The 57671-nt window shown below is 65.4% G+C and carries 51 protein-coding genes, 1 tRNA gene and 8 pseudogenes (2 of these 60 cut by a window edge); 32 read left to right on the forward strand and 28 right to left on the reverse strand.

The features are described from left to right. The 6 genes from MYXE_RS03005 to MYXE_RS03030 form a co-directional block, all read left to right on the forward strand. Positions 1–935 carry the 3' portion of an acyl-CoA synthetase gene (locus MYXE_RS03005; RefSeq protein WP_085194817.1) on the forward strand. Its footprint begins 700 nt before the window's first position, so only the last 935 of its 1635 coding nucleotides appear in the window; its start codon lies beyond the left edge, outside the window; it ends in the stop codon at positions 933–935. 7 nt (positions 936–942) lie between these two features. After that, positions 943–2058 carry an NAD(P)H-dependent flavin oxidoreductase gene (locus tag MYXE_RS03010; RefSeq protein WP_085194815.1) on the forward strand — a complete coding sequence of 372 codons (1116 nt, stop codon included), beginning with the start codon at positions 943–945 and terminating at the stop codon, positions 2056–2058. Positions 2059–2077: 19 nt separating this feature from the next. After that, positions 2078–2914, forward strand: coding sequence for an amidohydrolase family protein (locus MYXE_RS03015; RefSeq protein ID WP_003923154.1), 837 nt, complete (start codon positions 2078–2080; stop codon positions 2912–2914). Next, on the forward strand, positions 2911–4455 hold the full coding sequence (locus MYXE_RS03020) for an acetolactate synthase large subunit (protein ID WP_085194813.1): 1545 nt from the start codon (positions 2911–2913) through the stop codon (positions 4453–4455). The genes MYXE_RS03015 and MYXE_RS03020 overlap by 4 nt, the downstream gene beginning before the upstream one ends. Before the next feature lie 89 nt (positions 4456–4544). Next, entirely contained in the window at positions 4545–5411 is an 867-nt protein-coding gene (locus MYXE_RS03025; protein WP_003923156.1) for an amidohydrolase family protein, read from the forward strand. A gap of 30 nt (positions 5412–5441) precedes the next feature. Then, positions 5442–5807, forward strand: a complete 366-nt coding sequence (locus MYXE_RS03030; RefSeq protein WP_232061713.1) for a group I truncated hemoglobin — start codon at positions 5442–5444, stop codon at positions 5805–5807. A 15-nt stretch (positions 5808–5822) separates the two neighbouring features. On the opposite strand, the gene MYXE_RS03035 is transcribed toward MYXE_RS03030, so the two are convergent. The 4 genes from MYXE_RS03035 to MYXE_RS03050 are packed head-to-tail and all read right to left on the reverse strand — an operon-like array spanning position 5823 to position 11132. Then, positions 5823–7295 (reverse strand): flavin-containing monooxygenase, encoded by a 1473-nt coding sequence (locus tag MYXE_RS03035; protein ID WP_003923158.1) that lies wholly within the window; start codon positions 7293–7295, stop codon positions 5823–5825. Positions 7296–7322: 27 nt separating this feature from the next. Beyond that, positions 7323–8831 (reverse strand): long-chain-fatty-acid--CoA ligase FadD17, encoded by a 1509-nt coding sequence (gene fadD17 / locus MYXE_RS03040; protein ID WP_161552036.1) that lies wholly within the window; start codon positions 8829–8831, stop codon positions 7323–7325. 3 nt (positions 8832–8834) lie between these two features. Next, a complete protein-coding gene (locus tag MYXE_RS03045) occupies positions 8835–9932 on the reverse strand; it encodes an acyl-CoA dehydrogenase family protein (protein ID WP_085194806.1) in 1098 nt (365 codons plus the stop codon). 18 nt (positions 9933–9950) lie between these two features. Further along, positions 9951–11132, reverse strand: coding sequence for an acyl-CoA dehydrogenase (locus MYXE_RS03050; RefSeq protein WP_085194804.1), 1182 nt, complete (start codon positions 11130–11132; stop codon positions 9951–9953). A 120-nt stretch (positions 11133–11252) separates the two neighbouring features. Here MYXE_RS03050 and MYXE_RS03055 point away from each other — a divergent pair, with 120 nt between their 5' ends. The 12 genes and pseudogenes from MYXE_RS03055 (at position 11253) to MYXE_RS03105 (ending at position 23063) form a co-directional block, all read left to right on the forward strand. After that, a complete protein-coding gene (locus MYXE_RS03055; RefSeq protein WP_003923162.1) occupies positions 11253–11444 on the forward strand; it encodes a ferredoxin in 192 nt (63 codons plus the stop codon). Positions 11445–11457: 13 nt separating this feature from the next. Further along, positions 11458–12366 (forward strand): 3-oxoacyl-ACP reductase, encoded by a 909-nt coding sequence (locus MYXE_RS03060; protein WP_085194802.1) that lies wholly within the window; start codon positions 11458–11460, stop codon positions 12364–12366. Between the two features lie 263 nt (positions 12367–12629). Then, positions 12630–13394, forward strand: coding sequence for an MlaE family ABC transporter permease (locus tag MYXE_RS03065; protein WP_003923164.1), 765 nt, complete (start codon positions 12630–12632; stop codon positions 13392–13394). A gap of 60 nt (positions 13395–13454) precedes the next feature. After that, positions 13455–14297 (forward strand): MlaE family ABC transporter permease, encoded by an 843-nt coding sequence (locus MYXE_RS03070; RefSeq protein WP_003923165.1) that lies wholly within the window; start codon positions 13455–13457, stop codon positions 14295–14297. Between the two features lie 6 nt (positions 14298–14303). After that, entirely contained in the window at positions 14304–15503 is a 1200-nt protein-coding gene (locus tag MYXE_RS03075) for an MCE family protein (protein ID WP_085194800.1), read from the forward strand. Next, entirely contained in the window at positions 15503–16549 is a 1047-nt protein-coding gene (locus MYXE_RS03080) for an MCE family protein (protein ID WP_085194798.1), read from the forward strand. The genes MYXE_RS03075 and MYXE_RS03080 overlap by 1 nt, the downstream gene beginning before the upstream one ends. Then, the gene (locus MYXE_RS03085; protein ID WP_039891349.1) at positions 16539–17600 is read left to right on the forward strand and encodes an MCE family protein; all 1062 of its coding nucleotides are present in this window, start codon (positions 16539–16541) and stop codon (positions 17598–17600) included. Before MYXE_RS03080 ends, MYXE_RS03085 begins: the two co-directional genes overlap by 11 nt. Beyond that, positions 17597–18904: pseudogene (locus tag MYXE_RS03090) on the forward strand (virulence factor Mce family protein); the annotation flags it as partial. The gene MYXE_RS03085 and the pseudogene MYXE_RS03090, both read left to right, overlap by 4 nt. A gap of 78 nt (positions 18905–18982) precedes the next feature. Beyond that, positions 18983–20146 carry a virulence factor Mce family protein gene (locus MYXE_RS03095; protein ID WP_085194794.1) on the forward strand — a complete coding sequence of 388 codons (1164 nt, stop codon included), beginning with the start codon at positions 18983–18985 and terminating at the stop codon, positions 20144–20146. Beyond that, a pseudogene (locus MYXE_RS03100) lies at positions 20146–21865 on the forward strand (MCE family protein). The gene MYXE_RS03095 and the pseudogene MYXE_RS03100 overlap by 1 nt, the downstream one beginning before the upstream one ends. Beyond that, a complete protein-coding gene (locus MYXE_RS24180; RefSeq protein ID WP_003923172.1) occupies positions 21865–22581 on the forward strand; it encodes a hypothetical protein in 717 nt (238 codons plus the stop codon). Before MYXE_RS03100 ends, MYXE_RS24180 begins: the two are co-directional and overlap by 1 nt. Beyond that, the gene (locus MYXE_RS03105) at positions 22581–23063 is read left to right on the forward strand and encodes a hypothetical protein (RefSeq protein WP_003923173.1); all 483 of its coding nucleotides are present in this window, start codon (positions 22581–22583) and stop codon (positions 23061–23063) included. Before MYXE_RS24180 ends, MYXE_RS03105 begins: the two co-directional genes overlap by 1 nt. Positions 23064–23069: 6 nt before the next feature. Here MYXE_RS03105 and MYXE_RS03110 read toward each other — a convergent pair whose 3' ends face one another. The 3 genes from MYXE_RS03110 to MYXE_RS03120 form a co-directional block, all read right to left on the reverse strand. Next, positions 23070–23645 (reverse strand): hypothetical protein, encoded by a 576-nt coding sequence (locus tag MYXE_RS03110; RefSeq protein WP_085194792.1) that lies wholly within the window; start codon positions 23643–23645, stop codon positions 23070–23072. A 70-nt stretch (positions 23646–23715) separates the two neighbouring features. Then, positions 23716–25185 (reverse strand): alpha,alpha-trehalose-phosphate synthase (UDP-forming), encoded by a 1470-nt coding sequence (locus MYXE_RS03115; RefSeq protein ID WP_039891352.1) that lies wholly within the window; start codon positions 25183–25185, stop codon positions 23716–23718. Further along, positions 25186–25350: a hypothetical protein gene (locus MYXE_RS03120; RefSeq protein WP_003923176.1), complete on the reverse strand. Its 165-nt coding sequence runs from the start codon at positions 25348–25350 to the stop codon at positions 25186–25188. Positions 25351–25532: 182 nt separating this feature from the next. Here MYXE_RS03120 and MYXE_RS03125 point away from each other — a divergent pair, with 182 nt between their 5' ends. Continuing rightward, a complete protein-coding gene (locus tag MYXE_RS03125; protein ID WP_085194790.1) occupies positions 25533–26468 on the forward strand; it encodes an enoyl-CoA hydratase in 936 nt (311 codons plus the stop codon). On the opposite strand, the gene MYXE_RS03130 is transcribed toward MYXE_RS03125, so the two are convergent. Next, complete coding sequence (locus MYXE_RS03130) at positions 26465–27448, reverse strand: molybdopterin dinucleotide binding domain-containing protein (RefSeq protein ID WP_415624455.1); 984 nt, start codon at positions 27446–27448, stop codon at positions 26465–26467. The genes MYXE_RS03125 and MYXE_RS03130 overlap by 4 nt on opposite strands. 275 nt (positions 27449–27723) lie before the next feature. Between MYXE_RS03130 and MYXE_RS03135 the strand changes: the two genes are divergently transcribed. After that, the gene (locus tag MYXE_RS03135; protein WP_003923178.1) at positions 27724–28557 is read left to right on the forward strand and encodes an SDR family oxidoreductase; all 834 of its coding nucleotides are present in this window, start codon (positions 27724–27726) and stop codon (positions 28555–28557) included. On the opposite strand, the gene MYXE_RS03140 is transcribed toward MYXE_RS03135, so the two are convergent. Further along, positions 28540–29433, reverse strand: a complete 894-nt coding sequence (locus tag MYXE_RS03140) for an NAD(P)-dependent oxidoreductase (RefSeq protein WP_085194881.1) — start codon at positions 29431–29433, stop codon at positions 28540–28542. The genes MYXE_RS03135 and MYXE_RS03140 overlap by 18 nt on opposite strands. A gap of 129 nt (positions 29434–29562) precedes the next feature. Here MYXE_RS03140 and MYXE_RS03145 point away from each other — a divergent pair, with 129 nt between their 5' ends. Further along, positions 29563–30837, forward strand: a complete 1275-nt coding sequence (locus MYXE_RS03145) for an amidohydrolase family protein (RefSeq protein WP_039891388.1) — start codon at positions 29563–29565, stop codon at positions 30835–30837. Then, positions 30837–31511, forward strand: coding sequence for a PadR family transcriptional regulator (locus tag MYXE_RS03150; protein ID WP_112649989.1), 675 nt, complete (start codon positions 30837–30839; stop codon positions 31509–31511). Before MYXE_RS03145 ends, MYXE_RS03150 begins: the two co-directional genes overlap by 1 nt. On the opposite strand, the pseudogene MYXE_RS03155 reads toward MYXE_RS03150, so the two are convergent. The 5 genes and pseudogenes from MYXE_RS03155 to MYXE_RS03175 form a co-directional block, all read right to left on the reverse strand. Beyond that, positions 31512–31789, reverse strand: a pseudogene (locus tag MYXE_RS03155) (FAD-binding protein); the annotation flags it as partial. Positions 31790–31870: 81 nt separating this feature from the next. Next, positions 31871–32751: pseudogene (locus tag MYXE_RS03160) on the reverse strand (IclR family transcriptional regulator). Between the two features lie 150 nt (positions 32752–32901). Further along, positions 32902–34371, reverse strand: a complete 1470-nt coding sequence (locus MYXE_RS03165) for an FAD-dependent oxidoreductase (protein WP_085194786.1) — start codon at positions 34369–34371, stop codon at positions 32902–32904. Then, complete coding sequence (bphC, locus tag MYXE_RS03170; RefSeq protein WP_085194784.1) at positions 34368–35276, reverse strand: biphenyl-2,3-diol 1,2-dioxygenase; 909 nt, start codon at positions 35274–35276, stop codon at positions 34368–34370. The genes MYXE_RS03165 and bphC overlap by 4 nt, the downstream gene beginning before the upstream one ends. Before the next feature lie 10 nt (positions 35277–35286). Continuing rightward, entirely contained in the window at positions 35287–36471 is a 1185-nt protein-coding gene (locus MYXE_RS03175) for an acyl-CoA dehydrogenase family protein (protein WP_003923187.1), read from the reverse strand. 45 nt (positions 36472–36516) lie between these two features. Here MYXE_RS03175 and MYXE_RS03180 point away from each other — a divergent pair, with 45 nt between their 5' ends. From MYXE_RS03180 to MYXE_RS03195, 4 genes and pseudogenes are all read left to right on the forward strand, one after another. Continuing rightward, positions 36517–36657: a hypothetical protein gene (locus tag MYXE_RS03180; RefSeq protein WP_161552037.1), complete on the forward strand. Its 141-nt coding sequence runs from the start codon at positions 36517–36519 to the stop codon at positions 36655–36657. A 349-nt stretch (positions 36658–37006) separates the two neighbouring features. Then, positions 37007–37318 (forward strand): annotated as a pseudogene (locus tag MYXE_RS03185) (nuclear transport factor 2 family protein); the annotation flags it as partial. Positions 37319–37473: 155 nt separating this feature from the next. Then, a complete protein-coding gene (locus tag MYXE_RS03190; protein WP_003923189.1) occupies positions 37474–38259 on the forward strand; it encodes an SDR family NAD(P)-dependent oxidoreductase in 786 nt (261 codons plus the stop codon). Then, positions 38256–39122, forward strand: a complete 867-nt coding sequence (locus tag MYXE_RS03195) for an alpha/beta fold hydrolase (RefSeq protein WP_085194781.1) — start codon at positions 38256–38258, stop codon at positions 39120–39122. Before MYXE_RS03190 ends, MYXE_RS03195 begins: the two co-directional genes overlap by 4 nt. Here MYXE_RS03195 and MYXE_RS03200 read toward each other — a convergent pair. Further along, positions 39119–40651, reverse strand: a complete 1533-nt coding sequence (locus MYXE_RS03200; RefSeq protein ID WP_085194779.1) for an LCP family protein — start codon at positions 40649–40651, stop codon at positions 39119–39121. The two genes, MYXE_RS03195 and MYXE_RS03200, sit on opposite strands and share 4 nt — an antisense overlap. A 150-nt stretch (positions 40652–40801) precedes the next feature. Here MYXE_RS03200 and MYXE_RS03205 point away from each other — a divergent pair, with 150 nt between their 5' ends. The 4 genes and pseudogenes from MYXE_RS03205 (at position 40802) to MYXE_RS03220 (ending at position 44066) form a co-directional block, all read left to right on the forward strand. After that, positions 40802–41623, forward strand: coding sequence for a DUF1906 domain-containing protein (locus tag MYXE_RS03205; RefSeq protein WP_039891362.1), 822 nt, complete (start codon positions 40802–40804; stop codon positions 41621–41623). A 1-nt stretch (position 41624) separates the two neighbouring features. After that, a pseudogene (locus MYXE_RS03210) lies at positions 41625–42381 on the forward strand (glycoside hydrolase). Positions 42382–42601: 220 nt separating this feature from the next. Further along, positions 42602–43852: a hypothetical protein gene (locus tag MYXE_RS03215; RefSeq protein ID WP_085194777.1), complete on the forward strand. Its 1251-nt coding sequence runs from the start codon at positions 42602–42604 to the stop codon at positions 43850–43852. 138 nt (positions 43853–43990) lie between these two features. Further along, a tRNA-Thr gene (locus MYXE_RS03220) sits at positions 43991–44066 on the forward strand. 89 nt (positions 44067–44155) lie between these two features. Here the strand turns inward: MYXE_RS03220 and MYXE_RS03225 are convergent. Continuing rightward, positions 44156–44851 carry a hypothetical protein gene (locus MYXE_RS03225; protein WP_085194775.1) on the reverse strand — a complete coding sequence of 232 codons (696 nt, stop codon included), beginning with the start codon at positions 44849–44851 and terminating at the stop codon, positions 44156–44158. Between the two features lie 127 nt (positions 44852–44978). Between MYXE_RS03225 and MYXE_RS03230 the strand changes: the two genes are divergently transcribed. Together MYXE_RS03230 and MYXE_RS03235 are read left to right on the forward strand one after the other, a co-directional pair. Then, on the forward strand, positions 44979–45698 hold the full coding sequence (locus MYXE_RS03230) for a response regulator transcription factor (RefSeq protein WP_085194773.1): 720 nt from the start codon (positions 44979–44981) through the stop codon (positions 45696–45698). 53 nt (positions 45699–45751) lie between these two features. Then, a complete protein-coding gene (locus MYXE_RS03235) occupies positions 45752–47194 on the forward strand; it encodes a sensor histidine kinase (protein ID WP_003923197.1) in 1443 nt (480 codons plus the stop codon). A 2-nt stretch (positions 47195–47196) separates the two neighbouring features. Here the strand turns inward: MYXE_RS03235 and MYXE_RS03240 are convergent, their stop codons facing one another. The 12 genes and pseudogenes from MYXE_RS03240 to MYXE_RS03290 all read right to left on the reverse strand — a co-directional run. Then, complete coding sequence (locus tag MYXE_RS03240; protein ID WP_085194771.1) at positions 47197–47601, reverse strand: HIT family protein; 405 nt, start codon at positions 47599–47601, stop codon at positions 47197–47199. Between the two features lie 69 nt (positions 47602–47670). Next, positions 47671–47799 carry a hypothetical protein gene (locus MYXE_RS25205; RefSeq protein ID WP_415624470.1) on the reverse strand — a complete coding sequence of 43 codons (129 nt, stop codon included), beginning with the start codon at positions 47797–47799 and terminating at the stop codon, positions 47671–47673. Positions 47800–47862: 63 nt separating this feature from the next. Then, positions 47863–48698: pseudogene (locus MYXE_RS03245) on the reverse strand (SDR family NAD(P)-dependent oxidoreductase); the annotation flags it as partial. 26 nt (positions 48699–48724) lie between these two features. Next, positions 48725–49135, reverse strand: a complete 411-nt coding sequence (locus tag MYXE_RS03250; RefSeq protein ID WP_415624471.1) for a ketosteroid isomerase family protein — start codon at positions 49133–49135, stop codon at positions 48725–48727. A 34-nt stretch (positions 49136–49169) separates the two neighbouring features. Continuing rightward, positions 49170–51224: an oxidoreductase gene (locus MYXE_RS03255; protein ID WP_085194769.1), complete on the reverse strand. Its 2055-nt coding sequence runs from the start codon at positions 51222–51224 to the stop codon at positions 49170–49172. After that, positions 51221–52323 (reverse strand): annotated as a pseudogene (locus MYXE_RS03260) (NAD(P)H-dependent amine dehydrogenase family protein). The gene MYXE_RS03255 and the pseudogene MYXE_RS03260 overlap by 4 nt, the downstream one beginning before the upstream one ends. Positions 52324–52329: 6 nt before the next feature. Further along, positions 52330–53457: an NDMA-dependent alcohol dehydrogenase gene (locus MYXE_RS03265; RefSeq protein ID WP_085194767.1), complete on the reverse strand. Its 1128-nt coding sequence runs from the start codon at positions 53455–53457 to the stop codon at positions 52330–52332. 220 nt (positions 53458–53677) lie between these two features. Then, a complete protein-coding gene (locus MYXE_RS03270) occupies positions 53678–54931 on the reverse strand; it encodes a cytochrome P450 (RefSeq protein ID WP_085194765.1) in 1254 nt (417 codons plus the stop codon). Beyond that, positions 54925–55470 carry a Cif family virulence factor gene (locus tag MYXE_RS03275; protein WP_085194763.1) on the reverse strand — a complete coding sequence of 182 codons (546 nt, stop codon included), beginning with the start codon at positions 55468–55470 and terminating at the stop codon, positions 54925–54927. The genes MYXE_RS03270 and MYXE_RS03275 overlap by 7 nt, the downstream gene beginning before the upstream one ends. 3 nt (positions 55471–55473) lie before the next feature. Beyond that, complete coding sequence (locus tag MYXE_RS03280; RefSeq protein WP_085194761.1) at positions 55474–55680, reverse strand: ferredoxin; 207 nt, start codon at positions 55678–55680, stop codon at positions 55474–55476. Continuing rightward, the gene (locus tag MYXE_RS03285; protein ID WP_172468573.1) at positions 55680–57032 is read right to left on the reverse strand and encodes a cytochrome P450; all 1353 of its coding nucleotides are present in this window, start codon (positions 57030–57032) and stop codon (positions 55680–55682) included. The genes MYXE_RS03280 and MYXE_RS03285 overlap by 1 nt, the downstream gene beginning before the upstream one ends. An 11-nt stretch (positions 57033–57043) precedes the next feature. Next, on the reverse strand, positions 57044–57671 hold the 3' portion of the coding sequence (locus tag MYXE_RS03290; RefSeq protein ID WP_085194757.1) for an SDR family oxidoreductase. The gene runs 191 nt beyond the window's last position; only the last 628 of its 819 coding nucleotides appear in the window; its start codon lies beyond the right edge, outside the window; the stop codon is at positions 57044–57046.

The following is a 57671-nucleotide window of genomic DNA, read 5'->3' on the forward strand; positions in this document are numbered from 1 at the left end:
CGCAATCCGCGACGTGGATGGCGCTGTTCTCCGGCGGAACCATTGTGCTGGCACCGGAATTCGACGCCGACGAGGTGTGGCGGACGGTGCATAAACACAAAGTGAACCTGCTGTTCTTCACCGGCGACGCGATGGCAAGGCCGCTCCTGGACGCGCTGAGCAAGGACAACGACTACGACCTGTCATCGCTGTATCTTCTGGCGAGTACCGCGGCGCTGTTCTCGCCGAGCATCAAGGAGAAACTGCTCGAGCTGCTGCCCAACCGGGTGATCACCGACTCGATCGGTTCCTCGGAGACCGGCTTCGGCGGCACCAGCGTCGTCGCCAAAGGCCAGGCGCACACCGGCGGCCCGCGCGTCAACATCGACAAGTGGACCGTGGTGCTCGACGAGGACGGCAACGAGGTCAAACCTGGCTCCGGGGTGCGGGGGGTCATCGCCAAGCGAGGCCACGTCCCGGTCGGCTACTACAAGGACCCGGAAAAGTCCGCGGCCACCTTCAAGGTCATCAACGGCGTGCGCTACGCGATTCCCGGTGACTACGCGACGGTCGAGGAAGACGGCACGGTGACATTGCTGGGCCGGGGTTCGCAGTCGATCAACAGCGGCGGCGAGAAGATCTACCCGGAAGAGGTCGAGGCAGCGCTGAAGGGTCACCCCGACGTGTTCGACGCGCTGGTGGTCGGCGTGCCCGACGAGCGCTACGGCCAGTGTGTGGCCGCCGTCGTGCAACCGCGGCCCGGAGCACGCCCGGCCCTGGCCGAACTCGACCAGTTCGTGCGCAGCGAGATCGCCGGATACAAAGTGCCCCGCAGACTTTGGTACGTCGACGAGGTCAAGCGATCACCCGCGGGCAAGCCGGACTACCGTTGGGCCAAGGAGCAGACCGAAGCGCGGCCCGCCGACGAGGTGCATGCCAACCACGTGAGGGCGTGAGACCCTGATGCGCACGCCGCTGTGCGACCGGTTCGGGATCGACTACCCGATCTTCGTGTTCACGCCGTCGGAGAAAGTCGCAGCAGCGGTCAGCCGGGCCGGCGGGTTCGGCGTGCTGGGGTGTGTGCGGTTCAACGATGCCGACGAGCTGGAACCGGTGTTGCAGTGGATGGACGCCAACACCGACGGTAAGCCCTACGGTGTCGACGTCGTCATGCCGGCGAAGATCCCCACCGAGGGCGCGGCGCCCGACCTCGACAAGCTCATCCCGCAAGCACACCGGGAGTTCGTTGACAAAACGGCTGCCGCCCTGGGTGTTCCGCCACTGCCCGCCGACGAGAAAGGCTCCGCCGGAGTGCTGGGCTGGTTGCATTCGGTGGCGCGCTCACACGTCGAGGTCGCGCTCAACCATCCGATCAAGCTGATCGCCAACGCCCTCGGCTCGCCGCCGACAGACGTGATCGAGCAGGCACACCAGGCGGGGGTGCCGGTGGCGGCGTTGGCTGGCACCGCCGCGCACGCCCGTCGCCACGTCGACAACGGTGTCGACATCGTGGTGGCCCAGGGCTATGAGGCCGGCGGCCACACCGGAGAGATCGCGTCGATGGTGCTGGTGCCAGAGGTCTGTGACGCGGTCAGGGTTCCGGTGTTGGCGGCGGGTGGGATCGGCACCGGGCGTCAACTCGCCGCGGCCTTGGCGCTGGGCGCGTCCGGGGTGTGGATGGGCTCGGCGTTTTTGGGCGCGGCCGAATACGACCTGGGCGCGCGCCACGCTTCCGGAGTTTCGGTCGTCCAGCAAGCGCTGCTGGCCGCGAGCTCGAGCGACACCGTGCGTCGCCGGATCTACAGCGGCAAGCCGGCACGGCTGCTCAAGAGCCGCTGGACCGACGCCTGGGACGCCCCCGACGCGCCTGAACCACTGCCGATGCCGCTGCAGAACATCCTGGTCGGGGAGGCCCACCAGCGACTCAACCGGTCCAACGATCCCAGCGTGGTGGCGATGCCGGCCGGTCAGATCGTCGGGCAACTCAAACGCATCCGCCCCGTCGCCGAGATCATCGCCGACCTGGTGAGCGGCTTCGAGGCTGCCACTCGACGCCTGGACGGCATCCGCGACAGCTGACCATCTACAGTCGAGGCGCGTGACCATCGACGTGTGGATGCAACATCCGACCTTGCGGTTCCTGCGCAGCGACATGCTCGCATCGCTGCGGCGCTGGACCGGAGATGCGATACCCGACACCGAAATCCCGATCGAGGCCACCCTCGCGTCCATGGACGCCGCGGGCGTCGATGTCGGCCTGCTGTGTGCGTGGCGCGGCCCCAACGGCCAAGATCTCGTCAGCAACGACGAGGTCGCCGACTGGATTCGCCTGCACGCCAACCGGTTTGCCGGTTTGGCGACCGTCGACTTGGATCGACCGATGGAGGCAGTGCGCGAGCTGCGTCGACGCGTACGTGACGACGGGTTCGTCGGATTGCGGGTGGTGCCGTGGCTGTGGAACGCCCCGCCCACCGATCGCCGGTACTATCCGCTGTTTGCCGAATGTGTGCAGCTGGAGGTGCCGTTCTGCACCCAGGTCGGCCACACCGGTCCGCTGCGACCGTCAGAGACCGGCCGCCCGATTCCCTACATCGACCAGGTGGCGCTGGACTTTCCCGAGCTTGTCATCGTATGCGGGCACGTCGGCTATCCGTGGACCGAGGAGATGGTCGCCGTCGCCCGCAAGCACGAAAACGTCTACATCGACACCTCGGCCTACACCACCAAACGGCTCCCCGACGAACTTGTCCGGTTCCTGAAAACCGGCACCGGACAACGAAAAGTATTGTTCGGCACCAACTATCCGATGATCACGCACGCGCACGCACTGGCAGGACTTGACGAACTCGGGCTCGACGACGAGACCCGGAGCGCGTATCTGCACGGCAACGCCGAACGTATCTTCGGGCTCGGCCAACGGGAGGCGCAGACGTGAACGGCGCACATGCGTTGATCAACACGCTGGTCGACGGCGGAGTCGAGGTGTGCTTCGCCAACCCCGGGACCTCCGAGATGCACTTCGTCGCAGCGCTGGACAGCGTGCCGCGGATGCGCGGCGTACTGACCCTGTTCGAGGGCGTGGCCACCGGCGCGGCCGACGGCTATGCCCGCATCGCCGGGCGGCCCGCTGCGGTGCTGGTGCACCTCGGGCCGGGGCTGGCCAACGGTCTGGCCAATCTGCACAACGCCCGCCGCGCCCGGGTGCCGATGGTGGTGGTCGTCGGCGACCACGCCACCTATCACAAGAAATACGACGCCCCCCTGGAATCCGACATCGACGCGCTGGCCGCCAGCGTGTCGGGCTGGGTGCGCCGCAGCCGCAGTACCGGTGAGCTCGCCGCCGATGCCGCCGAGGCCATCGCCACAAGCCAAGCAAACCAACATATTTCGACGCTGATCCTGCCTGCGGACGTGTCGTGGTCCGACGGTGCGACGACAGCCAAGGCGGTGTCGGCGCGGCGGACGCCGGTTGTCGACGTGGCTCGGGCCGCCACGGTGCTGCGCTCGGGTGAGCCGACGGTGATCTTGGTCGGCGGCGACGCCACCCGCGAGTCCGGGCTGACCGCCGCTGCGCGCATCGCCACAATCACCGGCGCGCGCTGGTACTGCGAGACGTTCCCGACCCGGGTGCAGCGCGGCGCCGGACTGCCCGTCGTCGAGCGCCTCGCCTATTTCGCTGAGGCCGTCGCCGCCCAGCTCGACGGGGCCAAACATCTTGTGCTGGCCGGCGCCAAGTCGCCGGTGTCGTTTTTTGCCTATCCGGGCAAGCCCAGCAACCTAGTCCCCGAGGGCTGCGAAGTCCACCATCTCGCCGGCGGCGTCGGTGCCGCCGATGCGTTGGTCGCACTGGCCGAGGAGGTAGCGCCCGGGATCGCCGCGCCGCTGGCTGCGCCGTCGCGACCGGTGCTGCCCACCGGTGCCCTGACCGCCGCGTCGGCAGCCGATGTCGTCGGTGCGCTGATGCCCGAGAACGTGATCGTCGTCGACGAATCCAACACCTCGGGCCTGCTGCTGGCGCAGGCCACCGCCGGTGCCCCGGCACACGACTGGCTGACCCTCACCGGCGGTGCCATCGGCTACGGCATCCCGGCTGCGATAGGTGCGGCGATCGCGGCGCCGGATCGACCGGTGTTGTGCCTGGAATCCGACGGCTCAGCGATGTACACGCTCTCCGGGTTGTGGACCCAGGCCCGCGAAAATCTCGACGTCACTACCGTCGTCTACAACAACGGGGCCTACGACATCCTGCGGCTGGAGCTGCAACGCGTGGGCGTCGAAAACAACCCCGGGCCCAAGGCTCGCGGACTTCTCGACTTGACTCGCCCCGCAATCGATTTCGTCAAGCTGGCCGAAGGCATGGGTGTCCCAGCGCGCCGGGTGACTACCGCCGAGGAATTCGCCGACGCGTTGCAGGCCGGCTTCGCCGCCCCCGGACCGCACCTGATCGAGGCCGTGGTGCCCTCCATGTTCGGCTGACGACCGAGCCCGGACCACTGGACAAAAATCGACGCTTGTCCCAATCTTGGGGACGCCGCAAGCGGCAAGTCTTGGATGCGGAGGAACTCATGGCTGGCTGTGCCGGGCTGCCGGTGTTCGACACGATGATCGGCTTCCCCCGGCAAGGCTTCGGTCAGTACGACTTCATCCGCAGGCAGACCAAAGACCGCGAGTCGCGCGAGGAGTTCGAGTTCCCGGTCGAGTACCTGTTCAAGGAGGTGCCGAAAGACCTGCCCACCACCGATCCCATCGGGGTGACGCTGCACGAGATGGACCGCTTCGGAATCGAGAAGGGTCTGATCGGGGTCGCCGACGAGACGTCGCAACTGGCGTTGAAAAAGCACCCGGACCGGTTCGTGCCATCAGGGACCGTGAGCGACCCCAACGACGTGATGGGGTCGGTGAAGGCGATTCACCGGCAACACGACGAGTTCGGTATCCGGGCCACGTCGGTATTCCCCGCGGGTACGTTCCCGCAGGTACCGATCGACGACCCGAAGATGTACCCGATCTACGCTGCGTGCGTCGAGCTGGGCATACCAATCTTCGTGTGCGCTGGGGTGCCCGGGCCACGGGTGCCGTTCGGGCCGCAGGACGTTGCGCGTATCGACATTGTCATGTTCGACTTTCCGGACCTGGTGTTCGTGACCCGCCACGGCTGCGAGCCCTGGGAGGACCTCGCCGTCAAGCTGATGCTCAAGTGGCCGAACCTGTACTACTCGACATCGGCGTTCGCGCCTAGGTATTACCCCAAAGCGATCATCGACTACGCCAACACGCGCGGCGCGGACAAAGTGCTCTATGCCGGGTATTTCCCGATGGGACTATCGCTGGAGCGAATCTTCACCGAAATGCCCGACGTCCCCTTCCGCGACGCGGTGTGGCCAAAGTTTCTGTACGGCAACGCCGCACGCATTCTCGGCGTCGATAATTAGGTAGCGTCACCACACGTGCTGGGGGCTGGCATGGCATCTTTGTACCAGCGGATCGGCGGCTACGACGTTATCGCCGCCATCATCGAGGACTTGTTCAACAGCTTGCGCACCGATCCCGCCTTCGCCCGATTCGCCTCCGGCCGCAGCTTCGATTCGCAGGCGCGGGCTCACCAGCTGTTAATCGAGCAGATGTGTGACCTGAGCGGCGGACCCTGTAGATATCTCGGCCGCGATATGAAAACCGCACACGCCGGCCTGGGGATCACCGAAGCGGAGTGGAACGCCAACATGCAGTACGCAGCTGCGGCCCTAGCGAAAAACGGGATCGGCGAAGCCGAAAAAACTGATTTCCTCGCCCTTTTCGAGCGTTACCGACACGACATTGTCGAGGCGTAGCCAGCGGTGGTCGCATCAATGCCGGGCCAGTTCCGGTGGCGCGACGCGCAGGTCGTAGTTTTCAAGCTTCGTTTCGGCGAGCATGGCGCGGTGCTTGGCGGGTGTGAACGGCCACACTTCGGGCAGCCCGTTCTTGCCGAGATACCAGCTGTCACATCCGGTAGTCCACACGGTGTCCGGCATCGCCGCTGTCAGCGTCGCATTGAACGCCTCGGTTGCCGGCACGGTCGGCTCCACCGTGTCGAACTCGCGGCGCTGCCAGCGACGGATCCACCGAAGGATGTGATTGGCTTGCGATTCGGCGACCGCGGTCAACGGAAAGTTGCCCACTGGACTGTGCGGGCCCAGCAGCATGAAGAAGTTCGGAAAACCAGGCATGGCAACGGTTTCGAACGCGCGCGGCCCGTCGCGCCAAACCTCGTCCAGGCAGATCCCGTCGCGACCGGTCACCCGCATGGGTCGCATGTAGGCGTGCGCGTCGAACCCCGTTGCCAGCACGATTACGTCGGCTTCATGCAGGACGCCGTCGTCGGTGACGATGCCGCGCGGTTCAAGGTGATCGATGGGCGCGGTGACCAGCTCGACGTCGTCGCGCTGGATTGCGCGGTAGAAGCCACCAGAGATCACCAGCCGCTTGCACATCGGCATGTAATTCGGGGTCAGGGCTTTGCGCAGTTGCGGATCCCGCACCGTGCGCAGGTTGGCCCGGCATAGGGCAGCGACCAACCGGCGTCGCCATCCGGGCTTGACCAGTGCGGTCGAAAAGAACTCCATCGGGACCCGGTATGCGTGGTAGCCAAGGTGGTCCAGCCACGGAAAGGCTCGATGGGTGCGGTGCGTCAGCCGCGGGTAACGAGGGTTGGGCATCGGCATGACCCACTGCGCGGTGCGCTGGAACAGGGTCAATGTGGCTGGCGTGCCGGCCAGCCGCGAGACGATCTGCACTCCGGTCGAGCCGGTCCCGATCACCGCGACCCGGCGGCTCCGCAGCTCTACGCTGTGGTCCCACCGCGCGGAGTGAAACACCGGACCCGAGAAGTCGTCGAGTCCGCGGATGGCGGGAATCTTCGGGTGGTGCAGCACGCCGGTCGCCGATATCAGGAAGTCGGCACGAGATTTCTCGCCGCCCCCGGTAGACACAACCCAGCCGCCCCCGTCGAACTCGGCGCTGACAATCTCAGTTCCGAATCGGATCCGGTCGTAGACGCCCATCCGCTTAGCCACGTCAATGAAGTACGCCTGTATCTCGCCGCCGGGTGAAAACAAGTGGCTCCAGCGCGGATTTGGCGCGAAGCTGAACTGATAGAAACGCGACGGCACGTCGCAGGTCAAGCCGGGGTAGGTGTTCTCCCGCCAGGTGCCGCCGACCTCGTGGGCCTTCTCGTAGAGTGTGACATCGTCAATCCTGGCGCGCTGCAAAAGGATTGCCGCGCACAAGCCGGACATCCCGGCTCCCACGATCGCGACCGTCGGCTGGCGCTTCGTCATTCGACCGGCCTCCCGCTTCGACGAGGGTTATCGCTGAATCTGCCACACCGGGTCACCGCAGTCGAGACCCTCGGCCATCAGCTCGCGTTTGAGCACCTTGAAGGTCGCGGTACGCGGCAGCGTGCTGCAGATCCGGACATACGACGGCCACTGCTTGGGTCCGAGATCGGGCTGCTCGGCCAGAAAGGCGCGAAACTTGTCGGCGTCGAATTCCGCTCCCGGCGCCAGCACCAGGGCCGCCATGACCTGGTCGCCGACGGCGGGGTCGGGCACCGCATACACGGCCACCTCGGTCACGTCGGGATACCGCGCCAGCACCCGCTCGATGGGCGCGGTCCCCAGGTTTTCGCCGTCGACCCGCAGCCAGTCACCGAGCCGGCCGGCGAAGTACACGTACCCTCGTTCGTCGCGGTAGGCCAGGTCGCCGCTGTGATAGGCACCGCCGGCCATGCGCTGCGCGGTGGCTTCCGGATCGTTGTAGTAGCCCTCGAACCGGCCCGCTCCGGCGGTGTTCACCAGTTCGCCGACCACGCCGGGCGGGCACGGTTGCCCGGTGTCGACGTCGACGATCTCCACCCCGTCGGGTAACGGGCCCAGCGCACCCGGCGGCGTGTCCGGTGTCCGGCTGATCGCCACCCCACCCGCGGTTGAGCCGAACCCGTCGATCACCACGCACCCGAATCGGCGGGCGAAGCGCTCGACGTCAGCGGGTGCGCCTTCGTTGCCGTACACCGCGCGCAGCGGATTGTCGGCGTCGTCGGGACGCTCCGGGGTGGCCAGCACATACGACAGCGGCTTGCCCACATAGTTGGCGTAGGTGGCGCCGTAGCGGCGGATGTCGGGAAGGAACTGCGACGCGGAGAACTTGCGTCGCAACACCATCGAGCCGCGACAGGCCAACGCCACCGACCATCCCACCAGCACCGCGTTGGAATGAAACAGCGGCATCGCCACGTAGCAGACATCGTTGGGGCCGAGGCTGAAGCGGTCGGTCATCGTCACACCCGCTATCCCGACCTTGCCGTGGCTGCACATCACCGCTTTGGGGTCACCGCTGGTGCCCGAGGTGAAGATCAGCATGAACAGATCCTCGGGCCGCGCTTCTTGCAGCCGCACCTCGGCGTCTCGGTGCGCGGCGACCTCGTCGGTCCACTCGGGGGAGTCGACGTTGACATACTCGATATCACCGAGTGCCGCAGCAGAATTCGAATCGGCGAGCACCAGCTGGCAATCGGCGTGGCGGATGTCGCGGGCCAGCGCGGCGCCGCGACGCACCGGGTTGAGACCCACCGGCACGATGCCGGAGAGCCCAGCCGCAACCAGCACGGCCGAAAAGAACGGGGTGTTTTCCAACAGTACGCCCACGTGCGGCGGTTTGGCGGGGTCCAGGCGGGCCCGCAGTGCTGCGCCGACCGCAGCGCCGTGTTGAATGTGGTCGCGCCAGTTGACAAACGAGTCCTCGAAGTAGACGCCCCGATCGTCGACGTCGACGAGCGGTCTCAGCAAGTCGACGACGGTGGGCAGCGCCTCGGCCATCAGTTAAACGGGTGTGTCGGCCAGTTCGCGGCCGATCCGCCGCAGCGCTCCGGTAGCACTGCCCAGCGCGAACTCCGTCTGCTTGGCGGCCAGGAAATAGCGGTGCACCGGGTGGTCGATATCGATTCCGACACCACCGTGTACGTGAACGATGGTGTGCGCCACACGATGCCCAGCGTCAGCGGCCCAGAACGCCGCGGTGGCTACTTCGGTGTCGGCAGGTAGGTCTTCACTGACCCGCCAGGCGGCCTGGGTCAGCGTAAGCCGCAAACCTTTGACGTCGATGTAGCCGTCGGCCAGCCGCTGCGACACCGCCTGGAAGCTGCCGATTGGACGGTCGAACTGTTCACGGGTGCGGGCGTATTCAGCGGTCATCTGTAATCCGCGGTCGAGCACGCCGAGTTGAAAAGCGCTGCGGCCCAAAGCGGCTCGCAACGACAGCCAGTCGGCGACCTCGTCGCCGCCGACCAGCCGGCCACCGCCGACTTCCACACCCGACAACTCCAGATGGCCGACACTGTCCAAACCGGTGGTCTCCAACGGGGTCACCGCTGTTCCGGGATCGTCGACTACAATCAGGAAAACGCCTGTACCGGATTGGGTTTCGGCGGGCACCAAGAAGGCGTCGGCCACCGGGCCGTATTCCACCTGGGTGCGGGTGCCGGTGAGCCGGTAGCCGTCGCCGCAGCTGGTCGCCTGTACCGGCCCCTCACCCATGTCGGCGTCTAGCGCGACGGTGAGGATTTTCTGGCCGCTGACCGCCGGCGCACCCCACTGCTGCTGTAGTTCGACGGAGCCGAATCGGGCCAGCGCCGCCGCGGCCAGCGTCACCGATTCCAGATACGGCACCGCGGCCAGTCCCCGGCCCAATGCAACCAGCACCGCGGTCTGCTCCAGCACCCCGTATCCGCCGCCGCCCAACGACTCCGGTGCGGCGGCGCTCAGCACGTCGGCGTCGATCAGCTTGCGCCACAGCTCGCGGTCGAATCGCTGCTCGAGCGCGTCGAGCTCGCGCTGATGCTGCGGTGTGCACACCGCGTCCACGATGGTGCTGACCAGGCCGCCGAGGTCTTGGGCCGCTTCGGTTGTCGAGAAATCCATCGGTGAGTCCTTTGCTGGTCAGCGGTTGGCTCGCGGCAGTCCCAGCGCCACCATGCCGATGATGTCGCGCTGGATTTCGTTGGTGCCGCCGCCGAAGGTCAGGATCAGACACGCGCGGTGCATCCGCTCGATGCGGCCGCGCAGCACCGCGCCGGGCGAATCCTGGCGCACGGTGGCAGCGGTGCCCAGCACTTCCATCAGCAGCCGGTAGGCCTCGGTGGCCAGCTCAGTGCCGAACACCTTGGCGGCTGACGCGTCGGCCGGTGACGGGGCAGCCTCGTTCGATGACGCCAGTTCCCAGTTGATCAGCTTGAGCACCTCGACTTTGGCGTGTACCCGTGCCAAGTTCAGCTGCACCCATTCCGAGTCGATCAGTCGCGCACCGGAGGCGTCCTTAGTGTTTTGCGCCCACTCCCGAACCTGGTTGAGCGCGGTGATGATGGGCTGCGCGGACACCAATGCCACCCGCTCGTGGTTGAGCTGGTTGGTGACCAGCTTCCAGCCGCCGTTCTCCTCGCCGACCCGGTTGGCCACCGGCACGCGGACATCGGAGTAGTAGGTGGCGCTGGTGTCGGGACCGGCCATGGTGTGCACCGGTGTCCAGGAGAAGCCCTCGGCGGTGGTCGGCACGATCAGCACCGAAATCCCGCGATGTTTCTTGGCTTCGGGGTTGGTGCGCACCGCCAGCCACACGTAGTCGGCGTACTGGATGAGGCTGGTCCACATCTTCTGACCGTTGACGATGTAGTCGTCGCCGTCGCGCACCGCGGTAGTGCGCAGGTTGGCCAGATCGGTGCCCGCACCCGGCTCGGAGTAGCCGATCGAAAAATGGATCTCGCCGGCGGCGATCTTGGGCAGGTAGAACTTCTTCTGCTCCTCGGTGCCGAACGCCATGATCGTCGGCGCGACGCTGTTGATGGTCAAAAACGGCACCGGGGCCCCCGCGATGGCGGCCTCGTCGGTGAAGATCAACTGATCCATCGGCGAGCGGGCCTGCCCGCCGTACTCCTTGGGCCAGCCCAGTGCCAGCCACCCGTCCCGACCCATCTGGGCGACGGTCTCGCGGTACACATTGCCGCTGCCGATTTCGCCCGACGTCGAGTTCAGCGCCTCGCGGCGTTCCGGGGTGATCAACTTGGCGAAGTACGACCGCAGCTCGCGACGCAGCTCCTCCTGCTCAGGGGTGTAACCGATGCGCATTGGCGGTCCCTTCGCGTTCCGTCTACCTTCCTGGTTGTAACACGTTCTAGTATGCGGGTCCAGCGAGCCTTCGTCGTATGGTGGTGCTACCGGCAACCGGATAGGCCAAGGAGGAGAGCCGTGCGAGTGATAGTGGACCGCGATCGGTGTGAAGGCAACGCGGTGTGCATGGGAATCGCGCCGGACATCTTCGAGCTGGACGACGAGGACTACGCCGTGGTGAAGACCGACCCGATACCGCCCGACCGGGAACAGCTGGCCGAGCAGGCGATCGCCGAGTGCCCGCGGGCGGCCCTGAAGCGGGAAGACTAGAGGTATTCATAAATTGGCTAACAGCACGAACGCGACCGATCTGTCCGGAAAGGTCGCGGTGGTCACCGGCGCGGCCGCGGGCCTGGGCCGCGCCGAGGCCATCGGCCTGGCGCGCGCCGGCGCCACCGTCGTCGTCAACGACATCGCCACGGCACTGGATGCCTCCGACGTCGTCGACGAGATCACCGCCGCGGGCGCCAAGGCTATCGCGGTCGCCGGCGACGTCAGTCAGCGCGCCACCGCCGACGAGCTGGTCGCCTGCGCCGACGGGCTGGGCGGCTTGGGCATCGTGGTCAACAACGCCGGGATCACCCGCGACCGGATGCTGTTCAACATGTCCGACGAGGAGTGGGACGCGGTCATCGCCGTGCACCTGCGCGGGCACTTCTTGCTCACCCGCAACGCGGCCGCGTACTGGCGCGCCAAGGCCAAGGAATCCGGTGGCCCGGTCTACGGCCGGATCGTGAACACCTCGTCGGAGGCTGGGCTGGTGGGCCCGGTGGGGCAGGCCAATTACGCTGCCGCGAAGGCGGGTATCACCGCGCTGACTCTCTCGGCGGCGCGGGCGCTAGGCCGCTACGGCGTTTGCGCCAACGTGATCTGCCCGCGCGCTCGGACCGCGATGACGGCCGAGGTGTTCGGCGAGGCACCCGAGACGGCCGAGATCGACCCGCTTTCACCCGACCATGTGGTCACGTTGGTCCGGTTCTTGGCGTCACCGGCGGCCGAAGCGGTCAACGGCCAGCTCTTCATCGTCTACGGCCCGCGCGTGACCTTGGTGGCCGCACCCACGGTGGAGCGCCAGTTCGCGGCGGACGGGCCGGCCTGGGACCCCGACACGCTCAGCGCGACGTTGCACGACTACTTTGCTGGGCGGGATCCGGAGCGCAACTTCTCGGCGACCGGCCTGATGGGGTCTTGATCGGGCGCTGACGAAAGCAGGTACCGGCGTTCGCGGCCTAGAACACGTTACAGAATGACGTGGCTCACAATCCGTCTGACCTCGCTAAATTACTAACTTTTGTCTAATTTAGTGGTTCTTTGACACCGGAACCTGTTCTAGTTACTATGATCCGGCTCACGCGGAGCAGCGTCCGGCGGTAGGGAGCTAAGGCGGCGCGCGCAGGGGGACGCGGAGCTTCGCGTCACGTTGCAGAGAGACCCCGGCCCAGAAGGGACCTCAGGTTGATCGAACAGCTCGCGGTTCCAGCCCGGGCTGTGGGCGGGTTCGTCGAAATGTCGCTGGAAACCCTACGCGGGGCTTTTCGCCGACCCTTTCAGTTCCGGGAGTTTCTCGAGCAGACTTGGATGATTGCGCGGGTATCGCTGATCCCGACGCTGCTGGTCGCGATCCCGTTCACCGTGCTGGTGGCGTTCACCATCAACATCTTGCTGCGCGAGCTCGGCGCCGCCGACCTGTCCGGCGCGGGCACCGCGTTCGGCACCATCACCCAGCTGGGGCCGGTGGTCACCGTCTTGGTGGTCGCCGGCGCCGGGGCCACCGCGATCTGCGCTGATCTGGGCGCCCGCACGATCCGCGAGGAAATCGACGCCATGCGGGTGCTGGGGATCGACCCTATCCAGCGCCTGGTCGTTCCTCGGGTGCTGGCATCGACCTTCGTGGCGCTGTTGCTCAACGGGTTGGTGTCGGCGATCGGCATCTGCGGCGGCTACGTTTTTTCGGTGTTGCTGCAGGGTGTCAACCCCGGTGCGTTCGTCAACGGTCTGACGGTGCTGACTCATCTCGGCGAGCTCGTGCTCTCAGAGGTGAAGGCGCTGCTGTTCGGGGTGGTCGCCGGGCTGGTCGGCTGCTATCGCGGCCTGACGGTCAAGGGTGGGCCGAAGGGGGTGGGGAACGCCGTCAACGAAACCGTGGTGTACGCGTTCATCTGCTTGTTCGTGATCAACGTTGTGATGACCGCGATCGGCGTGCGGGTACTGGCCCGGTGAGCAGGTCATGAGCCGCGCCGGCGACGATGCAGAGCGCAGCGATGAGGAGGAGTGGCGCAGATGAGCTACGACGTCACGCTGCGCATGCGCCGGTTGCTGTCCCGGTTCGCCGGGCCGGTCGACACTTTCGGCGAGCAGGCGCTGTTCTACGGCGAATCGGTGCGCTGGATCCCCAACGCGATCACCCGCTATCGCAAAGAGGTGTTACGGCTTGTCGCCGAGATGACGCTGGGCACCGGCGCCCTGCTGCTCATCGGCGGAACGGTCGGCGTCGCCGCATTTCTCACGCTGGCATCCGGCGGCGTCATCGCGGTCCAGGGTTACGAATCGTTGGGCAACATCGGGATCGAGGCGCTGACCGGATTTCTCTCGGCGTTTCTCAATGTCCGCATCGTGGCCCCGGTCGTGGCCGGTATCGCGCTGGCCGCCACCATCGGCGCGGGCACCACGGCCCAGCTGGGTGCAATGCGAGTGGCCGAGGAAATCGACGCCATCGAATCGATGGCGGTGCACTCGGTGTCCTATCTGGTGTCGACCCGGCTGATCGCCGGGCTGATCACCATCATCCCGCTGTACTCGCTGGCGGTGCTGGCCTCGTTCTTCGCCGCACGGTTCATCACGATCTTCGTCAACGGTCAATCGGCGGGCCTGTACGACCACTACTTCAACACGTTCCTCAACCCCACGGATTTGCTGTGGTCTTTCCTGCAGGCCATCGTGATGTCGATCGCGGTGATGTTGGTGCACACGTACTACGGCTACAACGCATCCGGCGGACCGGTCGGCGTCGGCCTAGCGGTCGGCCAGGCGGTGCGGACGTCGCTCATCGTTGTCGTGGTCATTACCTTGGCGATCTCCCTGGCTGTCTACGGCGCCTCGGGTAACTTCAACCTCTCCGGCTGAGGGACGGTGGCAAAGGTGGGCAGACGCACTCAGATAAGGCTGGCGGCCGCGGTGCTCGCCAGTGCCATCGTGGGCTTCGTGGTGTTGACGTATTTGTCCTACACTGCGGCGTTTTCGTCGACCGACACGGTCTTTGTTACCGCGCCGCGCGCCGGGTTGGTAATGGAACGCGACGGCAAGGTGAAATACCGCGGCATCCAGATCGGCAAGGTCAAAAACATCGCGTATTCCGGCGACGAGGCGCAGCTAACGTTGGCCATCAACAGCGACGACCTGCACTACTTGCCGGCCAACGTAACGGTGCACATTGCCAGCAACACGATCTTCGGTGCAAAATCAGTCGAATTCGTTCCGCCCCCGTCGCCATTGCCCATGTCGCTGCGCCCGGGTGCGCATGTCCAGGCTTCATCGGTCGCGGTTGAAGTCAACACGTTGTTCCAATCACTGATTGACCTGTTACACAAGATCGACCCGGTCGAGTTGAACGGCACCTTGAGCGCCCTCGCCGAAGGCCTGCGTGGCCATGGAAATGACCTCGGGGCCCTGCTGTCTGGCCTGAACACCCTTACCAAGCAAACGAATCCGAAGTTGCCCACATTGCAACAAGATTTCGGCAAGACCGCCGCGGTAGCCAACATTTACGCCGACGCTGCTACGGACCTGACGACCGCGATCGACAACGTGCCGACGATCAGCAAGACGATCGTGGACCAGCAAAGCGACCTCAACGACACCCTGCTGGCGGCGATCGGGGTGTCCAACACCGTCTACGACACACTGGCGCCAGCCGAACAGAACCTCATCGACGCGATCAAGCGGTTCCGCGCCCCGCTCAAGGTGGCCGCTGACTACTCACCCGAATTTGGCTGCTTGTTCAAAGGCATCGACCGCGGTATCAAGGAATTCGCCCCGCTGCTCGGCGTGCGCAAGGCGGGATTGTTCACCTCGTCGAGCTTTGTGTTGGGCGCGCCGTCGTATACCTATCCGGAGAGCTTGCCGATAGTCAACGCCTCTGGCGGCCCGAATTGCCGTGGCCTACCTGACATTCCGACCAAGCAAAATGGTGGCTCCTGGTACCGGGCGCCGTTCCTGGTTACCGACAACGCGTATATTCCGTACGAGCCGTTCACCGAAATGCAGGTGGACGCACCGTCGACGCTGCAGTTCCTGTTCCACGGCGCATTCGCGGAACGAGACGATTTCTGATGGCGCGCTACGAATCTCACCGGGCGATGATGGTGAAGGTCAGCATCTTCACCATCGCGATGCTGCTGGTCGCTGTCGGCCTTGTAGTGGTGTTCGGCGAATTCCGCTTCGGTCCGCAAAACACCTACCACGCCAACTTCATCGACGCGACACGGTTGAAACCCGGCCAGAAGGTCCGGATCGCCGGGGTGCCCGTCGGGTCGGTGAGAGACGTCAAGCTCAACCCGAACAACAGTGTCAACGTGACGTTCGGCGTGGACAAGCGCTACACGCTGTATTCGTCGACGCGTGCCGTGATCCGGTACGAAAACCTGGTCGGCGACCGGTATTTGGAGATCACCTCCGGTCCCGGCGGGCTGCGCAAGCTGCCGCCTGGCGGGACCATCGATGAGCAGCACACCCAGCCGGCGCTAGACCTCGATGCGCTGCTGGGCGGCCTGCGGCCGGTGCTCAAAGGGCTGGATGCCGACAAGATCAACACCATCAGCGGTTACGTGATCGAACTCCTGCAGGGCCAGGGAGGGGCGCTGTCGAACCTGCTGGCCGACACCGACGCCTTTACGTCGACACTGGGCGCACGCGACCAGCTCATCGGCGAGGTGATCAACAACCTCAACACGGTGCTTACCACCGTCGACCAAAAGGGCGCCCAGTTCTCGGCCAGCGTTGACCAGCTGCAGCAACTGATCACCGGCCTGGCGCAGGGCCGCGACGCGGTGGCCGGAGCGATCCCGCCGCTGGCCTCGGCCCAACGCGATCTGACCTCGCTGCTGCAGAACTCCCGTCCCGCCTTCAAGGGCGTGGTCCAAAACACTCGGCTCATCGCCACCGAGCTCGACGAGCGAAAAGCCGAGGTGAATAACGACATTGAGCAGCTGGCTGAGGACTACTTGCGTCTGGCCGCGCTCGGCTCCTACGGCGCCTACTTCAACATCTACTTCTGCTCGGTGACGATCAAGCTCAACGGCCCGGTCGGCGGGGACTTGCTGATTCCGATGGGTGGCCAGGTCGATCCCAGCAAGGGGAGGTGCGCCTTTGCCAAATAGCAGAGACGGTCGTGACCCTCTCCGCACCGGCATCTTCGGTGTGGTGCTGGTGGCGTGCATTGTGTTGGTGTCGTTCGGCTATAGCCAGTTGCCGTTCTGGCCGCAGGGCAAGCCCTACGACGCCTACTTCAGTGACGCCGGCGGCATCGCGCCCGGCAACGACGTCTACGTTTCGGGCATCAAGGTAGGCCGGGTGCGGTCGGTCACGTTGGCGGGAGACGCCGCGAAGGTGTCGTTCACCGTCGACCGCCGCATCGTTGTCGGTGACCAATCACTGGCGTCGATCCGCACTGACACCATCCTCGGCGAACGGTCGATCGCGGTAACACCGGCCGGCAGCGCAAGGACGTCGACCATTCCGCTGAGCCGAACGACCACACCGTATGCCCTGGGCAGCGCGCTGGAAGATCTGGGCAGCAATGCCGGCAATTTGGACAAGGGACAGTTCGAGAAGTCCCTGCGCGTCATCACCGACGCGCTGCATGACGCCACACCGCAGCTGCGCGGTGCCCTGGATGGGGTGACATCGTTGTCGCGCACCCTCAACCGCCGCGACGAAGCGCTGGATGGTCTACTGGCCCACGCGAAGTCGGTGACCGCTGTTTTGGCCAAACGTGCCGAGCAGGTCAACAAATTGATCCTCGACGGCAATCAGTTGTTTGCCGCGCTGGACGCCCGCCGCGCCGCGCTGGCTCAGCTGATTTCCGGGATTGACGAGCTGGCCCAACAGATCTCCGGGTTTGTTGCTGACAACCGCCGCGAGTTTGGCCCGTCGCTAAGCAAGCTCAACCAGGTGCTGGACGACCTCAATGAGCGCCACGAGTACATCACCGAGGCGCTCAAACGCCTGCCGCCGTATGCCACCACGCTCGGCGAGGTGGTCGGTTCGGGTCCTGGATTCAACGTGAATGTCTACAGCGTCCTGCCGGCGCCGTTGGTGTCGATCGTGTTCGACTTGGTATTCCAACCCAACAAGCTCCCCGACAGTTTCGCCGACTATCTGCGCGGACTGATCCAGGAGCGCTGGATCATTAGGCCCAAGTCGCCATGAGGCTTTTCTCGGTCGCCGGGGAACGCAGGCGGGGGCTGCGGGTGGTAGTGGCCGCCGCCCTGGCCCTGCTTTTGGTGGCGGGTGTTTACCTGGTGTGGCCCACGCGGGCCAGCCACAAGATCGTCGGCTACTTCACATCCGCGGTAGGGCTTTATCCCGGTGATCAGGTCCGCATCCTGGGCGTGCCGGTCGGCCGGGTCGACCGCATCGAGCCGCGAACCTCCGACGTCAAGATCGTCATGTCGATTCCTCCCGACGTTAAGGTGCCGTCAAACGCCCGGGCCGTCATCATGGCGCCAAACCTGGTGGCAGCCAGGTTTATTCAGCTCACCCCCGCCTACACCGGTGGACCGGCATTGCCTGACGGTGCGGTCATCGGGCTGGACCGCACCGCGGTTCCGGTGGAATGGGACGAGGTGAAAGACGCGCTGAGCAAGCTGGCCAGCCAACTCAGTCCGACGGCGGGACAGATGCAAGGTCCCCTCGGCAAGTTGATCAACCAGGCCGCGGACACCCTTAACGGAAACGGCGACTCGTTCCACGCTGCACTCCGCGAGCTCTCGCAAGCCGCTGGGCGCCTGGCGGATTCGCGCACCGACATCTTCGGCACGGTGAAAAACCTTCAGGTTCTCGTCAACGCGCTCTCGAAGAGCAACGAGCAGATCGTCGAATTCTCTGGTCACGTGGCATCGGTATCGCAGGTGCTCGCCGACAACTCGCGCGATCTGGACACCACGTTGGGCACGCTCAACACCGCGCTGACCGATATAAGGGGCTTCCTGCACGAGAACAACTCGACGTTGGTCGGAACGGTCAACAAGCTGAACGACTTGACCAAGGTGTTGAGCGACCAGAGCGAGAACATCGAGCAGGTGTTGCACGTGGCGGGTCCCGGGATCACCAACTTTTACAACATCTACGACCCTGCGCAGGGCACGGTGAACGGGTTGCTCTCGATACCAGAGTTCGCCAACCCGGTGCAGTTCATCTGCGGCGGGTCCTTCGATACCGCCGCCGGAAAAGCGGCCCCGGACTATTACCGCCGGGCCGAGCTCTGCCGCGAGCGGCTAGGTCCGGTGCTGCGCCGCTTGACGGTCAACTATCCGCCGATTCTGTTTCACCCGATCAACTCGATCACGGCGTATAAGGGTCAGATCATCTACGACACCCCAGCCACCGAAGCCAAGGCCGCGACCCCGATCCCGGAACTCACCTGGATTCCGGCGCCCGGTGTACATCCGCCGAAGCCCGGGGACTTGCAAGCGCTGCTGGTGCCGCCTGCCCCGACCGTCAAGCCCGCGCCGGGGCGCCGTCACCGGCCGCCGCACCCAACGGCCCGGCGCCGCCGACCGCGCCGCCCCCGCGGAGCAAAGGGCCGGCGGATGAGCCGGAACTGGTTGCGTGGTGGCGCATTGGCGGCGGGCAGCGTGGTGCTCGCCGGCTGCCAATTCGGTGGATTGAACTCGATTGCCTTGCCCGGCACAGCCGGTCACGGCCCGGGCTCCTACAAGGTCACTGTGGAGCTGACGGACGTCGCGACCTTGCCGCAGAACTCTCCTGTGATGGTCGACGACGTCACCGTGGGCAGCGTGTCGGGCATCCAAGCGGCCCAGCGAGCGGATGGCAGCTTCTATGCCGCTGTGGAATTGGCGCTGGACAACAACGTGGTGCTGCCGGCCAATGCCACCGCCAAGGTGGCGCAGACGTCGCTGCTCGGCTCCCAGCACATCGACCTGGCCTCGCCGGTGGACAAGCCACCGGTGGGCAGGCTCGGCAACGGCTCGAGGATCGCCGAATCGAGCACCAGCCGCTATCCCACCACCGAAGAGGTCCTCGCGGCGCTGGGCGTGGTGGTCAACAAAGGCAATCTTGGTGCCCTGCAAGAGGTTACCGATGAGACATACCGGGCGGTGGCGGGCCGGGAGGGCCAGTTCACCAACCTCGTGCCCAAGCTCGCGGAGTTGACGGCGGGGCTCAACCGGCAAGTCAACGACATTATCGCCGCCGCCGAGGGGCTGAACCGTTTCTCCGCGATCTTGGCTCGTAGCAAGGACAGCCTGGGCCGCACGCTGGACACGCTGCCCGATGCGCTTCGGGTGCTCAACAAGAACCGTGACCAAATCGTTGAGGCGTTTGCTGCGTTGAGACGTGTCGCAACCGTTGCCTCCCACGTGCTTTCGCAAATCAAGGGCGATTTCGCCGAAGACCTCAAGGGTCTGTATTCGGTCACCAAGGCGCTCGCCGACAGCCGCAAGGACTTCGTCACCTCATTGCAGCTGTTGCTGACATTCCCGTTCCCCAACTTCGGCATCAAGCAGGCGGTGCGCGGCGACTACCTCAACGTGTTCACCACCTTCGACCTCACCCTGCGACGGCTCGGCGAAACGTTTTTCACGACATCGTATGCACTCGATCCGAACATGATGCACATGAGCGAGATCCTCAACCCGCCTGACTTTTTGACCGGTGAACTGGCGAATCTCTCGGGGCAAGCCGCCGACCCGTTCAAGCTCCCGCCGGGGCAACCACAGCAGGGGTCGCGCTGATGAATGACCGACTGACCAGAATCCAGCTTGTCGTCTTCGCGGTGGTCACCGTCGTCACGGTCACCCTGATCGCGGTTTTTTATCTGAGGTTGCCGGCCACTCTGGGTCTGGGCACCTATAGCGTGACCGCTGATTTCGCGGCGGGCGGCGGCCTGTACAAGAACGCCAACGTCACCTACCGCGGCGTCGCAGTCGGCCGGGTGGAGTCGGTGAGGCTAAACCACAACGGTGTCGACGCCGTAATGCGTCTCAACAGCGAAACCCCGGTCCCGTCGAACGTTACCGCGAGCGTCAGAAGCGTTTCTGCCATCGGTGAGCAGTACGTCGACCTCGTCCCGCCCGATGACCCGTCAGCGACCAAGCTGCACAACGGGTCTCGCATTGCACGCAGTAATACTCGGCTCAGCGAGGACGTTGCCACCCTGCTGCGCAAGTCCGAGACACTGGTCAACAGTGTGGCCGACACGCGGCTGCGGCAACTGCTGCACGAAACTTTCACCGCGTTCAACGGCACTGGTCCCGAACTGGCCCGGCTCATCGAGTCCTCACGGTTGCTGGTCGACGAAGCCAATGCCTACTATCCGCAGACCTCGGAGCTGATCGACCAGGTGGGCCCGTTCTTGCAAGCGCAGATCCGCTCCGGTAACGACATCCGGTCGCTGGCCGACGGGCTGGCCCGCTTCACCTCGGAGGTACGCCACGCCGATCCGCAGGTTCGCAAATTGCTGACCGTGGTTCCGGGCGCGGCCGATGAGGCCAGCACCGCCTTCTCCGGTATCCGACCCTCGTTCCCGATGCTGGCGGCCAGTCTGGCCAACCTCGGCCGGGTTGGCGTCATCTACCACAAGACGCTCGAGCAGCTGCTGGTGGTACTGCCGGCACTGTTCGCTGCGATCACCACTGCCGCCGGCGGCGTACCTCAAGACGAGGGAGCCAAGCTGGACTTCAAGATCGACCTGGGCGATCCGCCACCCTGCAATACCGGGTTCCTTCCGCCGCCACTGATCCGGACACCCGCCGACGAGACGTTGCGCGAACTGCCGACGGACATGTACTGCAAGGTGGCGCAGAACGACCCCACCACGGTGCGCGGCGCACGGAACTACCCATGCCAGGAGTTCCCCGGGAAAAGGGCACCGACCGTGCAGCTGTGCCGTGACCCGCGCGGTTACGTGCCGATAGGCAGCAACCCGTGGCGCGGACCGCCGATTCCCTACGGCACTCCGATGACGAACGGCCTTAACGTGTTGCCGCCGAACAAGTTTCCGTATATCCCCCCCGGCACCGATCCGGACCCGGGCACACCGATCGTGGGTCCGCCGCCACCCGGGGTGGTGCCGGGACCCGGCCCGGCGCCCAATCAACCGTTCCCCGTGCCGCCGCCGCCCAACACCGGCGGGACCGACGGCCGGCCGGCGTGGATACCGCCAGCGCCCTACCCGCCGCAGCCGCCACAGCTGCCGTACCCGAAGTGGCTTCCACCGCCGCCACCGCCGGTGGGGATCAATCCCCCGCCGGCAGGCCCGGGGCCCGAAGCCCTGGGGCCCGCCGCCTGGCCCGGTGCCGCAGGCCAGTGGCCCGGCCTACACCACCTACGACCAGCACAGTGGAGCCTTCACCGATCCGGCGGGCGGCACTGGTATCTTCGCGCCCGGCATGAGCAAGGCGTCGAGCGCGGAGAACTGGGTGGACCTGATGCGCGATCCAAGGCAGCTGTAGTGCCAGCACAGGAGCCGGGGGCGGTGGATCGGCGACCGACGGGCTCCGACACGGCGGGGCAACGCGCTCGTCGTCGGGCGTCGCGCGCGGCCGGGCCGGCCAAAGGCGAATCCAGCGCCACCACCACGGTCCGGGTGCAGGCATCGGCCACGCCATCGAAGCCGCGCACGACGCCGCCGGGACCGCCGCCGCGGCGGCCCGCGCATCGTCGCCTGGTCGGATGGGTCGGCTTGGGCGTGGGCGTGGTCGCGGTCGCGCTGCTGGCCACCGGCCTGACCGTGCTCGTTGTCCAGCAGCGGCACGCCGACGCCCAACAGGCCCGCAACCAACGGTTCGTCGACACCGCCACCCAGACCGTGGTCAACATGTTCAGCTACACCCCCGACACCATCGACCAGAGTGTGAATCGATTCGTCGACGGCACCAGCGGGCCGCTGCGCAGCATGCTCAACTCGAACAACAACGTCGAAAACCTCAAAATCCTGTTCCGCGACACCAAAGCCAGCTCCGAGGCGGTGATCAACGGCGCGGCGCTGGAAAGCGTCGACAACGTCACCGACAACGCATCCGTGCTGGTGTCGGTGCGGGTCACGGTCACCGACATCGACGGGGTCAACAAGCCCTCCATGCCTTATCGCATGCGGGTCATCGTGCACGAGGACGACAACGGCCGGATGACCGGTTACGACCTGAAGTATCCGGAAGGCGGGAATTGATGCGGCGGTTGCAGCTGATCACCGCCGGCGTGCTGGGCGCTGTGTTCGTCGCATTGGCTGCGGCCAGTGGTTGGTTCTACTGGGATCGGGTCCAGACCCGTGGCGAGCAGTCGGCGCGGGCGGTCCTGCCCGCGCTGGCCGCAAAGCAGATACCCGAGGTTTTCGGCTATGACTTTCAAACCGTCGAACGCAGCCTCGGTGACGCGTATCCTCTGCTGACCCCGGACTATCGGCAGGAGTTCAAGAAAAGCGCCAACCAGCAGATCATCCCGGAGGCACGCAAACGCGAAGTGGTGGTGCAGGCCAGCGTCGTCGGCGTGGGAGTCATGGCCGCCAAACGTGACTCGGCCACGGTCATGGTCTACCTGAACCGCACTGTGACGGACAAGTCACGGCAACCGGTCTACGACGGCAGCCGCTTGCGGGTCGACTACAAACGGATCGACGGCAAGTGGTTGATCAACTACATCACGCCGATCTGAGGCGGCTCAGTAGCATATCGCAATGTCGTTGCAGTGCAGCGGATAACGCTCGACAGGGGGCTCAAGCGGCGCGACGAATTGCAAGCTGAACGGCTCCTTGCGCATCGCGGGCTGCAGACCACACACATCACCGTGCAGCGAAGTATGCGTGCCCGTCATCGTTTCGTCGTCGAACGCATAGGTCTCGGTGGACTGCGCGGTGCTGCCGTCCGGGCACAACACTCCGGCGTCCTGTTTGACTTGGAAGGTCCACAGGCCATTGGTCAGCCGGGCTCTGCCGGTGAAGTTTTGCAGCTTGTCTTCACGTTTGATGGTGCTTTCGGTGTAGCTCACCACATTCACAGCGCAGAAATCGGCCTGGATTATCGGGTTGGCATAGTCCTGGTAGAAGCGGCTCCCGTTCACTTGGTCGCACAGGGACGACACCTTCCACGTGGCCGCCGGTGCGCCCGCCTGGTTGAAGGTGTAGATGCCGTCCGCCGGCGGTGCCAGCGCCCCGGCCGGGCTCGCAAACGCCACCCCTAGCCCGATTTCGAACGCCGTGAAAACGGCGGCAGCGGTCAACCCGCGAGCGACGGTCACCTGATGCCTCCTTTGCGTCGGCGCGAAACAGTGCAAAACACTGCAATGAGTATCGCGCTCGCCGTGCATGCTAGCCAGAGCCCGGCGGATGCGCCTCGGCGAGCGCGTCGAGAAACGACCGGGCCCAGCGGTCGACGTCGTGGGCGAGCACCTGGCGTCGCATGGCCCGCATCCGGCGCCGTCCCTCCTCGTCGGTCTGGTTGAGCGCCGCCTCGATGGCGTCCTTGACGCGTTCGGTGTCGTGCGGGTTGACCAGGTAGGCCTGGTGCAATTCGGCTGCGGCGCCAGTGAATTCGCTCAACACCAGCGCGCCGCCCAGGTCGCTGCGGCAGGCGACATACTCCTTGGCCACCAGGTTCATTCCGTCCCGCAGCGGGGTGACCAGCATGACGTCGGCGGCGACGAAAAACGCGATCAGCTCGTCGCGGGGAACGGGACGGTGGATGTAGTGCACCACTGGGTGGCCGACCTCCCCGTATTCACCGTTGATGTGGCCGACCTGCCGTTCGATGTCGCTGCGCAGGATCTGGTAGCTCTCAACGCGTTCACGGCTCGGGGTGGCCAGCTGGACCAGCACGGTGTCGTCGCGCTTGGCGCGGCCCTCGGCGAGCAGCTCGGAAAAAGCCTTCAGCCGAACGTCGATGCCCTTGGTGTAGTCGAGCCGGTCGACTCCCAGCAGGATCTTACGGGGGTTGCCGAGCTCGGCCCGGATCTCGCGGGCCCGCCGGCGGATGTTGCGGTCACGGGCCTTGCGGTCGAGCTCAGCCGAGTCGATCGAGATCGGGAACGCGCCCACCCGAACGGTGCGCGACCCCAGGTCGACCTCGCCGAACCGGGATCGGACACCGACCGCCCCGCGAGAGGTATTGGCCCCGACCAACCGCCGCGCCAGGAACAGGAAATTCTGAGCGCCACCGACCAAGTGGAAGCCCACCAGGTCGGCGCCGAGCAGACCTTCGATAATCTCGATGCGCCAGGGCAGCTGCATGAACAGTTCGACCGGCGGAAACGGAATGTGCAGGAAAAAACCGATGGTCAGATCGGGCCGCAGTTCGCGCAGCATCTTCGGCACCAGCTGCAGCTGGTAGTCCTGCACCCACACGGTGGCGCCGCGAGCAGCCGCGCGTGAGGTCGCTTCGGCGAATCGGCGGTTGACGTCGACATAGCGGTCCCACCACTCGCGGTGGTAGATCGGCTTGACGATGACATCGTGGTACAGCGGCCACAGCGTGGCGTTGGAGAACCCCTCGTAATATTGGGCGACGTCGTCGGCGGACAGCCGGACGGGGTACAGCTGCAGGTCCTCTTCGACGATGGGCTGCTCGTCGGCGTCGACGATGCCGGGCCATCCGATCCAGGCTCCACGGCGACGGCGCAGCAATGGCTCCAACGCGGTGACCAGCCCGCCCGGGCTGCGTTTCCAGGTGGTGGTGCCGTCGGCGAGCCGCTCCATGTCGATCGGCAGCCGGTTGGCGACCACCACGAAATCGGAATCCCCGGAGCCCGAACCTCTGGGGCCCTGGCCTTCCCCGGGACTCACTTAGGTCTCGTGTTTCGTCGGCGCAATGCCGAGCATGGACAGGAACATCCGGCACTCATCGGCGTCGTTCGCGTACGCGGCCACTACGCGCCTGGCCTGGCTTGCGGTGCTGTCGGTCAATGGTTCCACGTCGCCGATTTCGCCGGGGTCAGACTTGGTAGGCATGCCATCACTGTAGGCGAAGCGCGGTTTGGGCCGCAGGCGCCGTGCGAGTTCACCGAGCATGCAGTCAGCGTGCGCCCCACTTGCGGCCCTGCAACCTGAGCCTGGCCGGCGACCCACCGGCGGGCGCGTTACGTGGTGGCCGTAATCTGTAAGCATCTGACAAACCCAGGTGAGGTGGCGAAATGGCAGTCCACGATGATGTGGGCACCAGCGCGGTTGACGGCGAGTCCGCTGAGCTGGTTACCTACGAAACCCTCGACGAGGGCCGCATCGCCCGCGTGTGGCTCAACCGGCCCGAAGCCCACAACGCCCAGAATCGCACCCTGCTGGTTCAGCTCGACGAGGCGTTCTTGCGCGCCGAAGCCGACGACGACGTCCGGGTGGTGATCCTGGCCGCGCGCGGCAAGAACTTCTCCGCCGGCCACGACCTGGGTTCAGAGGCCGCGCTGGCTGAACGCAAGCCCGGCCCGGCCCAGCATCCGACGTTTCGTGGTTACGGCGCCACCCGAGACCCCATCGCTGAGAAGACGTTTCTGCAGGAATGGCACTTCTATTTCCACAACACCTGCCGCTGGCGCGATCTGCGCAAGATCACCATCGCCCAGGTTCAAGGCAACGCGATCTCCGCGGGTTTGATGCTGATCTGGGCCTGCGATCTCATCGTCGCCGCCGACAACGCGAAGTTTTCCGACGTCGTCGGGGTGCGCATGGGCATGCCGGGCGTCGAATACTACGCGCACCCTTGGGAATTCGGCCCCCGCAAAGCCAAAGAACTGCTGTTGACCGGTGATTCGCTCGACGCCGACGAGGCGTACCGGCTCGGCATGGTGTCCAAGGTCTTTCCGCTCGACCAGCTAGAGGAAAAGACACTGGAATTCGCACGGCGCATCGCCGAGCGGCCCACGATGGCGGCGCTGCTGATCAAAGACTCGGTCAACGCCGCCGCCGACGCGATGGGGTTCACCGAGGCGCTACGCCACGCATTCCACGTGCACGAGCTCGGACATGCGCACTGGGCTGCCTACAACGAAAACCGCTACCCGGTGGGGCTGCCGCCCGAGGTCGAGGACTGGCGCAACGCAAAACCGTCGAAGATCGCCCGCCGCGACGAGCCCTAGAGAGCGCTGACCGTCACCGGTATCCCGTTGAGCGCGCCGTTACCTGACGGCTCGTCGAGAAATGTCGGCGGCGACAGCACATTCGTGTTGGCACCCGGAGCGCCGTTGGCCACGGCCATCCGCGTGCCCGGTTTGCCGTGGCCCCAGCCGTGCGGCATGGAGACGGCACCACGCTTGATCGCGTCTGTGACCTCGACCGGAACCTGGATCTCCCCAACCTGCGATCTGGCCGTGACGATGTCGCCGTGGGCCACGCCGCATCGATGCGCGTCGTCTGGATGCATCAACAGCGTGCAGCGGTCGCGGCCCTTCATTAGCGCCGGCACATTGTGCAGCCACGAATTGTTCGACCGTAAATGCCTGCGGCTGACCAGAACCAGTTCCTCGCCCGGGCGTGTCAGTCGGCGCGAAAGCCGCGGCCGGCACCCGTTCCGGTGGCCAGTCGGCGGCCACCCGCCGCATCGTCGCGACACCTTGACGTGCGGGGCCAGCGCGCCCAGGGAAACCAGGTCCTCGTCGAACAGCGTGTGCGTGATCGCGAGCAAGAAAGCCGCATCGGTGCCGGGAGTGATTGGCAGCCGTTCGTCGGCCTGCGCTGCGGTGCGGGTACGGACCGGGTCGATGACCACCACCTTGCCGCGCCGCCGGATGCGCTTGATGAGCGCCATGACATCGGGGGCGGCGAGCAGTGAGCCCTGCGACTCCGCCGGGTTCGCGCCCATGATCACCAGCAGGTCGGTGCGCTCGATGTCCGGCACCGGGAAGCCCCACCATCGGCCGTACATCAGATGCGACGACAGGTTTTTCGGCCACTGGTCGACGGTGCCGGGCGAAAAGGTGACCGGCATGCCAGACATCCCGAGCAGCACGCCCGCATAACGGGCCAGTGAAAAGGAATGCGCAAGCGGGTTGCCGGTGTGGGCGGTGACGGCTCGGATGCCGTACTTGTCGATGACCGGTACGTGTGGCCGTGGCTCCATTGGTCGTCGCGGTTGCCGCGGCTGCCGGCGACCTTGCCGTCTTCGACGCGGATCTCCAAGCCGCACATGGCTTCACACAGCGGGCAGGTGTGTAAGTGCCGGCCGTCCTCGCCGACGGCCGCCAACGGTGTGACGAGACTCGTGGAGACCCGCCCACCATATATCGCTACGGTAAGTAGCGGAAGTGCTGTAATGGACGGCTTACTCCGCCATCGGTCGAACAGGCGCGTGGTTCGATGGGTGCGACGGATTCGGCTGTGAAGTGAGGAGTTAACGTGCGGCTTTCGTTCGAGGACCGGACATATCTGGTCACGGGAGGGGGCAGCGGCATCGGTAAGGCAGTAGCGGGCGGGCTGGTCGGGTCCGGGGCGGCGGTGATGATCATCGGCCGCGACGCCTACCGGCTGGCGGGCGCCGTGAAAGACATCGAGGCAACCACCGCCACCCGCGGCTCGATCCGCTACGAGTCTGCCGACGTGACCGACGAGGACGAGATCGCCCAGACGGTGGAGGCCGCGACGGCATGGCACGGTCGGCTGCACGGCGTGGTGCATTGCGCCGGCGGCTCGGAGACCATTGGCCCGATCACTCAGATCGACTCCGAGGCCTGGCGACGCACCGTCGACCTCAACGTCAACGGCACCATGTACGTGCTCAAACATGCCGCGCGCCAACTCGTGCGCGGCGGCGGCGGATCGTTCGTCGGGATCTCGTCGATCGCGGCCAGCAACACCCACCGCTGGTTCGGGGCTTACGGAGTGACCAAATCCGCCGTCGACCACCTGATGATGTTGGCGGCCGACGAGCTGGGCCCGTCGTGGGTCCGCGTCAACGGCATCCGGCCGGGGCTGATCCGCACCGACCTGGTGGCCGCGATCACCGAGTCGCCGGAGCTGAGCGAGGACTACCGGATCTGCACTCCGCTGCCGCGGGTGGGCGAGGTCGACGACGTCGCCAACCTGGCCATGTTTTTGCTCAGCGATGCCGCCAGCTGGATCACCGGACAGGTCATCAACGTCGACGGCGGACACGCGCTGCGGCGCGGCCCGGATTTCAGCGCGATGCTGGAACCGGTGTTCGGCGCCGACGGGCTACGCGGAGTGGTCTGAGGCCACACCCGCGTCGCGGGCCGCAAGGCTGGCGATCGCCGACCAATCCAGATCGCCTTGGCCGTTGGCCACCAAGGTGAGAAGCCGGTCCCGCAGCAGGCCGGCGAGCGGTAACGGGACGCGAAGCTCGTCACCGGCGGCAAGTGCCAGTTTGATGTCTTTGAGCCCCAGGGTGGCCGCAAAGCCGGCCGGCTGGAATTGCTGGCGTGCGATCAGCCCCCCGTAGGTCTGGTAGGCCGGCGCGCTGAACAACGTCGAGGTGAGGATGTCGACGTACTGCAGCGGGTCCACCCCGCCCTTGGCGACGAGCGCGATCGCCTCGCCCAGCGACTCGATGACCGAGGCGATCAGGAAATTCCCGGACAGCTTGACGAGGTTGGCGGTGTGCGGCTGCTCGGAGACCACGAAGGTGCGTTGCCCGATCGCATCGAACAGCGGGGTCAGCGGGTCGAGCACTTGAGGTGCCCCGGCTGCGACGACGAAAAGCTTTGCCGCAGAAGCGGCTTCGGGCCTTCCGAACACCGGTGCGGCGACATACTGCTGACCGGCCTCGGCGTGCGCGGCGGCGAGGCGTTTCGACAGGCCGACGCTGATGGTGCTCGCCGAGACGTGGGTGGCGCCCGACGCGAGCGAGGCCAGGATGCCGTGCTCGCCCAACGTGACCTCTTCGACCGCCTCGTCGCCGGCGAGCATGGTGACCACCACCTCGCCGCCGCACGTCTCGGCGACAGCGTGAGCGGGGGCAGCGCCCTGCTGGACAAGTGTTTCCATCTTGGCGGCGGTGCGGTTGTAGACGGTGACCCGGTGACCAGCGTTGACGAGGTTGGCGGCCATGCCGCGACCCATGTTGCCCAAGCCGATGAATCCGATCCGCATGATCTCCACCATGCCCGCTGCTGCCGTGGGCAGGCGACGACTGGTAGTCCGCTCAATGAGATGACGATCTTGTCGGTCGTCGGGCCGATCAGGAAGCTAGCCTGGTATAGCCACAACCCGGAGGATCCGATGGCTGCAACCTGGGACACGATCGACCGCTACGTCGTCATCTCGACGGACACCCACGCCGGGGCTGATCTCTACGGTTACAAGCAGTATCTGCCCGCGCGCCTGCACGACGAATTCGACGCCTGGGCCAAGACCTATGTCAGCCCGTTCGACGACCTTGTCATCGCCACGGCCAACCGGAACTGGGACCACGAATTCCGGATTGCCGAAATGGACGCCGACGGGGTGGCCGGCGAGGTGTTGTTGCCCAACACCGTGCCCCCGTTCTTCCCGACAACCCCCAACATCACCATCAGCCTGCCCCGGACTCGCGACGAGTTCGAGAAACGTTGGGCCGGCGTGCAGGCCCACAACCGCTGGCAGGTCGACTTTTGTTCGCTGGCGCCCACCCGACGGCGCGGCTTGATCCAGATCTTTCCCAATGACGTCGACTTGGCGCTGCAGGAGATTCGCTGGGGGGCCGACCAGGAGTGTTTCGGCGGCGTGCTCATTCCCCCGGTCTCACCTGGCGACCCCCACGTTGCCCCGCTCTTTCACACCCGCTACGAACCGATCTGGAGGCTATGCGCCGAGCTTGACCTGACGATCGTTCAGCATGCGGGGGCCGGCAGCCCCGAGATGCCGATGGACCAGCCGGCATCCAACGCCGTGTTGATCACCGAGATGGCGTTGTGGGCCCAACGCACCCTCGGTCACCTGATACTTGCCGGGGTGTTCGAGCGCTATCCGTCACTGCGGTTCGTGCCGACCGAGCAGGGCACGCTATGGGTGCAGCAGCAACTGGCCATTCTCGACGCGATGGTGCCCACCATGAAATCCGAGGCCCACAACCGCACCTACGGCATGTTCGGCGGATCGTCGGTCGATGAGCTGACCCTGAGCCCAAGCGAATACGTCAAGCGAAACTGCTACCTGGCTGCCGAGTTGATGCCCTACGACGCGGCGATGATCGACTTCATGGGTGCTGACCACATCATGTGGGGCAGTGACTATCCGCACGAGGAGGGCTTCACCCCGCATTCCAAGCTGGCGATCCGTTGGGCTCTGCACAACAGGTCGCAGGACGAGTGCCGGAAGATATTGGGCGGCAACGCGGGTCGACTGTACCGTTTCGACCTTGACGCGCTGGTGCCCGTCGCCGAGAAGATCGGGCCCACGGTCGCCGAGGTGCACACCCCGCTCGGGGACACCGGGTATCGCGCTCCCGCGGCGTTCGGCTACCGGCCATTCGAAGGTGGGCTGGCGCTCAAGCGGCTAGCCCCGGCACGCAGCTGATGGACGGCAGCGATTCCCCGGACAAGCCGAATCTCGCGGCGACAAGTTGGGCGCTGCTCGGCATGCTGTCATACGAGCACGAGCTCTCCGGTTATGACATCCGGAAGTTCATCGATTGGAGCATGCGCTTCTACTACGGCAGCCCGGCCTACAGCCAGATCTACTCCGAGCTCAAACGACTCGAACAACTGGGCCTGGTGACCTCGCGTGTCGAGAACACCGGCGGCACCCGCAATCGGAGGCTCTACAAGATCACCCAAGCCGGTCTGGAGGCGGTGACCCGGTGGGCCAACGACACGCCGGTCGACCCGCCGACGCTCAAGCACGGCGCACTGCTGCGGGTGACGTTGGGACATCTCACCAGCCCGACGCGACTCAAGGAGTTGCTGCAAGAACACGTGGCCTATGCGGACGAGATGCAGCGCAAGGCGGCCAAGGACGCACGCTGGGCCGGCGCTGACCCGTCCTGGGCGTACGCGCGAATCGCATTGCGATGGGCCGAGAGGTATTACGCCAACGAGCGGGAGCTGGCCCTGAAGTTGATCAAAGAGCTCGACGAGGCCGAAGCCGTCTTCCCCCGTGCCCCAGACGGCGAGCCCACTAAGATTCCCTGGCCCGCACCGGAATTCTGGTACGAGATTGAGAAGAAGGCGAACGCGGAAGAATCGGACTGATCATGCTCCAGCGGCGTCACGGGCAGCGATGTAGCCGTACACCAAGCCCTGTGCGATCGTGGCACCGGCACCGGGATAGGTGGTCCCGAACACGTTAGCCGCGGTGTTGCCGATCGCGTAGAGCCCTTCGATCACACTGCCGTCTTCGCGTCGCACCCGGGCGCGGTCGTCGGCCCGCAGGCCGCCGCAGGTGCCGAGACGCTTAGCACCATCTTGACCGCATAGAACGGTGTCCTCTCGAGGGCGCGCAGATTGGGATTGGGAACGGTCTTGTAGTCGCTGAGGGCATCGAAGCGTGCCATAAGGTCAGCATCAGAGTCGAGGTAAACGACCAGTCTCGATCGTCCATCGCGTTCCGCTCACCGCACAGAACTTGTGGTCGATCGGTATCCATGTCCGGGTCCGGCGTCATGCGTCCCGCAGTGGCCCTGGTTCGCGCACGGCCGAAGGGTCGGTGCCACACGCAGCGGGCGTAGCGGTTGCAGCGTCGGCGCGACATGCCGCGGGCCGCCGTCGACGTTGCGCCAGATGTGCATTGCTGTCATTCGCACTGGCGCAGCCATGCGCTGATCGAACAACATCCGGCTCATCGGTCCGCATACTGACACCGCTGCGACAGCCTCGCCGGGATCGCCGATAGGGGCTGCGACACAGCCGAATCCGGGCAATGACTCCTCGCGGTCAAACGCCACGCCATGGGCACGCACCTTGGCCAGCTCGACGTCCAACTGCGACCGGCTGCTGATCGAGTATCTGGTTTTGCGGTTGCGGAGGTTGATTGCGTCGGCGGTGTTGCTGTAGGCCATTATGGCCTTGCCCACCGCCGTGCAATGCGCCGGCTGCCGTCCGCCCACGCGACTGGGATGGCGGCGGTCATCCGGTCGCCGATCTTGTCCAGGTACACCACGTCGGAGCCGTCGAGAACGGCAAGGTGAACCACCAGCCCGGTGGCTCGGTGCAGATCGTGCAGCAGCTGTGTGGCCGCGCGGTGGAGCCGATCCTGGTGGACAGCAAGAGATCCCAGCTCCATCAGCCGTATGCCCAACTCGTAGTCACGACCGCTGCGGCGCAGCCAGCGCAGTTGCACCAGCCGCTCGAGCAGCCTGTGTGCCGACGAGCGCGGCAAGCCCGTGCGCCGCACGATCTGAGCCAGCGTCAACCTGCCACCGCCGTCGAACGCGTCCAGCACCAGCGATACCCGATCGATGACTGCAGTTGGCGTGGTTGATCCGACGGTCACGGTCACGACGCCTCCTCGCGGTGCGGCACATGACTAATAGAAATATTTCTGTTTCTAGCACGCTGGCATGGAATCCGTCACATAGGCGGCACAGAGGCTGGGCCAACACATCTCATGGACGGCGCCGACCTCGACGAATGCTGGAACGACTCAGCCCTTGGCGGCGGCACGACCGGCGCGACGCCCATAGAAGCTGCCATCGCCCAACGAGATCCCGCTGGCATAACCCCACGCGGCCAGACCTGCAGTGCAGCGTCCCGCCGCATACAAGCCGGGGATCGGCTCTCCGCCGACGTGCAGCACCTCGGAATCCAGCGTGGTCATCAAACCGCCCAGCGTGAACCCGGCGGTGCTCCCGCGCAGATCGATCGCGCCGACCGGCGTGCCGATCGGCCTTACCCATTCAGGCTTCTTGTGCAGCAACGGATCCTCGCCGCGGGCGGCGGCATCGTTGTAGGCGTTGACGGTGGCTTGCAGCGACCCGGCCGGCAGGCCGATCTCGCGTTCGAGCTCGGCCACGGTCTCGCAGACCCATGTCGCCTGCCGTTTGAGGAGCGGTGTCGCCGACGTCGCGGCCATGGCCTCGTCTTGTGCGTCGCCGTCGAGGATCAAGAACGCGGTGTCGTCCTGCTGGTAGAGCGTGAGCTGCCCGATCCGGCCGGAGTACGTGTCCTCGGGGACATAGCGCTGTCCGCGACCATTGACGAGGATGCCGCGGACGGTCTGCTGGGGATCGACCAGGAATGCCACCTCTGTGGCATCCATGTGCGCCAGGTCCGCGCCGAGCGCCTGCGCCATTCTGATGGCCTGACCGTCGTGCTGCTCGATCGACGCGGCCGGGCGCCCGGCGATCCGCGGGGCGTATTGGGCGACCATCGCGTCGTTGTAGGCAAAGCTGCCGCAGGCCAAGACGACGCCGCGATGCGCACGCACGGCGAGCCGCTTCCCGTACTGGCGCGCGATAATCCCGGCGACGCGGCCGTCCGACTGCACGACCAGCGAGACGGCGCGGACGTCGTAGACGGATCGCACACCCAGCGATGTGGCGGTGTCGACCAGTGGCTTCATCAGCATGTAACCGGCGCTCGCCTCGCCGGCTCGCTTGTCGGTCATCTGCGGGACATGGCCGCGCGGAGCGGGTTTCGCGATGGTGTTGAATGGGAAGGCGTTCTCCCCGCCGGTGAACATCAGGCCTTGATCGCCCGGTGGCTCCCAGCCGGGTTCCCCCCAGAATTCCGCCTTGAACGGCACGCCGCAGTCAACGAGCCAATCGAAGTGATCGACGCTGCCGGCGCAGTAGTCGGCGATGCGGTTCTCGTCCGCACCCGGTCCCATCGCGACGTTGAGGAAGGCCGCCATGTTGTCGACGGAATCCTCGAAACCGCAAGCCTTTTGCAGTGGTGTGCCGCCGCCGAGATAGATGAACCCGCCCGCCATGGCGGCCGCCCCGCCCCAGGAGCCGGTGCGCTCGGCCACCAGGACATCGGCGCCGGCTCTGGCGGCCTCAACGGCGGCGGCCGCACCGGCCACACCGTAGCCGGCGATCACCACGTCGGCCTCGTGATCCCACCCGCTGATCGACGACGCCGGGACGGGATGCACGTCGGTCATCGAAGTCATGGCCGCATCGCCGCCGGTAGATCGCCGACCCACTGATGGCCCCAGTAACTGTCGGCCGTGATTTCCTCCGCCGTGTAATAGGTTTCGTCGACACGCATACCGTCGGTGCCGAATTCGATGTCCCAGTCGCCGGGCGCGCGGACGTAGAACGACACCATCTTGTTGTTGGTGTGCCGACCGAGCGTCGACGACAGCTGGAATCCCTCGGCGTTGACGCGGTCCAGCGCCTGCCCCACCGTGTCAAGGCTGTCGACCTCCACCATGATGTGGACCAGGCGGGGGTCGCGCTGGTGTGCGGCCGGGACAATGGCCAGGCTGTGGTGTCGCTCGTTGATGCCGAGGAAGCGAACCCGCACCGGGCCGAACTCCTTCGGTAGCGGCACCCGAAACGCGCCGCGAGAACGGAAACCCAGCACATCGGTGTAGAAGTCGAACAACCCATTGGGATCGGTGGCCGGCAGCACGACATGGCCCATACCTTGGTCACCGGTGACGAATTTCGCACCGAACGGGGTGATGACGGGGCTGTGGTCGAGCACCGCGCCGTGAAACACCTCGAGCGTGGTACCGGCCGGGTCCTCGAAGCTGATCACCTCTTCCACGCGGCGGGCCTCGGCCTCCTCGATGGACAACTGCTTGACCGGCACCCCCGCACCGTCGAGGGCCGCTTTAACGCGCTGCAGCGCGGGGTGGTCGCGTACCTCCCAGCCAACGGTGAGCACCCGGTCGGTCTCACCAGGCACCACGATGAGTCGGGCCGCGCGTTCGTCCATTCGCAGGTATAGCGCGGACTCGTCAGGTCCCTTGCCTTCGGCGAAACCCAGGACGCCGAAGGCGAAATGCCGCCACCGCTCGATCTGTTTGGTGGAAATCGTGATGTAGCCGAGGCTCTTCAGGTCGCTCACTGCCGTCCTCCTAGATCAGGGCCCGCAGCGGACCCTCGGGCGGATCGATGCCCAGCGAACTCAGCGCGGACGCGTGAAAGACGGTGCCCGGCATGTGGATAGCGTGGTTAAGCCCGGCGTGTGCGTCGCGCCAGTACCGCTGCAGGGGTTTGTCCATCCGCAACGCATTGCCCCCGGAGCGGGCGAAGATCTGGTCGACGGCCATGACGGCGCGCCATGCCGCACGGATTTGGGTGCGCCGCCCAATTGCGCGGTCATGGAACGACACCTCCTTACCGGCGTCGACGATGTCGTAGATGCGGTCCACATTGGCCAGCAGCTCCTGGCGGGCAGCGTTGATGTCGGCGGCGGCCTCACCGATGGCATACATGACGTATGGATCGTCCTTGATCGCCGTTCCGGTCGCCGCCACCCGGTCTCGTTGGTAGTCCAGGTGCGCCGCCAGCGCACCTTCGGCGATGCCGACCACCGCCGCGGTGATTCCCAACGGGAACATCGTCGACCACGGCATCAGGTACAGCGGCTTGGTCATGCCCGCCTCACGCTGGGCGGTGCCGTCCATCACCTTCGTCGCGTCCATGGTCCGGTAGGCGGGCACAAACGCATCGCGCACGATGATGTCCTTGGATCCGGTTCCGCGCAGCCCCACGACGTTCCACGAGTCCTCGACAATCTCGTAGTCCTTACGCGGCAGGATCATGTGCAGCATCTGCGGGGGCATGACCGGCTTGCCGTCGCTGTCGCCGACCATGGCGCCCAGGATGATCCAGTCGCACTGGTCGGTGCCGGAACTGAACTGCCAGCGGCCGTTGAAGATGTAGCCGCCATCGACGGGTTTGGCCACGCCCTGCGGCGCATACGGGGACGCCACCCAGGTGTCGAGGTCGTCGGCCCAGATCTCCTCGGCCACCCGCGGGTCGGCGTAGGCGAGCTGGTAGGGGTGCACGGCCACCACACCGGTGATCCAGCCGGCGGCGGGATCAAGCGCCGCGGTAGCCATCACCGTCTCGGCGAACTCACGCGGATGGACCTCGTAGCCGCCGTACTTGGCGGTTTGTAGGAGCCGGATCGATCCAGCTTCCCTCATCGCCTTGGTGGTCTGATCGGTCAGCCGGCCGATTCTCTCCGCCTCGGCCGCCTGCTCGCGCAGCTGGTCGGCCATGTCCATCAGCCGATCGATTACCCGCTCGGTCATGCTGTGTCCTAACGTCGGGGACTCGCGATCGATGGTGCCCTGTCGGTGATCATGACATCTTTGGTGATCCCGGTCAGCGGAAAGTTGTGGGCGCTCCCATTCGTGAGCCCACGGTGTGTGGCCGGACAGCATGGCGGCATCGAGGCAGTTGAAATGGATGCCGGCTACATCGCCTATCTCAGATGAGGCAACGAAGTGAATGGTCACCAGCGGTCCTGCAAGCCGATCGACAACCAGCACAATGACGTCACTCGGCGAAGGCGTACCAGTGCAGGACTCGGGCCGCGGAAAGGCGCTGGGCGCACCCCCTCAGTGCCTTGCATGCCCCAAACCGTCACAGACGGCGTCGGCAATGTGGGACGCAGTCCCACTGAGCGAAAACGCTTCCTGACGCACTCGTTGCTGTTGCGCGATAGCCGCACTGGAGCTCGCAGATGCTGTGCCAGCTTGACAGGAGCGGCTCTACGTCGTCGTGATCGAGCGGCTGGAGCATGACCGAACCTCATCAGAAGCAACGGCCGCCTGGTGTTTCCTACCGCGAGCAGCTGACCGGTCTCCAGCCGTGGTCGGTTGCTTGGGCGGTCCGGTGCGGATCACCAGCGTCCACCACGGTCATACACCGGAGATCGCGCTGACGTCGGACACCACGGCTCGCGGGATATGGGCGATGGAGGATTCGTTGTGGTGGACCAACGGCGACCACGAGGAGCACGTGCAGGGCTACGCCCACTACCACGAGGAATACCGAAAGGTGGACGGCCGCTGGTGTATCAGCGCCCGGAGACTGACCCGGCTGCGGGTGGAGACGACGCCGGGATTCACCTCGTTCCTGCGCAACCGGCTGTGACATGGGACGTCCGACCGAGAAAGTATGCGCCGCAGCCGGAGATCCTGCGCTACATCAATTGGGCAAAGACGGCTTCAACCTGACCAGCGTATGAGGCTGGACCACGACGCCAATCGTCAAATACGTTATGGGCCAGCGAGCCGAGGAGAAAGAACATGAGGCGACTTGAGCGCAACCGCATCCTAGTGACCGGCGCTGCGTCAGGAATCGGCCAGGCCACCGCGCTGCGGTTGCTGGACGAGGGCGCGTCTGTGGTCGCCGCCGATATCGCGGTACTGGACAAGACCCGTGCCCGCGCCGAGGAGTCGGGGTCGGCTAAACGCCTCACCACCGTAGAGATGGACGTTGGCGACGAGACGTCAGTGGCCGACGGTGTGCGGTCGGCCGTCGACGCGCTGGGTGGCCTGGACTCGCTGGTCAACGCGGCCGGCATGCTGCGGGCGGCACACACGCACCAGACCAGCACGCAGCTGTGGAACCACATCATCACCGTCAACCTGACGGGGACCTTCCTTGTGGTGCGTGAGTCGCTTCCGGCGCTGCTGAAAAACCCGCGCAGCACCATCGTCAACTTCAGCTCCACATCGGCTGCATTCGCGCACCCCTATATGGCGGCCTACGCGGCCAGCAAGGGCGGCATCCAGTCCTTTACCCATGCGATCGCCCTGGAATACGCGCGCCAAGGACTGCGCGCAGTGTGTGTCGCCCCCGGCAGCATCAAGTCCGGAATCACTGATGCCACAGCAGGATACATTCCCGCCGACGCCGACTGGTCGCTGTTCGCCCGACTTTCACCGATCCTGCCCACCACGCTGGAATCCAGCGGAGCGGGGATGGCCGATCCCGCGGCCGTGGCCGGGGTGGTCGCGATGCTGGTGTCCGAAGACGGTGCGTTTATCACCGGCACCGAAATCCGCATCGACGGCGGTACTCACGCATGACGCGAGATGTCAGCTACGAGGACACCTTTCGGGAAATCGAGACCGATGCTGGCGTGCTGCGCTATCACGAGGCCGGCGACGGGCCACCGCTGGTGATGCTGCACGGCTCAGGTCCCGGTGTGACGGGGTGGCGCAACTTCCGCGGCGTGCTCGGCGCGTTCGCCGAGCAATACCGTTGCCTGGTACTGGAATTCCCCGGCTTCGGTGTCAGCGACGACTTCGGCGGGCACCCCATGCTCACCGCGTTCGACGCGGTGGTGCGATTCATCGACACGCTCGAGTTGGGCAGGGTGGACATCGTCGGCAACTCGATGGGCGGTGCGATCGCGATCAACTATGCAATCGCACATCCTGAGCGGGTGCGGCGGCTGGTGACCATCGGCGGCATCGGCCGCAATATTTTCAGTCCCGGCCCGCCTGAAGGCATCCGGCTGCTGCAGGAGTTCACCGAGGAGCCCACCCGAGAACGGCTGATCCGCTGGCTGCATTCGATGGTCTATGACCCCGCAGTCGTGACCGACGAGCTCATCGAGGAGCGCTGGCAGCAGGCCACCCACCCCAAGACGCTGGCGGCCGCGCGGCGGATGCATGCGAGGGAGGCCTTCGCGCAGATGACCAAGGCCATGGACGCGTCGAAGCGCCCGCAACCGTGGGCGGTGATGCATCGGCTCAAGGCGCCGACGTTGATCACCTGGGGTCGCGACGACCGGGTGAGCCCACTGGACATGGCGCTCATCCCGATGCGCACCATCCCCAACGCAGAACTACATGTATTCCCCAACTGCGGGCACTGGACGATGATCGAAGCCAAAGACGCATTCGTCAGTGTCGTGTTGGCCTTCTTGGCCCGCCCGGAAGTTTAGTTGACGCAGGGCACGCCACCGCCGTCGATGGGCGCCCCTCGGTCTGGCGTGGGCTCAGTGGAAGTGGCGGCGCGTGACGTGTAGTACGAACCGGAAGCCGTTGAGGTGGTAGCGGTTTCGTCGAGAGATGATGAAGGTGGGGTGTAGTCGTCTCCTACCACGACGCGGATCCGGTTGGGGCGCAAGGCGCTATCACTATGATCGGACACGTCGATGCCCAGCAGCGCCGCCACGTCGTGGGCGTCGGTGCCCGCGCCCGCACCGTAGTCGATTGCGGTTACGGTGGGTTCACCGCGCACCCGGTCACGCACCTCGCCAGGGGTATAGCCATGTTCACGCAAGATGCGCGACACCTTGCCGGCGATTCCGGAGACGCTGCTGGCGTTGACGACGTCGACGACCGTCGCCGGGTTGGGCGTGCTGGTCGTGGGGGCGGCGGACTCGGGAGTGCCGAACGCCGCCGCCACCTCGCGCTTGATCGCGGCGGGGTCGACGATGTTGACGTCTTGGCCGTCGATGTTTTCGTAGCGCACCACGGGCAGGGTGCGGTATTCGACGTTGCCGCCGGCAAGCGTGGCCATCCGGCGAAACTGGTTCTCGTCCCAGCCGGCGGAGAGCACCACGTCTTTGCGGGCCACGGCGATCAGGCTCTTGAGCTTGCTGAGATCTGCGAAGGTGCCCGAATCCTGCAGTTGGCGCACAACCGCGGACAGGAATGCCTGCTGGCGATGGGTGCGGTCGAGGTCGCCGTTCTCCAGCCCGTGACGCTGCCGGACGAACGACAGTGCCTGCTCGGCGTTGAGAGTCTGCCGGCCCGCCGGGAAGTCCGCGCCGGAATACTCGTCGTAGACGGCGTGCTTGAGGCAGACCTGCACGCCGCCCAGGCTCTGGGTGAGGTCGTAGAAGCCGGCCAGGTTGACCTCGGCGAAGTAGTCGATCGGAACCCCGGTGAGGTTGCGCACCGCCCGTAAGGTCGCCGCCCGACCAGCTTCGCGGCCCTTGGTCTCCAGTTCTTTTTGGTCGCTGACCCCTTTGTCGATGAGCTTCTGCTCGACGTATTGCTTGGTGAGCCCGTACGCCTCCTTGATCTTGATGTGGTGGTATCCCGGCACCCCGCGAAACGGCACCCAGTCGTCGCGGGGGATGGAGAAGGCAACCACCCGGTCGTCGGCGCCGACGTGAACCAGGATCAAGGTGTTGGTGTTGTAGCCGCCGGCATCGGAATCTCCGGCATGCAGGTGCTTCAAGATCGCCCACGGCAAATCGTTGCCGTTCTGGTCTTTCCGCGAGTCCAGGCCGATCAGCAGGATGTTCATCGACCCGCCGCTGGAACGTGGGTCGTCAGAACGCAGCGCCTGAGAAACGGTGATGCCGCCCAGTGCTCCATGGGCCACCCACCAACCGGCGCCGGTCAACACCACCGCTGCCGCCGACACCAGCGCACAGCAGCCACGCACCAGCCTCCGGCGCACCTGTGCGCGCACCGGGGTGGCACGATGGCGGGGCTTACCACCTGATCGGGTCGCCATCACAACTTCGACTCTGCCACGACTGTGCTACCCGCGCCGGGATCGATGTTTGCGGTGGCGAAACCCGGCTCACATCGTTGCGTATTCTGCAGCTTGCTGTCGCTACAACGCAGTGGCCGAGGTAAGGCCATGTCTTGTTACCATCGCGCAGTGCACCGTGGGGTTGCACCATCCGGACGCGGCGGACCGCGATCTGTGTCCAGACGCGAGGTCCTCAAATATGCCTCTGTCACACCAGTTCTACTGAGCTCAGGGATGCTGGCCGCGATATCCGGCGGGCCGACGGCGTCAGCGGCCGGCGGTAAGTTGATCGACTTTACGGAGCGGTTGGTGCCGGCCGATCAGATCAAATCGGCGGGTTATGACGGAGCGGTGGTGTATGTGGCTGAGTCGCGGCCGGGTGCAAACTTCGATTTCAAGCCCGTCACCCGCGAGTACGCCGGCGCGCTTCGCGCGGCTGGTCTTCACGTGGTCAGCAACTACCAGTACGGCAAGCCCGGCTGGCCTGACCCATCCGATTACACCCGCGGGTATGACGGCGGCGTGGCCGATGCCCAGACAGCCCTGCGGTTCCACACCGCGGCAGGGGGAGGCGATTCGGCCCCGATATTCTTCAGCATCGACGAGGATATCGACCAGAAAATCTGGAAAACCGTTGCGCTAGAGTGGTTTCGGGGAATCAACTCGGTACTCGGGGCGGATCGTACCGGCATCTATGGGCATGCCCAGGCGTGTCGGTGGGCGATCGAAGACGGCGTAATTGGACGCTCGACTACTGCAGGGCACCGGTGGGCGTGGCAGACCAGCGCATGGTCGCATGGCGAGCGCGAGCCTGCGGCGGTGCTTTATCAGTCGGTGGTCAACACGCCGTCGAGCCCGGGACCGTTGCTGGCGGGCACACACGTGGACGTGGACGAGGTTCTCGCCACCGATTTCGGGCAATGGGATTTAGATCGTCGGTCGCGAGCTTGAGGTGTGGGGCGCCGCCGCGTGGTCAACGAAGAGCTGGCGAAAATTGCTACGCCACACCGGACATGACAGTAAGGTGCTGCACGTGAGCAGAGCCTTGTTAGCCAACGGTCGAGGCCGCTGGCTGGCATTGGCCGCCTCGATCGCCGTCTCCGCCGCCATCTTCCACGCCCAAGCCACCCGGCATCCCTGCTGCGCCGAGATCCCGGCAGCAACCCCCACGGCGAAACCATCCGGGCCGACCAGTACAGCGCACGTCCAGGGGACCGTTCCGGCCAGCGCGCCGCGTCTTGCCAGCCGCGCCGAGGTGGAATCGCTGGCGGCAAGCGCGCCCACCACCGCCCAGCAATTCCAGTTCGCATTACCGCCCGGTGTCGCGCCGGAGGAGGGGTTGCAGGTGCACACCATCCGGGCGGCCCGTGCAATCAGCGTGCTGTTTCCCGAGATCACCACGATCGGCGGGTTTCGGCAGGATCCGCTGAAATGGCATCCGAGCGGGTTGGCAATCGACGTGATGATCCCCAACTATCACAGCCCCGAGGGAATCGAGCTTGGCAACCAGATCGCCGGGCTTGCCCTGGCCAATGCGAAACGATGGGGGGGTGGTGCATGTGATCTGGCGGCAGGCCTTCTACCCGGGTATTGGCGCGCCCAGTTGGACCGCGGACTACGGCTCAGAAACCGCAAACCACTACGACCACGTTCATATCGCCACCGACGGCGGTGGGTACCCGAGCGGGCGCGAAACCTACTACATCTGATGTGCCCGGCATCAGTCGCTGGCACCCAACCAACCCAGTCGAGTCACTACCCGAGCACGGACTGACTAACCAGGTTGCCTAGCGTGCGCGTGGTCCGGGCCGGGTTCGATGCCAGAAGGTGCGACACTGTATCGGGTAACGGTCAAAGCCGCCGCTAGCCGCCCGCACTACTCTCGGTGGTAGGTACCCCCCGCCGGTGCGGTTCCCGAAAGGTTGCCAGATGAAAGCATTCGGGATTGTGGCGGCAGCCGCCGTGGCTTTCGCACCGGTTTGGATGACAGCCACCACGCCGGGTGCGGCAGAGGCGGCTCCGTGTGCTGGGGCCGGGGCCAATCCCAATTTCTGCGACGAATGCCTGTTCTGGGTAGCGGAATATCGCCTTCCGTCGCCGCGGTCGTGTTACGAAGAACCCCCGCCGCGCCCAGCCCAAGCACCCCGGAGCAGTGTCTTGGTACCGGTCCCGGAGATTCCGCCGGAGCTGCCCAGCATGACGCCGATGCAGACGCCGCAAGTCATTCCGCCAAGTCCCCCGCCGCCGAGCACGGTTCGGGTGCAGGCCCCGCAGATCAACCCGCCAGCCGCCGGGGCACCGAGAAACGCGCCACTGGTGACACCGCCGAAGGGGCTGGAGGCGCCACCGCAGGCGGTCGCGGCTGCCAAGGCCGCGCCACCGACGCGGATCAATTTCGGCACGATTCACCCGATGCTCCAGGTGGTGGACTTCAAACAGCAGGTGCAAAACGTGATCAACGCCCACAGCGGCAACGTCGACGTCATAAAGGCCGACAACCAGACGCTGGCGCGCCCCCGGCACTGGGACTTCATCGACTACGACGCCTACCACCGCCCAAGCCTGTACAACCCGCTCGACGAGGCGATGACCTTCCGGTACTCGTACAAGGGTGCCTACCGGGAGGCCTACGTGCCGGCCGGGGGCCGGGTCGTGCTCGACGTCGCCACGGTTGGGCTGTTCCCGTTTACCGCGGTCGGCGAAAGTTACCTGGCGTCGGGCAGCTTCTACGGCGGGGCCTGGATACCGCCGGAGGGTTGGGACGGCCCGCCACCGCCGGACTACAGACCGCCAGCACCCCCGGAGGTCTACCACGACGTCCTGGCTGACGTTCCCGCCCGCGACCAGATCGTCAAAGTCGGCCAAGTGCAGCTGGTGGGCCGCGATGATAGCCAGCCCGCGGGCAGCCAAGACACCTTCTTGCTCGACGACTCCACGTTGGCGTGGGGTCAGATCAACGATCCGAGCAGCAGTGCCCAGATCAAGGTGACCAGGACCCAGTCGCTGCCGGGCGTCGGCCCTACCGACAACGGCAGCTTCTTGGTGGCGTTGGCCGGTTACGAGGAGCCCACCCGGCCCAGCGAACCTTGGTGGCCGTCGGTGCTGGGCTACGGGGGACTGGCTTTAGCAGTGGGCCTTGCCGCCTGGATGCTCAGCCGTGCATACGGAGCGCACACCTAGACCGATGCCGCTCTTGCTCGGCATGGTGCACATGTGGCCCAAACGCAGTAGGCCAGTCCTGAAACAAGCAGCAGCTCCGCTCGGCTTCGACCGCGGCACCGAGTCGTAGAATCGTCACGGCTCATCGAGCCGGCCCCGGCCGCGTTAGCTCAGTTGGTAGAGCGTCGCCCTTGTAAGGCGAATGGCGAGAGTTCGAGTCTCTCACGCGGCTCCATTCCTGTCGGCACCCGGCGATCGCGTCACCTCATGTCAACGTGGTGTCCAGGTGCAAGTCAACTTCGCAAGCGGCCGGCCCGCGCACACTTAGGGCACTGTCCGCGGCGGCGAGCGGCGCGGGGGCCGGCGCCCCGGCAATGGGATGCGCTCGGCGATAGTAGAAAGCGGGTTGACCACCATGGTCAGCGAAATCACGGCTTCCTGCAGCGTGGCGATCGCCGGCTCCAGCGCCTCCATCCCCGGGGCGAGGCGGCTGAGGGTGTCGGCGACGTCGGCGAGCTGCTCGAGCGGCCCATGCTTGGCGGTCAGCTTGTCGACCACGCCTCCCTCGGCGAGCAGCCGGTCAATTAGCCCGTCCTCAGCCAAAATCCGCTCGATCGGCCCGTCGTCGGCGAGCAGCTGATCGACCAGCCCACCTGGTTTCAGTGCGCGCTCCAGACCACCGTCCTCCGCGGTCAGACGGTCAAGCAAGCCACCGGGTGCCGTCAGCCTGTCAACCACACCGCCCGGGCGCAGCAGCCGCTCCAGCGGCCCGTCCGGTGCCATCGCGCGGCCCAGCGGGGCATCCTCGTCCAACAACCGGGCCAGCCGGTTCGCCCGCACGATCGCGTCGTCGAGCCCAAACATGTGGGTCACCGAGCCGGGCTGGTCGCCGGCCTGCCCCACCACTCGTTTCGCCAGGCCAACCGCCGAAGTCGCTACGCCAAGCCCGGCGTCAGCCGCCGCCAACCCGACTCGTAGCGGTGTGGTGGCCACGGCGGCCAGGCGTTTGCCGAGGTTCATCCCCTGAGTGTAGGCGGGCTGTGCTTGCTGCGACGCCGACGGCACAATAACCACTGCTACCAAACTCACAGCAAGTGCACAGCCACCTTGGAGGTTACGCTCAATTACGTGCGAGGAAATTGATGGCATGGCATCGGGCGCCACACAGGAAACCGCACCGGAAGCACGTGTCCTTGTCGTCGACGATGAGGACAATATCGTCGAACTTCTCTCGGTGAGCCTGAAATTCCAAGGTTTCGAGGTCCATACGGCAACCAACGGGCCGGCGGCGCTGGACCGTGCCCGGGAAGTCCGTCCGGATGCGGTGATCCTCGATGTGATGATGCCGGGGATGGACGGCTTCGGGGTGCTGCGACGGCTGCGCGCTGACGGAATCGACGCTCCAGCACTGTTTTTGACTGCACGCGACTCGCTTCAAGACAAGATCGCGGGTCTGACCCTCGGCGGTGACGACTACGTCACCAAGCCGTTCAGTCTGGAGGAAGTCGTGGCCCGGCTGCGAGTCATCTTGCGACGGGCCGGCAAGGGCAAGACGCAACCGCGAACCGCGCGTCTGAAGTTCGCCGACATCGAACTCGACGAGGACACCCATGAGGTGTGGAAGGCCGGCGAGCCGGTGTCGCTGTCTCCCACGGAGTTCACGCTGCTGCGGTATTTCGTGATCAACGCCGGGACGGTGCTGAGCAAGCCGAAAATTCTCGACCACGTCTGGCGCTACGACTTCGGCGGTGACGTCAACGTCGTCGAGTCCTATGTTTCGTATCTGCGCCGCAAGATCGACACCGGCGAGAAGCGGTTGCTGCACACACTGCGTGGTGTGGGATATGTGCTGCGGGAGCCCCGATAGCGATGAACCCGGTTCCACGGCCAACCAGCACCCGGTAGGCGAAGAATACGGGGATGGCGCGATACCACCAACGAGGGCTGCCGCTGCGGGTCGGCCTGGTGGCCGCCACCTTGGTGCTGGTGGCGTGCGGGCTGGCCGTCTCGGGGGTCGCGGTCACGTCGATCCTGCGGCACAGCCTGCTCAACCGGGCCGACCAGACTCTGCTCGACGCGTCCCGAAGCTGGGTGCAAGCCCCGCGTCGCATCTCGCAGCTGCCCTACGAGGGGCCCAACGCCGACCGGCCGCCGTCGAAGTTTTACGTGCGCGTCATCGGCCTGGACGGCCGCAGCTGGCAGGCCATCAACGACTCCCACGCCGAGCCGGCGCTGCCGGCCAACAACGATGTCGGGCCCGACCCGGTGACGGTCGGATCGGTCAACGGATCCAATGTCCAATGGCGGGCGGTGTCGGTGCGTGGTCCGCTCGGTCGCTTGATCACGGTTGCCTTCGACCTCTCCGACGTCCAGCACACCCTGCGCTCACTGATCTGGCTGCAGGTCGGCATCGGGGCCGCGGTGCTGTTGGTCCTGGGCATCGCGGGCTACGCGGTCGTGCACCGCAGCCTGCGCCCGCTGGTCGAAGTCGAGCGAACCGCCGCGGCGATCGCCGCCGGACAGCTCGACCGCCGTGTCCCCGAGCGTGATCCGCGAACCGAAGTGGGCCGACTTTCGTTGGCGCTCAACGGAATGCTCGCGCAAATCCAGCAGGCGGTGGCAGCGTCGGAATCCTCGGCGGAAAAGGCGCGCACTTCCGAGGAGCGCATGCGACGCTTCATCACCGATGCCAGCCACGAGTTGCGCACCCCGCTGACCACGATTCGAGGGTTCGCCGAGTTGTACCGCCAGGGCGCCGCCCGCGACGTGGAGATGCTGATGTCGCGGATCGAAAGCGAGTCGCGCCGGATGGGCCTGCTGGTCGATGATCTGCTGCTGCTGGCCCGGTTGGACGCGCAACGCCCGCTCGAACGACGCCGGGTTGACCTGCTGGCGCTAGCAAGCGATGCCGTGCACGACGCGCAGTCGATCGCCCCCAAGCGCAAGATCGCCATGGAGGTGCTCGACGGCCCGGGTACCCCCGAGGTGCTCGGTGACGAGGCGCGGCTGCGCCAGGTGCTGAGCAACCTGGTGTCCAATGCCTTGCAGCACACCCCGGAAACCGCCGACGTCACCGTGCGGGTCGGCACCGACGGTGACAACGCGGTTTTGGAAGTCGCCGACAAGGGTCCCGGCATGACTCAGCAGGATGCGCTTCGGGTGTTCGAGCGCTTCTATCGCACCGACTCGTCGCGCACCCGAAGCAGCGGCGGCACCGGCCTGGGGTTATCGATCGTCGATTCGCTGGTGTACGCCCATGGTGGCAAGGTCACCGTGACCACCGCTCCCGGAGAGGGCTGCTGCTTTCATGTCAGCCTTCCGCGTATCAGCGACGTGCCCGCCCATGTGGCGGAATCGGTTTAGCGTCAAACCAATTCGGCGAGCGCCGCTTTGATCTTGGCCTGGGCTTCGTCAAGGGATTGCGGCGACGGGTGGCGATCAACATGGGCGAAGCCGAAGTCGCTGAGATGGCGGGTCGGAAAGACGTGGACGTGAAGGTGGGGCACCTCCAGCCCGGCGATGATCAACCCGGCGCGTTGTGTGTGAAATGCCCGACACACCGCCTTGCCGATCAGCTGCGCCACGCCCATGACGCGGCTGAACACCGCGTGGTCGACGTCTTGCCACTGGTCGATCTCGGCGCGCGGCACCACCAGCGTGTGCCCTTGTGTCATCGGCTCGATGGATAGGAACGCGACAATCTCGTCCTCCTCGTACACGAACCGGCCCGGCAATTCGCGGTTGATGATCTTGGTGAAGACAGTGGCCATGGGCTCAAGGATATGGGCCGGTATCGGCTACCCCCTGTCAAGATGCATTCCTGGCATCCGCAGTTGCTCTCAGCGGATGACGGCGCCGCCATCGACGGCGATGACCTGTCCGGTGAGGTAGCTGGTCTCGTCGCCGAGGAGGGTGATGTCGGCGGAGGCGCGGGCCGCCATAGCCGCGTCGGTGAAAGCTGCGCCCATGCCTTCGCCTGCGGTAGCGCCGGGACACACGCAATTGATCCGAATACCTTTGGCGCCGTACTGGAATGCAGCGAGTCGGGTGAGCGCGATGACCCCTTTTTTGCTGCTGGTGTAGGACGGGCCGACTCCGTGACCGCGAAGGCCCGCGGTGGACGCCACGGTGACCACGGCCGCTTCGTCGCCTATGGTTTCGCCGGTGATGTTATCGGCGAGATCGCTGACCAGATAGGCATACAGCGGAGCAACATACTCCGGCGGCGCGGCGTCCAGTGATGCATGCGAGCTGGCGTCATCAAGCAAGCCGCGCCGGTTCAGGTCTGCGATGTGGCCTCGTAATCCGGCCCGCTGGACAGCCGGGTCTTTGCCCCGGGGCAAACGACATTGGCGCGGACTTTATGCTGTTTGAGTTCTGCAGCGATAGCCAGCGTGAGGCTGGTGACCGCGCCTTTGCCGGCTGGATAGCCGGTGCCGCCGTAATCACCCAAGAACGCCACTGATCCGGTGTTGACGATGCTGGCGCCGCCCTGCTCGACCATCCTGGGCGCCGCCTCGCGGCAAGTCGCAAACACGGTACCCAGGTGGGAATCGAGCAGTTCGCGGAATTGGGATGGGCTGATGTCGAGAATAGACGAACCCGCCGGCTCGGCGATCCCAGCACAGTTCACCAGGATGTGCACGCCGCCGAATAGGTCAATACATCTGGTAATCAACGATTCTGCGATCGCCGGATCAGCTGGTGAACCCGGATAGGACACCGCCGCACCGCCGCCCGCGGCGATGCCGGCGGCGGTCTGCTCGGCGACATCCTGCTCACGGCGGTTCACCACCACACCTGCGCCGTGGCGGGCCAACTGGGTGGCGACGGCGGCTCCGATGCCCCGAGAGCCGCCAACGACCACGGCTCCGCGGCCGGACAGCAGCTGGGTCACTCTTGTCTGCCGAAGGTCATCGCATCGAGGTTCCAGTAGCCGCGCATGTTGGTGATCAGCCCTGCGTCGTTGACGCGGTACGTGAACACTCCGCGCACGGTGCTGGTCACCCCGTTGTCGAACTTGCTGCGCAGCACCAGGATATGCGCGATCTCGTTCGGCGAGCTGGACGGGAATGTCTCCTCACAGGTGATGGTGAGCTGGTTAGCGGCGATGTTGGAGTCGTAGAATGCGGCGACCCCATCCTTGCCGTGCACACCGGTGCCGCCCGGGTTGGTGGGCGCGTCGCCGATCGGGTCTTCGATGACGACGTCGTCGGCCATCAGGGCCAGCCAGCCTTCCCGGTCGTGGGCCTGCACGCACCGCCACGACGACTGCGAGGCAGTTAGCGCTGGCGACTGTTGAATCGTTCTCTGCGACACGGCTTTTCACTTCCTCTCACTAGATGGCGCACGCGACGCGGGCGCCGTCCTCGGTGGCCTTGCGGATCAAGCCAAGGCCATTGCAGTCCCCGGCGGCATGCACCTGGGTATCGGCCATGGTGGCCAGCAGCGTGTCAAAAAGCGTCGTGTCCGGTTCGGGTGTTCCGGCGATGACGACACTGTCCGCGGACAGCTGGCGGGTTGCGCCGCCGGCGGGCGTGAACACCACGCCCTCTTTTGTGATCCGTTCTATTGCAGCGCAGACGTGGACGGTGACACCGAGCCGATCCAGCCGATCCATATGTTCGGTCTTCCGCTTGTTGCCCACTTCCGGTGCGATGTCTTCGCCGGACTCCAGGATCGACACGAACCGGCCCCGGTTGGCCAGAAACTCGGCGAGCTCGACTGCGACCAGGTCGCCTCCGATGATGGCGACGCGCCGACCCAGCGGCATCCATGCGCGGGTGGCCAACCGCACCGCGGCGGGTTTCACGAGCCGCTGGCGCCAGCCCGACAACAGTTGGGCACTGAACCGCTGCCACGCCGGGGCTGCCGAATCGGCATGCCCGCCCAGCAACTCTCGCAGGGCCGGGCCGGTGCGTACATGGGGAAGTTCGGCGCCAGCAATTGCGGGGATGGCTATGTGGGCGCCGGTAGCGACCACCACCACGTCGGGGTCCAGGGCGACGACGTCGTCAGCCGAAACGGCTTGGCCCAGATGAACTTCCACTGCACTTCGGTTGATCTCGGCGCACAGGTAGTGCAGAAACGGCTCGTTCTCGGGATGCAAAATCGACGCCCAGCGCAAGGCGCCGCCCAGCTGAGCATCGCGTTCGACGAGCCTGACGTGGTGCCCGCGTTCGGCGGCCACCCGAGCGGCTTCCAGGCCGGCTGGGCCGCCGCCGATCACCAGGACCTGTTTCGGATGCGCGGTGCGACCTGCGGCCAGCTCGCTTTCCTTGCCGGTGCGTGGGTTGACCGCGCAGTCGACGGAGAAGCGCAGTTCCATGGCGTCGATGCAGTTTTCACACGAGATGCATTTGCGCACCCGGTGCGCCTGCCCGGCAAGCAGTTTGCGAGGCAGGTCGGGGTCGGCCAAAAGCGGTCGGCCCATGGCGATGAAGTCGGCGCGGCCGTCGGCCAGGATTTGTTCGGCAAGTTCCGGGTCGTGGATGCGCCCGACGGCGATCACCGGAACGTCGACCACTTCCTTGACCGCAGCCGCGGCGCCGACGTTGAGCGCGCTGCCGTCGTCGGCGCCGTTGACCATCCGGGTGACCAGCCGATCGATCACCCCGCCGCTCACATGAAACGCGTCCACACCCGCCGCGACGAGTTCCGGTGCGACTTGCGCGGTTTCGTAAATCGGGCGGCCCCCGGCAATCCGCTCATAGCCGGAGATCCGCAGGGTGATGGGCAGCGCGTTACCGATCTCCGAGCGGATCGCGGCCAGCACATCTAGCACGATGCGGATGCGGCCGCGCAGCGAGTTGCCGCGGTACTCGTCCGTGCGCCGGTTGCGCTGCGGGGCAAGGAAAGACCCCAGCAGCATATAGCCGTGGGCGGCGTGTAGCTCGATGCCGTCGTATCCGGCCTCGGCGGCGCGGCGCACCGCTGCCTTGAATAGGTCGAACACCTTGATGAGCTGCTCTTTGGTGATCTCCGCCGACGGGCGCCCGGTGAGATACGACGGAATGACCGAGGGGCCCAGCGATGTCACGCCGTGGATGTCTGGGCCCAGGCTGTCGGGCCCGGCGTGCACGATCTGCGGCTGGATCTTGGCGCCGTGTTCGTGCACCGCCTCCACCAGCGCGCGATGCGCGCCGACAGACTCGTCGGTGCCCAGGTGCAGACTCCCAGGTGTCTCAAGATGGCGATGGTCGATTCCGGTGGCGCCCAGGGTGATCAGGCCCACGCCGCCCTTGGCGCGGGCAGCGAAATAGTTGCGGGTGCGCGGCGACGGCAGCCCGTCCGGGGTGCCATACATGGTTTCCATCGGCGACATCACCAACCGGTTGCGCACCGACATCCCGCCGATCCGGCCGGGCTGCAGCAGATGGGGAAACGCGTTCACCGCGGTGGGTCGTCACCGACTGGGCCAGCGAAGCGGCCGGCGAACGCGCGTAGTGGCAGATCGGCACTGGTGACGATGCCCGGCGGGGCGTCGACCACCGCACGGATGGCGTTGAGGGCGGCATGCCGGTGACCGTCATGCCGATGGCCGCGAACGACTCCGGACTGGAAAAGTCGGTGCCAGCCTTGGGCAGGATCAGGTGCTTGCTATAGATGCAGGGGTCGCCCTGGATTTTGGTGATGTAGCAGCCCTGAATATCCCAGTGCGGCTTGGTGTGCGGCGTCATCTGCCATTCCAGATGCAACTCCACCCTTGGCACGTTGCCGGTGACGCCAACGTACTGGAACGCCGCACCGCCCACCGAGCCGGCCGGTAAGGTGTACCACCCGAGGTCGACGTCCTTGGTGCACGCGCCGAGCTGGCAGGAAAAAGTGACCTCGTCCAATGCGATGTCGAGGCAGTCGGCCATCATCCGCACACCGTCCTCGAACACCCTGGTGCCCAGTTCCAGCAGATGCGGCACTTCGGGATCGTCGACCGGGCGGCCAAAGCCGCAGTTGGCCCACGTCGGGGCCGAATGGTGGCATGAGACGTCCACGGATTCGATACAGGTCACGTTTTCGATATCCGCCACGTCGGCACTGTGCACGATCGTAAGGATCTGCGCCAGCCCGGGATTCATCCCGGTCCCGTAGAACGTCGAATTGCCACGCAGGCAGGCGGCCTGCAGCACTTCGGATTCGGTGCGGCTGTCTGAAAGCCGGTGATTGGTGTCCCGGTGATACCCGGTAACCCAGTCAGCGGTAGTGACAATATTGATACCGGCCTCCAGCACCGGCACATACAGTCCCAGGTCGGGCCACACGCCGTGAAAGGTCACGCAATCCGGCGCGGCAGCGATGATCTCGTCCACCGTTCCGGTGGCTAGAACACCGATCGGCCCGATACCGGCGATCTCACCGGCATCACGGCCTACTTTTTCCGGTGAATAGCAGTGTAGCCCAACCAGTTCCAGGTCACGATGGCGTGCGATCCGTTTTATCATCTCGCTGCCGACATTGCCGGAGGCGACCTGGAACACCCGCAACGGCCTGGTCATGGGTGGCTACCTGTCGGCGTCGGTGTAACGGATGATTCCACGAATGTTCTTGCCGTCCAGCATGTCCTGGTAACCCTCGTTGATCTGCTCCAGCCGGTACTGACGGGTGATCATGTCGTCGAGGTTGAGCTTGCCAGCCTTATACATTGACAACAGCTGCGGGATGTCATACTGCGGGTTGCCGCCACCGAAGATGGTGCCCTGCAAGTTCTTTTGCATCAGTGTCAACATCGCGAGGTTCAGTGTCACCTCGGTGTCCAGCAAGCTGCCGATCGCGGTCAGCACGCAGGTGCCGCCTTTTGCGGTGAGGTTCATGTAGTTCTCGATATCAGCACCGCGCAGCTCGCCCACGGTGATGATCACTTTCTTGGCCATCAGGCCGTAGGTCACCTCAGCGATGCCCATCAACGCAGCTTCCACGTCGGGATACACATGCGTGGCACCGAATTTCAGTGCCTGGTCGCGCTTCCACTCCACTGGCTCGACCGCGAAGATGTAGCGGGCGCCGGCGTTGACCGCTCCTTGCAGCGCCGCCATGCCGACCCCGCCGACGCCCACGATCGCGACGTCGTCACCCGGTCTGATGTCGGCGGTACGGGTCGCCGAGCCGTAGCCCGTGGTGACCCCGCAGCCCACCAGGCAGGCGACCTCGAACGGGATCGACGGGTCGATCTTCACCACCGAGCTCTTGTGCACCACCATGTACGGCGAGAACGTTCCCAGCAGCGTCATCGGGTAGACGTTCTGGCCGCGGGCCTGGATGCGGAACGTGCCGTCGGAGACCGCGGCACCGTTGAGCAGTCCGGCACCGAGGTCGCACAGGTTACGCATTCCCGCCTGACACGATTGACATTTGCCGCACGACGGGATGAACGACAGCACCACGTGGTCACCCTCGGCGAAGTCCTCGACGCCTGGCCCGACCTCGGTGACGATGCCCGCACCCTCGTGACCGCCCAGCACCGGGAACCCCGCCATCGGGATGCCACCGGTCACCAGATGGTGGTCGGAGTGGCACATGCCCGCAGCCTCCATCTGGATCTTGACCTCGTCTTTGCGCGGGTCACCGATTTCGATTTCCTCGACCGACCACGGTTGATTGAACTCCCAGATCAGCGCACCTTTTGTCTTCACCGTGAACCTCCTGCCAAAAGTTGGCTCCGAGCCTGCGTCGAAGCGACCGACTGGGTGAGCGTACGTGCCGGCTTGCCGGCGGGGAACTGCGGATCGCATCCACCGGGCACACACTGCGCCGCAGCCTATCGGGCGCGCGCCCGCTATGGACGGCTTCCGGCAAACCGCCGTCGGTGGTCACCGAGTCCAAAACGCACGCCATCGACGAAGCCAAGCCTCCTTAGAGTGCGACCGGGCAACCGCTTCGGTAGGCGGTGTGAAACCGCTTGATACCGTTGATCCAACCGGACCGGAACCTAGCAGGATCACCAAGGCCGCTGATATCCGGCATCTTGTCGGCAATCTTGTTGAAAATGATCTCCAACTCGAGCCTTGCGAGATTGGCGCCGAGGCAGTAGTGGGCGCCGGTGCCACCAAAACCCAAGTGTGGATTGGGATTTCGAGTGATGTCGAATCTCTCGGGGTGGTCAAACACCTCTTCGTCGTAATTGGCGGAGACGTAGAGCATCACCACGCGTTGGCCGGCTTTGACCTCGGTGCCACCGATGACGGTGTCGGTCAGCGCGGTTCGCTGCAGGCAGATCAGCGGCGATGTGTATCTGACGATCTCGTCAATGGCAGTGGTGGGGCGCTCCTTTTTGAAGAGCTCCCATTGGTCAGGGTGTTCCAGAAATGCCATCATCCCCATCGTCGTGGCGTTGCGGGTGGTCTCGTTGCCGGCGACGGCCAGCATGACCACGAAGAAGCCGAACTGCTCCGGGGTGAGCTGCTCGCCGTCGATGGTGGCGCTCAGCAGCCGCGAAACCACGTCGTTGCCTGGCTTCTGACGACGGGTTTCGGCGAGTTGGTGAGAGTAGCCCAGGATTTCGGCCGCGCCGACCCGTGAGTCGACGGTGACGTCGGCGTCGTCGTAGCCGGTCATCTGGTTGCTCCACTCGAATAGCTTGACCCGGTCTTCTTCGGGGACGCCGATGAGTTCGGCGATGGCCTGCATTGGCAGTTCACTGGCGACCTCGCGGACGAATTCGCCCCGCCCGCCTTCAATGGCCGCCGCTACGATGCGCTCGGCGCGCTGTTCGAGGGTGGGCCGCAGCGCTTCGATCGCCCGGGGAGTGAACAGCCGAGACACCAAGCCGCGCAGCTTGGTGTGCTCCGGAGCGTCCTTGTTGATCAGCACCGACAGTGTCGCCTGGAACTCTTCGGGGCTGATGTCGTCCTCCAGTCGCGGGATGGCACCCTTGCAGCCTGACGAGAACACATCCGAGCGCCGGGAAACGTCGCGGACGTCGCGGTGCTTGGACACCACCCAAAAACCGTCGTCGTCGAAGCCGCCCACGCCGCGCGGCTGCGGATTCCACCACACCGGCGCGCTGCGGCGCAGCAGCGCGTACTCCTCGAACGGGATGCGCTCGGCGTGCAGATCCGGGTCGGTGAAGTCGAATCCGGGCGGCAATGCTACGGCCGGGGTCACCATAGCGGGACCGGCGCCTTTCCGAGCGGGTAGTAGCCGGGTATCTTTTCGCCGGCCATGCTGCGTTCGATGCGTTCCTGCATCCCCCTCGACAGCTTGCCCGCCTTGATCAGATCCATATACAGCGCCTGTACATGCCCGAAGTCGAAGAAGTCGCGTTGCCAATTCCATTTGCCGCCACCGGCATACCGGAACCAGCTGCCGCCGATGCCGTACACCTCCTGCTCGGTGCCGTCCGCGTCGGTCGCGACCTGCTTCCAGAATCCGACTACTTCCCCTATCTTGTCGTCGATGACGACCCGCTGGTAGGGGTAGCGCCAGCCTTGCAGGCCCTCCATCTCTTGACCCAGCGCGATGTCGCGGATCTCGTCGATCCCAATGCACATCACGTCTTCCTTGGGACCGATGTTCCAGCCGTACGTGGCGTCGTGGGTGTAGAAGTCGGCGAGAATTCGCCAGTCGCCGGTTCTTTCGGCCTCCCGGTTGGCGTCGAGCCAACGCTGCACGACGTCTTCGAGCTCCGAGCGGGGAAATCCAGCCATGTCCTACTCTCCTGTCTCTTCGATCGACAGCGCCTGGGTGGGACAGGCCCACACGGCTTGCTCGATCTGTTTGCGGGCCTCCTCGGGCGGCGCGTCGTCGAGGATTTCGACTTGGCCGCGTTTGGGCACCCGGAAATAGTCGGGTGCCTCCAGCTCACACATCGCGTGGCCCTGGCACAGATCCAGGTCGGCATGCACCTTGTAACCCATCATCGACCCCCATTGCGGCGGCGGTAGCGCACCTTGGCCGGTTGGGCCAGTTGCACCACCATCTTGGAGTGGTCGTTGCGGTAGCTCTCGGGCGGTTGCGTCATCTCGAAGTCGTATTCCCGCAACAGCACTGAGAAGATCGCTTTGATCTGCATAGTGGCGAACGCGGCTCCTACACACCGATGCCGGCCGGCGCCGAACGGAATCCACGTCCACCGGTTGATCAAGTCTTCCTGACGCGGCTCGTCGTAACGTTCCGGCACGAACTCGTCAGGGTCCGGGAAGTCCTCCGGGATCCGGTTGGAGACGGCCGGCGACGCCGCCACCAGGTCACCCTCGTGGATGGGATAGCCTTCCACCTCGAACTCGCCCTTGGCCACTCGCATCAGGATTATCAGTGGCGGGTGCAGCCGCAGCGTCTCTTTGAGCACGTTCTCCAGCCGCGGAATCTGGCGCAGCGCATGGAAACTCACCGGCTGGCCGTCGGCGTAGAGCTCGTCGAGCTCCTTGATTACGCCGGCGTAGATGTCGGGGTGGCGCATCAGCTCGATCAGCGTCCAGGCCGCGGTGCCTGAGCTGGTGTGATGCCCGGCGAACATCATCGAGATGAACATGCCGGTGATTTCGTCGGCGCTAAAGCGGGGATTGCCGTGCTCGTCTTTGACCGTGATCAACACGTCGAGCATGTCGCGGTCGCTTTTGTCAGCCGGCGGATTCGCGATCCGGTTGTTCATGATCGCTTGCACCAGCGCTACCAATCCTTTTCGAGCTTCGTCGCGCCGGCGGAAGCTTTCGATCGGCAGATACGGGTCGACATAGGCCAGCGGGTCGGTGCCGCGCTCCAGCTCGTGATAGAGGCGGGCGAACCGACCGTCGAGTTCGTCGCGGAACTTCCTTCCGATCAAGCAGGCCGACGAGGTGTAGATGGTCAGCTCGGCGAAAAAGTCCAACAGGTCGATCTCGCCGGTTTCGCCCCAGCCGGCGATCATCCGGCGGACCTCGCGCTCGATGGTGGTGGCGTGGCCTTTCATCTGCTCGCCGCGCAGCGCCGCGTTGTGCAGCATCTCCTTGCGCCGCTCGGGGCTGGCGTCGAACACCACACCTTTGCCGAAAATCGGTGTCATGAACGGGTACGCCTCGGCCTGGTCGAGGTCGTCGTCGCTGGCGCGGAAGAAGAACTCGTTGGCCTCCGCACCGGACAACAACACAACCTGCTTGCCGGCCAACTGGAACCAGCCGACGTCACCGCATTCGTCGCGGACCCGTTTCATCAGCGCGATCGGATCGGTGCGGAACTCTTCGAGGTGCCCGTGTTCCTCGTGACCGCCTGAGACACGCGGAACCTCTTTCAGCCCTTGACTTGTCACGACTCCTCCGGGTACTTCAGTTGCTTGCGTTCGGCCGGCGCGTCCGACAGCGGCGCCTCGGGTTGGATCTCCATCGACGTGATGAACCCACCGCGAGGCGTTTCGGCGACGAACGCGATCGCTCGGGCCAGGTCGGACGGCCGCAGGAAATAGTTGTGGCGGGCTTGTCCCCACTTGGCCCAGTCTTCGAGCATCGGCCCGATCGATTCAGGCGGCAGGCTCCAGCCCATGCCGGTCTTGGTCGGACCCGGATGAACGATCGAGGCGCGCACACCGGTGCCCTCGAGCTCCATTTGCAGGTTGGTGACCATCGCGACCAGCCCAGCCTTGGCCGCGCCGTAGGCGCCCATGTGCGGTCGTTGCCGCAGCGCCACGTCGGATCCGACGAAGATGAGGTCGCCACGGCGGCGTTCCAGCATGCCTGGCAGCACGGCGGTGGCCAACCTGTTGGCGCCGATGAGGTGGATCTGCACCTGGGATTCGAAGATGTCGGTGCTGATTTCGTGCAGCCGGCCGAAGTAAGTGTCTCCGGCACCAGCGACGAGCAGCTCGATATCGCCGAGTTGCTCGGTCGCGCGGTGCACAAAACCCTTGACCGACTCCGGATCTGTGACGTCCAGGTAG

Source organism: Mycobacterium xenopi (genome assembly GCF_009936235.1).
Lineage (GTDB): Bacteria > Actinomycetota > Actinomycetes > Mycobacteriales > Mycobacteriaceae > Mycobacterium > Mycobacterium xenopi.

Excerpts from the sequence above, each read along its gene's own strand:
- MYXE_RS03195 (WP_085194781.1), top strand. The coding sequence starts at position 38,256 with ATGACGCGAGATGTCAGCTACGAGGACACCTTTCGGGAAATCGAGACC.
- MYXE_RS03025 (WP_003923156.1), top strand. The coding sequence starts at position 4,545 with ATGGCTGGCTGTGCCGGGCTGCCGGTGTTCGACACGATGATCGGCTTC.
- MYXE_RS03080 (WP_085194798.1), top strand. The coding sequence starts at position 15,503 with ATGGCGCGCTACGAATCTCACCGGGCGATGATGGTGAAGGTCAGCATC.
- MYXE_RS03050 (WP_085194804.1), bottom strand. The coding sequence starts at position 11,132 with ATGCGCATCGGTTACACCCCTGAGCAGGAGGAGCTGCGTCGCGAGCTG.
- MYXE_RS03130 (WP_415624455.1), bottom strand. The coding sequence starts at position 27,448 with ATGGAGCCACGGCCACACGTACCGGTCATCGACAAGTACGGCATCCGA.
- MYXE_RS03140 (WP_085194881.1), bottom strand. The coding sequence starts at position 29,433 with ATGCGGATCGGATTCATCGGCTTGGGCAACATGGGTCGCGGCATGGCC.
- MYXE_RS03235 (WP_003923197.1), top strand. The coding sequence starts at position 45,752 with ATGGCGCGATACCACCAACGAGGGCTGCCGCTGCGGGTCGGCCTGGTG.
- MYXE_RS03200 (WP_085194779.1), bottom strand. The coding sequence starts at position 40,651 with ATGGCGACCCGATCAGGTGGTAAGCCCCGCCATCGTGCCACCCCGGTG.
- MYXE_RS03010 (WP_085194815.1), top strand. The coding sequence starts at position 943 with ATGCGCACGCCGCTGTGCGACCGGTTCGGGATCGACTACCCGATCTTC.
- MYXE_RS03070 (WP_003923165.1), top strand. The coding sequence starts at position 13,455 with ATGAGCTACGACGTCACGCTGCGCATGCGCCGGTTGCTGTCCCGGTTC.
- MYXE_RS03035 (WP_003923158.1), bottom strand. The coding sequence starts at position 7,295 with ATGACGAAGCGCCAGCCGACGGTCGCGATCGTGGGAGCCGGGATGTCC.
- MYXE_RS03175 (WP_003923187.1), bottom strand. The coding sequence starts at position 36,471 with ATGACCGAGCGGGTAATCGATCGGCTGATGGACATGGCCGACCAGCTG.
- MYXE_RS03145 (WP_039891388.1), top strand. The coding sequence starts at position 29,563 with ATGGCTGCAACCTGGGACACGATCGACCGCTACGTCGTCATCTCGACG.
- MYXE_RS03240 (WP_085194771.1), bottom strand. The coding sequence starts at position 47,601 with ATGGCCACTGTCTTCACCAAGATCATCAACCGCGAATTGCCGGGCCGG.
- MYXE_RS03280 (WP_085194761.1), bottom strand. The coding sequence starts at position 55,680 with ATGGGTTACAAGGTGCATGCCGACCTGGATCTGTGCCAGGGCCACGCG.
- MYXE_RS03150 (WP_112649989.1), top strand. The coding sequence starts at position 30,837 with ATGGACGGCAGCGATTCCCCGGACAAGCCGAATCTCGCGGCGACAAGT.
- MYXE_RS03120 (WP_003923176.1), bottom strand. The coding sequence starts at position 25,350 with ATGCCTACCAAGTCTGACCCCGGCGAAATCGGCGACGTGGAACCATTG.
- MYXE_RS03270 (WP_085194765.1), bottom strand. The coding sequence starts at position 54,931 with ATGGTGACCCCGGCCGTAGCATTGCCGCCCGGATTCGACTTCACCGAC.
- fadD17 (WP_161552036.1), bottom strand. The coding sequence starts at position 8,831 with ATGGCCGAGGCGCTGCCCACCGTCGTCGACTTGCTGAGACCGCTCGTC.
- MYXE_RS03275 (WP_085194763.1), bottom strand. The coding sequence starts at position 55,470 with ATGGCTGGATTTCCCCGCTCGGAGCTCGAAGACGTCGTGCAGCGTTGG.
- MYXE_RS03190 (WP_003923189.1), top strand. The coding sequence starts at position 37,474 with ATGAGGCGACTTGAGCGCAACCGCATCCTAGTGACCGGCGCTGCGTCA.
- MYXE_RS03045 (WP_085194806.1), bottom strand. The coding sequence starts at position 9,932 with ATGGATTTCTCGACAACCGAAGCGGCCCAAGACCTCGGCGGCCTGGTC.
- MYXE_RS25205 (WP_415624470.1), bottom strand. The coding sequence starts at position 47,799 with ATGGGCGCAGCTTTCACCGACGCGGCTATGGCGGCCCGCGCCTCCGCC.
- MYXE_RS03225 (WP_085194775.1), bottom strand. The coding sequence starts at position 44,851 with ATGAACCTCGGCAAACGCCTGGCCGCCGTGGCCACCACACCGCTACGA.
- MYXE_RS03125 (WP_085194790.1), top strand. The coding sequence starts at position 25,533 with ATGGCAGTCCACGATGATGTGGGCACCAGCGCGGTTGACGGCGAGTCC.
- MYXE_RS03215 (WP_085194777.1), top strand. The coding sequence starts at position 42,602 with ATGAAAGCATTCGGGATTGTGGCGGCAGCCGCCGTGGCTTTCGCACCG.
- MYXE_RS03165 (WP_085194786.1), bottom strand. The coding sequence starts at position 34,371 with ATGACTTCGATGACCGACGTGCATCCCGTCCCGGCGTCGTCGATCAGC.
- MYXE_RS03230 (WP_085194773.1), top strand. The coding sequence starts at position 44,979 with ATGGCATCGGGCGCCACACAGGAAACCGCACCGGAAGCACGTGTCCTT.
- MYXE_RS03030 (WP_232061713.1), top strand. The coding sequence starts at position 5,442 with ATGGCATCTTTGTACCAGCGGATCGGCGGCTACGACGTTATCGCCGCC.
- MYXE_RS03095 (WP_085194794.1), top strand. The coding sequence starts at position 18,983 with ATGAGCCGGAACTGGTTGCGTGGTGGCGCATTGGCGGCGGGCAGCGTG.
- MYXE_RS03105 (WP_003923173.1), top strand. The coding sequence starts at position 22,581 with ATGCGGCGGTTGCAGCTGATCACCGCCGGCGTGCTGGGCGCTGTGTTC.